The sequence below is a fragment of the Nitrospirillum amazonense genome (genome assembly GCF_007828045.1).
Classification (GTDB): domain Bacteria; phylum Pseudomonadota; class Alphaproteobacteria; order Azospirillales; family Azospirillaceae; genus Nitrospirillum; species Nitrospirillum amazonense_C.
The window spans coordinates 113,159-168,376 of the sequence record NZ_VITN01000003.1 but is presented as its reverse complement, the minus strand read 5'-3'; the positions used below and the strand labels follow the sequence as shown (position 1 = coordinate 168,376).

Here is a 55,218-nt window from a genome sequence, read left to right as displayed (position 1 = left end):
TCCGGCTTTCTCTACGGCTACACCCGGGACCGCGACATGGCCGCCTGCGGCGCCATGGGTGCCATTTGCGCAGCCGAGATCATCAGCCACTACGGCGCGCGGTCGCAGGCCGACTTGCGCCAATTGGTGGCGGGCGTCTAAGCGGCGCCCCTTCCAAGGGAATGGCGGTTGCGGATGGGCGGTCCCGCATGGGCGCCCATCCGGCGCCGCTATCCTTTGCCCGCTTTTTTTCGCAGGTGCACTCGCATAGACTGCGCCGCGCCGGGCACCCCTTCGGGGCCCGAACCCATCATCACGGTTCAACCGTTTGTCGTGACGCAAAGGCAACTTCCATGGACATGAGCAAGATCCCGGTCGGCAAGAACGCCCCGTGGGACATCAACGTCGTCATCGAGATCCCGCAGGGCGGTCAGCCGGTGAAGTACGAGGTGGACAAGGACTCGGGCGCCATCTACGTCGATCGCTTCCTGCACACCGCCATGTACTACCCGGCCAACTACGGCTTCGTGCCGCACACCCTGTCGGGCGACGGCGACCCGGCGGACGTGCTGGTGGTCAGCAACACCCCCGTGGTCCCGGGCGTGGTGCTGCGCTCGCGCCCCATCGGCGTGCTGCTGATGGAGGACGAGGCCGGCATGGATGAGAAGATCCTGGCCGTGCCGGTGGACAAGCTGCACAGCTTCTACACCAACGTCAGCAGCTACAAGGACTTGCCGGAGATCCTGGTGGAGCAGATTGCCCACTTCTTCGAGCACTACAAGGACCTGGAAAAGGGGAAGTGGGTGCGCATCGTCCGCTGGGGCGACGCCGACGAGGCCGCCAAGATGATCAGCGACGCCATGGAGCGCTACAACGCCCAGAAGTAAGCGTTCAGCCTGGCGCTGAAGGTTGGATCGGGGCGGTGCCGCAGGGCGCCGCCCCTTTTCCTTTGGCGCATGTCACGCGCCCTTGGTCGGCGGCACCGATGCGGCTACGCTTCAGGAAAGCTTGAGACATGTCATGGCCGTGCCACCGGGCGCTGCTATGGTCGCCCCCAAGCCACGACCGGCAGAGAACAGAAGGAAGGCCATATGACCATCCGCAACCTGCATCACCTGTTCAAGCCGTCGTCCATCGCCCTGATCGGCGCCAGCCGCCGTCCGCACACCGTGGGCGCGGTGGTGGCCCGCAACCTGTTCGCCGGCGGCTTCGACGGGCCCATCATGCCGGTGAACCCGCAGGAACGCTCGATCGAGGGGGTGCTGACCTACCCCGACGTGGCGTCGCTGCCGGTGGTGCCGGACCTGGCCGTCATCTGCACACCGCCCTCCACCGTGCCGGAGCTGATCCGCCAGTTGGGCGAGCGCGGCACCAAGGCCGCCGTGGTCATCACCGCCGGCTTCGCCGAGATGGGGGAGGCGGGCAAGGCCCTGCAGCAACAGGTGCTGGACGCCGCCAAACCCCATCTGCTGCGCGTGGTCGGGCCCAACTGCCTGGGCGTCATGGCGCCCGGCAACGGCCTGAACGCCAGCTTCGTCCATGTGCCGCCGCTGCGGGGCGACATCGCCCTGCTGGCGCAGAGCGGCGCCGTCGTCACCTCGGTCGTCGATTGGGCGACGCCGCGCGGCATCGGCTTTTCCCACCTGGTGTCGCTGGGCGGCATGGCCGATGTCGACTTCGGCGACCTACTGGACTTCATGGCCCAGGACGGGCACACGCGCGCCATCCTGCTGTATGTCGAGGCCATCGCCCACGCCCGCAAGTTCATGTCGGCCGCCCGCGCGGCGTCCCGGTCCAAGCCCGTCATCGTCATCAAGGCCGGCCGGTCGGACGAGGCGGCGCGCGCCGCCAGTTCCCACACCGGCTCGCTGGCCGGGGCCGACGCCATCTACGACGCCGCCTTCCGCCGCGCCGGCATGCTGCGCGTGGGGGAGCTGAGCGAGCTGTTCGACGCGGTGGAGACGCTGGCCACCGGCGTGCAGATCAAGGGCGACCGCCTGGCCATCCTGACCAACGGCGGCGGCATGGGCGTGCTGGCCACCGACAGCCTGATCGAGCAGGGCGGCCGCCTGGCCCAGCTGTCACCCGAGGCCATCGCCAAGCTGGACAACCTGCTGCCCCCGACCTGGAGCCACGGCAACCCCATCAACCTGCTGGGCGACGCCAACGGCAAGCGCTACGCCGACGCCCTGGCGGTGCTGCTGGAGGAGAAGGGCTGCGACGCCATCCTGGTGATGAACTGCCCCACCGCCGTCGCCGATAGCGGTGAGGCGGCGCGCGCCGTCATCGACGCCCTGCGTGGCAAGCGCTTCCCCGTGCTGGCCAACTGGCTGGGCGAGGGGGCGGCGGTGGAGGCGCGGCGCCTGTTCGCCGCCAACCGCATCCCCAGCTACCAGACCCCGGACGAGGCCATCCGCGCCTTCATGCACCTGGTGCGTTACCGCCGGAACCAGGATGAACTGATGGAGGTGCCGTCCACGGTGCCGGATCAGTTCGTGTACGACGGCGTGGCCGCCCGGGTGCCCATCGAGCACGCCCTGGCCGAGGGCCGCGCCTGGCTGTCGGAGTACGAGGCCAAGCAGGTCCTGCGCGCCTATGGTATCCCGGTCGTGGAGACGGTGACCGCCGCCAACCCGGAGGAGGCGGAGGAGGCCGCCCGCAGGCTGGCCATGCCGGGCCGGAACAGTCGGCTGGCCCTGAAGATCCTGTCGCCCGACATCACCCACAAGTCGGACCTGGGCGGCGTGGCCCTGAACCTGGCGCCGGACGAGGTGCGGCTGGAGGCGGAGGCCATGCTGGCCCGCATCCGCGCGGCCGCCCCCGGCACCCGCATCGAGGGCTTCACCGTGCAGCAGATGGCCCACATGCCAGGCGCGGTGGAGCTGATCGTGGGCATGGCCGATGACCGGCTGTTCGGCCCCGTGCTGGTGTTCGGCCAGGGCGGCACGGAGGTGGAGGTGGTGCAGGACAAGGCCCTGGCCCTGCCGCCGCTGAACATGAACCTGGCGCGCGACATGATGGCCCGCACCCGCGTGCACAAGCTGCTGCAGGGCTATCGCCACCGCCCGCCGGCCGACCTGACCGCCATCGCCCTGACCCTGAACAAGGTGTCGCAGCTGGTCATCGACTTCCCCGAGATCCAGGAATTGGACATCAACCCGCTGTACGCCGGGGCGGACGGCGTCATGGCCCTGGACGCCCGCATCCGCGTGGCGCCGCCGCTGGAGCCGGGGGCGGCGCGCCTGGCCATCCGCGCCTATCCGAAGCGGCTGGAACAGCATGTCCAAATCCATGATGGGCGCGAATTCCTCATCCGGCCCATCCGGCCGGAGGATGAGCCGCTGATCCACGACATGATCGCCCGCACCGCCATCGAGGACATCCGCCTGCGTTTCTTCGCGCCCATGCGCCGCCTGTCGCGCGCCATGGCCGCCCGCCTGACCCAGATCGACTATGACCGCGAGATGGCCCTGGTGGCCATCGCCCCCGACCCGGCGCCGCCGCCGGCCGAGGGGTCGGACCTGCGCCCGGGTGACGAGGCCATCTTCGGCACCGTGCGCATCACCGCCGATCCGGACAACGAGAAGGCGGAATACGCCGTGCTGGTCCGCAGCGACATGAAGGGCAAGGGCCTGGGCTATCTGCTGATGACCCGCATCCTGGATTACGCCCGCACCCGCGGCATCCGCGAGGTGTTCGGCGAGGTGCTGCGCGAGAACGTCACCATGCTGCAGATGTGCCGCGACCTGGGCTTCAAGCAGACCGACTATCCGGACGACCCCGGCATCGTCGAGGTGCACTACACCTTCGGCTGAAACGCCCGCCGCCGAAGACTAGAAACAGACATCAAATTAAGTAAAATTGTTGGCATTCCAGGTGTCGTCTGCGGATGACTCCCCGAGGGCGTCGCATGACTGCCCGGTTATTTACACCGTCGGCGCGTATTGACTCATCCCTAAGGAAAGCGTTGAGTCGTTCGCATGATTGTCCCGCCCACCATCGCCCAGGCCGTGCCGGCACCGGTACTGACGCCGCAGCAACAGTCGCCGACGCAGAATCCGTCGTTCCTGGCGGCCGTCGCTGGCGCGCAGGGTGCCGCCAAGCCGGTGGCGACCCAGACGGCCAACGCGGCCCAGCCGACGGGCAAGTCCGAAGGCAGCAAGGACAACCGCAGCGGGACCGATACCGGCCAGGCGACCGACACCGGCGCCAACGCCGTCCGCGCCCGCAGCAGCGCCCATCCCTGGCGCGGCCAGATGCTGGACGTGACGGTTTAGTCGGTTCCCTCAGACGGCGGACGCGGTCGCGTCCTACAGCGGCATGAATGCCTCATGCCGTTGGTAAACCGTTCCGCCTAATCGGCAGCGGCCTTAGACATCAATATCGATCATCACCGGCACATGGTCCGAGGGCTTCGGCCCCCAGCCGCGCGCCTCGCGCAGCACGGTGTAGCCCAGCAGCTTCGGCACCAGCGGCGGCGTGACCCAGATATGGTCCAGGCGCCGGCCGCGATCGGACAGGCCCCAGTCGGCGGAGCGATAGGACCACCAGGTGTAGAGCTTCTCCGTGGCCGGCAGGAAATGGCGCACAGCGTCCACCCATTCCCCCGCCCGCATCATCGCGTCCATCTTCTCCACCTCGATGGGGGTGTGGGAGATGACGTTCAGCAGCTGGCGGTGGGACCAGACGTCGCTTTCCAGGGGGGCGATGTTGAGATCCCCCACCAGGATGCGGGGCTTTCCCCGGTCCTCCAGCGCCTCGCCCCAGGCCGCCAGCTCATCCAAGAAGCGCAGCTTGTGCCGGAATTTGTCGTTCAGGTCGGGGTCGGGGATGTCGCCGCCAGCGGGGATGTAGAAATTGTGCAGCTCAATCCCGCCCGGCAGCTCCGCCTGCACATGCCGGCAGTCCTGCCGCTCGCACCACAGGGTGCCGCCCGTGCCGGACAGCGGCAGACGGGAGAGGATGGCGACGCCGTTGTAGCTTTTCATCCCGCGCACGTGGACATGGACATAGCCGCGCGCCGCCAGTTCCTTCAACGGGAAGGCGTCGTCGATGACCTTGGTTTCCTGCAGGCAGAGGACATCGGGGCCGTAGTCGTCGATCAGGCGCAAGACCATGTCCAGGCGCAGCCGCACCGAATTGATGTTCCAGGTGACGATGCGCAAGGCAGCCTCTTAAGCGATGGAAGAGCACAGGGTGTACCTGCCGCCGCCCGAGGGAACAAGTGCGGAACTCAGCTTTCGCGCGCGGTGGCCCGTGTGCGCACGGCGTCGCCGAAGGTCTTGAACAAGGCGACGGAGGCCGGGTCTTCCCAGAAGCGCCATTCGGGATGCCACTGCACGGCCAGGGCGAAGGTGGCGCCCTCGACCCGCACGGCTTCGATCAGACCATCGGGCGCCGTCGCCTCCACTGCCAGGCCGGGGGCCAAGCGGTCTATGCCCTGCTGGTGCAGGGAGTTGACGGTCATGCGCTCCCGCCCGGTGATGGCGGCCATCAGACCGCCGGGGGTGAGGTCCACGGCATGGGCGCCGCCGTACTGCACCTCCAGCGGCTGGCTCTCGTCATCACGGTGGTCCATCAGGCCGGGCACGTCCTGCACCTTCTGGTGCAGGGTGCCGCCCAGGGCCACGTTCAGTTCCTGGAGGCCACGGCAGATGGCGAACAGCGGCAGGTCGGCGTCCAGCGCGGCGCGGTACAGGGGCAGGGTGGTGGCGTCACGGTCCAGGTCGTGCAGGGTGCCGGGTTCCGATAGCGGGCCTTGGTAGCGGTCGGGGTGCACGTTGCTGGGGCTGCCGGTGAACAGCAGGCCGTCCAGGCGCCCCACCACCTCCGCCGGGTCATAGCGGTCGCCCAGGGCGGGCAGCAGCACGGCCAGGGCATGCGCGCCGTCCGACACGGCGCGCACATACTTGTCGCCCACGACATGGAAGGGGTGGCGGCCCAGGGTGCGGTGGTCGGCGGAGATGCCGACGATGGGCAATCCGGTACGGGGAAGGCCAGTATGGGGAAGACTGGTCATCGCTGAACCCTCCTATGCTTCAAGGGCCGCCGGGCGCGGCGTCAGTCGCGTTCCTTGCGGCGGCTGGGATCGCGGAAATAGAACTGGTTGTCATCCAGGCTGACACCCGTCTGCGGATCCAGCAGCGCCACCTCGGTGGTGGTCCCCTGAGCGTCCAGCACCCGCCACTTCTTCAGGCCGAAGGGCTGTTCCTGGAACATCAGGGTCAGGCGGCCCAGGCCGGGATCCTTGGTCTGGACCAGCGTCACCTCCAGCACGCCGGCGCTGTCGTCCATAGAGGTGACGGTGACATCGCCGGACAGGTGCAGGTCGGGCCGCAGGATGAAGTCGGCCATGGTGCTGCCGATGGGGGCGTTCGACTGTTCCTTGGACTCGGCATCCCAGAAATAGACGAAATGGCCGTCAGCCACGATGAAGTTCTTGTTGGGCGGATCATAGTCGATCCGCATCTTGCCCGGCCGCTTCAGCTGGAAGGTGCCACGGACCAGGCTGCCGTCGGGGTTCACCTGCTGGAACTGCGACTTCAGCGTCTGGATGCCGTTCAGGTAGGTCTCCACCTGCGTCAGCTTGGCCTTGTCCTCATCGGTGAACTGGGTGGGCGGCTTGGCGGCAGCGATCCCGGGAAGGGCCAGGGGAGCGACGGAAGCGAGCGCGATGAGGGCGGCGAGGGCGGTGCGGCGGATCATGGTGCCTTCAGGATAGACCGCGCTTTAAGGCGGAATTTTGGTGGCGATAACAATGTGTTGAAAAATCGGCCAAGGAAGGGGAGGGGGCGTACGTCGTGCGTACACCCCCAGCCGCCACGTTAGTTCACACGCTCATGGTCGTCGATGTTGCGCGCCAGCACCTCGCGCTTGCCGACATGGTTGGCGCGGCTGACCACGCCCTCCTGCTCCATGCGCTCGATCAGGCGGGCGGCGCTGTTGTAGCCGATGCGCAGGTGGCGCTGGATAAAGCTGGTGCTGGCCTTGCCCTCGCGGCAGACCACGGCCACCGCCTGGTCGTAGAGATCGTCGCCCGAGCTGCCGTTGCCGCCGGCGCCACCGCCGCCCGACCCGCCGTCCTCATCGAAGGGACTGACGTCGTCTTCCTCGGTAACGGCGTCGACGTAGTTGGGCTCGCCCTGCGCCTTCAGGAACTTCACCACGTCCTCCACCTCTTGGTCGCGGACGAAGGGGCCATGGACGCGGGTGATGCGGCCACCACCGGCCATGTAGAGCATGTCGCCCTGGCCCAGCAGCTGTTCGGCACCCTGTTCACCCAGGATGGTGCGGCTGTCGATCTTGGAGGTCACCTGGAAGCTGATGCGGGTGGGGAAGTTGGCCTTGATGGTGCCGGTGATGACGTCCACCGAGGGGCGCTGCGTCGCCATGATGATGTGGATGCCGGCGGCGCGGGCCATCTGGGCCAGGCGCTGGATGGCGGCCTCGATGTCCTTGCCCGCCACCAGCATCAGGTCCGCCATCTCGTCGACGATGACGACGATGTAGGGCAGTTCGGTCAGGTCGATGGGCTGGTCCTCGAACACCGGCTTGCCGGTGTCGGGGTCGAAGCCCGTCTGGATGCGGCGGGTCAGCGTCTCGCCATTCTGGCGCGCCTCGCGCAGGCGCATGTTGTAGCCGTCGATGTTGCGGACGCCCAGCTTGGACATGGCGCGGTAGCGGTCCTCCATCTCCCGCACCGTCCACTTAAGGGCCACCACCGCCTTCTTCGGGTCGGTCACCACCGGCGCCAGCAGGTGGGGGATGCCCTCATAGATGGACAGTTCCAGCATCTTGGGATCCACCATGATGAAACGGCATTTCTCCGGCGGCAGCCGGTAGAGCAGCGACAGGATCATGGTGTTGATGGCCACCGACTTGCCCGAGCCGGTGGTGCCGGCCACCAGCAGGTGGGGCATGCGGGCGAGGTCCGCGATGACCGGCTGGCCGCCGATATCCTTGCCCAACACCAGGGCCAGCTTGTGCTGGCTGCGGTCGTAGGTCTCCGCCTCCAGCAGTTCGCGCAGGTAGACGGTTTCCCGCTTGGCGTTGGGCAGTTCCACGCCGATGACGTTGCGGCCCGGCACCACCGCCACGCGGACGGACACGGCGCTCATGGACCGGGCGATGTCGTCGGCCAGGCCGATGACGCGGGACGACTTGGTGCCCGGCGCCGGTTCCAGTTCGTAAAGCGTGACGACAGGGCCGGGATGGACCTTGCCGATCTCACCCTTCACGCCGAAATCGTCCAGCACGCCTTCCAACAGCTGCGCGTTCTGGCGCAGGCCTTCCTCGTTCACGCCGGGGCTGCGCACCGACAGGTCGGGCAGTTGCAGCAGGTCCACCGGCGGCAGTTCGTATTCGCTGGGCCCGTCGGGTTCCAGGTCCAGGCTGGACTGCACCGGCGTCGGCGCCTTGCGCGCAATCTCCACCGGCTTGGCCTTGGGCGGCACCACGGTGGCCAGGGGCCGGCGGGGGGCGGCCTCACCCTCCACCGCCAATTCGCCGTCGCGCGGCGGTTCGCGGTCGGCGGGGCGATCCAGCGGGGGGATGGACAGGCTGGGTTCGCGGCGCGTGCCGTCGCCGAAGCCGGGTTCCCGGCGGGGCACCGGCGCGGCCCGCTTCGGCGCCGACAGGCCCCTCAGCGTGTCGGCCAGGCCGCCCTTGAGGCCACCGGCGATGCCGCTGAGCCCGCCGAGGCCACCCTCCAGCGCGGAGCCGGCGGCGGCGCGCAGCCGCCCGGCCAGGCCGCCGGCGGGGGCGGCCGTTTCCTCCGCATACTCCTCATACGCCTCGTCCTCCGGCTCATAGGCCGGTTCGGGCCCGCGGCGGACGGAAGCGGGCTTGGGCTTAAGCGCGGGTCGCCACTGGCCGGCGCGGCGCAGGAAGCCGTAGGTGGCGCCCACGGCGGCGAAAGCCTGGTAAAAGGGCACGCCCAGAGCCACGACGATCAGCGCCACGGTGGCGAAGGCCATGACCAGGCCCAACACCACCGGGCTGCTCCACCCCAGGTGGCTGGCGATGAAACGGTCGACCAGCGTGACGATGACGCGGCCGGCGTTGCCGCCGGCGCCGCCGCCGAAGGGGGCGGAGATGCCGCCCAGCGAGACGCCCGCCAGGGTGATGGCGAACAGGCCGGCGGCGACGCGCCCCGCCCAGAAGCTGGGCGGGTCGTGGCGCAGGATGCGCACGCCCCAGCCGGCGATGATGACCGCCAGCAGATAGGCGGCCAAGCCGAAGGATTGTACCAGCACGTCGGCGGTATAGGAGCCGAAGGCCCCCGCCACGTTGTGCACAGTGGTGTGGGGGCCGGCCGTGTTCCAGGAGGGGTCGTTGGGGTCGTAACTGAAAAGGATGGCGGCCAGCGCCAGGGCCAGCAGCACCACGCACAGGCCGCCCACCTCGGTGGCGCGGCGCATCAGGAACTGCGAGGCACCCTCGGGCAAAAGGCTGCCCCGCCGGCGCTTGCCGGGGCCGGTGGGCGCGGGGCCGGCCCCGGAACCTGAGGACAGGGGATCGCGGTTGCCCCGGGAACCGGGGGTTGTGGCAAAGCGGGTCGTCATGGGCCGTCGCTCGTTCCTGAAAACTTACGGGCGTGGGTTAAATGTCGAAATCGGTGCCGTTGCCCCTTCGGGCGCAGGCTGGTTCCAGGGAGTAAACACGGTATCAGGCAACTTTATGTCAGGCCGAAAACCGGGTGTGCCCGGTGCTGGTCATCCCAACACCGGTCATTCCAACACCCGGGCGATCGTCTCACAGGCGCGGGCCACCGTTTCGGTGTCGTGCACCAGGGCCACACGGATGTAGGGGTGGCCGGCGTTGCTGCCGTCCGGTTCCGATCGCGTGAAGTACGCGCCGGGCAGCACGCGCAGACCCGCCTCCCCCCACAGCCGGCGGGTGGCGGCCTCGCCGTCGCCCACCTCCAGCCAAAGAAAGAAGCCGCCGGCCGGGCGGTAGAAGCCATAACGGCCCTTCAGCGCCGCCTCGGCCGCGTCGATCTTCTGACGGTAGAGGCGCCGGTTCTCCTCCACGTGCGCGTCATCGCCCCATAGCGCGACGGCGGCGGCCAGCGCGGGCAGGGCGTTGCCGGCCAGGGCATAGCTGCGCAGGCGGGTGAAGGCCTGGATCAGCGCGGGGTCGCCAGCGATGAAGCCGGACCGCAGGCCGGCGGCGCTGGACCGTTTGGACAGGGAATTGAACACCAGCAGGTTGGCCGTGCCCCGGCCGGCCCCGTCGTTTTCCAGGGCCAGTGCCGCCTCGAACCCGCCGGGGGGCGGGGCCTTGTCCCAGATCTCGGCATAGCATTCGTCCAGCGCCAGGACGAAGCCGTAGGCGCGGGCCAGGGTGATGGCCTTCTTCAGGTAGGCCAGGTCCGCCACCGCCCCTTGCGGGTTGCTGGGCGTGCACAGGTACATCAGGGCCGTGCGGGCCAGCAGGTCGGGCGCCAAGGCATCCAGGTCGGGCAGGAAGCCGGTCTCACGGGTGGCCGGCATGAACACCGGCTCCGCCCCCGCCAGGGCGGCGGCCCCCTCGTACACGGCGTAGAAGGGGTTGGGGATCAGCACCGCCGGCTGGCGGCCGTCTTTCCGCTGCGGCGTGGCCAGCAGCGCCACCTGGAACAGCGCCTCACGCGTGCCGGTGGCGGGCAGGATGCCCTTGTCCACGTCCACGAAGCCGGCGGGTAGGCCATAACGGCGGCAGAGCCAGCCGTGCACGGCGGCGCGGAAGGGGGCCGTACCGGCGGTGGGCGGATATTTGCCCCAGTCGGCCAGGGGGGCCGCGGCCAGCGTCCGCGCCAGCAGGGCGGGCGGTTCGTGCTGCGGCTCGCCGATGGACAGCATCAGCGGGGTGGTGTTGCTGCGCGGCGTCACGTCCGCCAGCAGCGCGGCCAGCCGGGTGAAGGGATAGTCCGACAGCCCGCCCAGGCGACCGTTCAGGGACGGCCCCACGGTCGGGCCCCCAACAACCGGGTGCGTCGTGACGGAAAGCCGGGGGTCGGCCGCCAGTTCCATGGGAAAAATCGTGTCCGGGCATATCGGGAAGATGGCCCGATATTAGCCGCCGGACCCCGCCCCCACAAGGCCCACAGCGTTTCGGCACCCCCAGCCCCGGTCCGGAAAGCGCCTTAGAATCCGTGGATTTGCCGCTAAATGCTTAGAAACTCGATGAAAAGCGGACCAGGGCGTCACGGCATATTCATAAGGCGGGCTGGCCCCGCTCGCCGGTGCGGATGCGCACCGCGTCGGCGATGGTCATGACGAAGATCTTGCCGTCGCCAATGCGGCCCGTGTTGGCCGTGGCCTGTATCGCCTCCACCACGCTTTCCATTTGGTCGTCGGGCACCGCCACCTCGATCTTCACCTTGGGCAGGAAGTTCATGGCGTATTCCGCACCCCGGTAAATCTCCGTCCGGCCCTGCTGCCGGCCACAGCCCCGCACCTCGCTGACCGTCACGCCCAGATGCCCCATATCCGCCAAGGCCTCACGCACTTCATCCAGCTTGAACGGTTTCAACACCGCCACCACGAGCTTCATCGGCAGTCCTCGAAGGTCGGGGCTCCGGAAAACCCCGTATAAGGATAGGCGGCGCCGGTCGGCGGGCCCTGTTGGGCGCCCGGTTCTTCAAGAAGCGTGCCGTATTCACAAGATTGTCGCGCCTAACCCGAAAGGGGGATCAGGCGGACGGCGGCGGGGCGGTAATCCGCCGGGCCATCGCCGCTTTTTGGCGCACAGCCTGCCGAAGGATGATGCCAAAGACGGTTCACCGCCCACAAAGTGGGGGCAATTGCATAAATTATAGGCAATACAGGCCTGGTTAACGGGCATGAGCGTGGCACTGGACAAGCGCCGGTGGGCTCGCGATGCTGCGCCTCTGGTCCTCCATTCCCGCCCCTACCCCTCTGTCCCGAGGCATCGCCGATGTCCACCGAAGCGCCCGCGCCCACCGCCGATACCGATCTGATCGCTGACGTCGCCATCGTGGGCGGCGGCCTGGCCGGCCTGTCGCTGGCGGCGGCGTTGGGCACGGCCGGGGTGCGCACCCTGTGCATCGACCGCGACAGCCCGGCCCACCAGCTGGGCGCCACCTTCGATGGCCGCACCACCGCCATTTCCCACGGCAGCAAGAAGATCCTGGAGGGGGCGGGGGTGTGGGCCCACCTGAACGGCGACGCCGGACCCATCCTGGACATCCGCGTCACCGACCAGAACCGGCCGACCTTTCTGCATTACGACCACCGCGAAGTGGGCGACCAGCCCTTCGGCTACATCGTCGAGAACATCGTGCTGCGCCGGGCGCAGTTCGCCCGCCTGGCGGAGCTGCCGTCCGTCACCCACCTGGCACCGGTGGAGGTGACAGCCCTGGATCGTGGTGACGCCAAGGAGGGCGCCGCCATGGCCACCATCACCCTGGCCGACGGCCGCCGCGTGCGCGCCCGCCTGGTGGTGGGTGCCGACGGACGGGGCAGCCTGTGCCGCAAGGACGCCGGCATTGAGCTGGTCGGCGGCAGCTATGACCAGACGGCCATCGCCGTGACGGTGGAGCATGAATTCCCCCACCACGGCGTGGCGGTGGAAATGTTCCTGCCCAGCGGGCCGTTCGCCATGCTGCCCCTGACGGGCAACCGCACCTCCATCGTCTGGTCGGACAAGAGTGCCGCGGTGCCCCACTACATGGGCCTGGACGAGGCGGCCTTCACCGCCGAGCTGCAGGCCCGCATCGGCGACTGGCTGGGGGCGGTGCGGCCCATCGGCGGGCGTTACAGCTTCCCCCTGTCGTGGCAGCACGCCCAGCGCTATATCGACCGCCGCCTGGCGCTGATCAGCGAGACCATCCATGCCATGCATCCCATCGCTGGGCAGGGACTGAACATGGGCCTGCGCGACCTGGCGGCCCTGGCGGAGGTGATCGTCGACGCCTGGCGCCTGGGCCTGGACGTGGGCGGCGCGGCGACGCTGGAGCGCTACCAGCGCTGGCGCCGCTTCGACAATGTCAGCCTGCTGGGCGTGACCGATGGCCTGACCCGCCTGTTCTCCAACGACATCGCCCCGTTGAAGGTGGCCCGCGGCCTGGGCCTGGCGGCCGTCAACTCCGCCCCCCTGATGCCGCTGAAGAAGCTGTTCATGCGCCACGCCATGGGCATCGTCGGCGAGCTGCCGCGCCTGGTACGGGGGGAGCCGCTGTAAACCCGTGACGCCGTTGGATTTGTTGCCATCGGCGGACACATTGGACGAGAATGCCCCGCCGCCAGGGCGGCGGGCCCCAGCGGCCCTGCATCAAGAACAGGGCCTGAGGCATGGGGACAGGAATGGAAGCGAAGACCGACCGCCGCACCGGGCGCCGGGTTCTGGCATGGCTGGGCGGGATCGCCGGCGTGGTGGTGGTCGGGATCGCGGGGCTGGGCGGCTGGGTGGCATGGAGCCTGAACGCCAGCCTGCCCCAGTTGGAGGGAACCGCCGCCATCCCCGGCCTGAGCGGCCCGGTGACGGTGGAGCGGGATGAGAACGGCGTGCCCACCCTGACGGGGCCCGACCGCGTCAGCCTGATGTACGGCCTGGGCTTCCTGCACGCCCAGGAACGCTATTTCCAGATGGACCTGACCCGCCGCGGCGCCGCCGGCGAATTGTCGGGCCTGTTCGGCCCGCTGGCCGCCAAGTTCGACACGCCGCGCCGCCTGCACCGGTTCCGCGACCGCGCCCATGCCGCCGTGGAACGCGCCAGCCCCGAGCAGCATGCCATGCTGGCGGCCTACACCGCCGGCGTGAACGCCGGGCTGGACGGCCTTAAGGTCGCGCCCTTCGAGTACGCGCTGCTGCGCCAGCACCCCCAGCCTTGGAGCCTGGAGGACACGCTGCTGGTGGTGGACGCCATGTATTTCGACCTGCAGTCCTCCGACGGATGGGATGAGCGCCGCCTGGAGCTGGCCATGGACCAGCTGGGTCCCCTGATGGCCAACTTCCTGTACCCGAAGGGAACGGAACTGGACGCGCCGCTGGACGGCAGCACCCTGCCCGAGCCGCCCATGCCGGCCAGCTACACCCCCGCCATCAAGATGGGCCAGGCGGTGCCGCGGCAGGACGGGGCCCCCGACAATGAGGCCCCCGACAGCGAGTCGATGATCCGCGGCAGCAACAACTGGGCGGTCAGCGGCGCCCTGACCGGCACCGGCGCCGCCATGGTGGCCAACGACATGCACCTGGGCCTGCGCACGCCCAACACCTGGTACCGCGCGCGGCTGGTGGTGAAGCCCGCCGGGTCGGACACGCCCACCCTGGACCTGGTCGGCGTCACCCTGCCGGGCAATCCGTTGCTGGTGGTGGGCAGCAACAGGCATGTGGCCTGGGGTTACACCGACGCCTATGTCGACACCGGCGACGTGGTCATCCTGGAACCGGTGGATGGCGATCCCGACCGCTATAAGACGCCGGACGGCCCCAAGACCCTGGAAAAGAACCGGCAGGTGCTGTGCCCCGCGCCGACCTGCCCCAGTATCACCATCGAGGACAGCGACTGGGGCCCAGTGATCGGCACCGACGCGCAGGGGCGCAAGCTGGCCTATCGCTGGGTGGCGCACGACGTGGGGGCGGAGGTGATGACCGCGGGCGCCGCCCTGGAGCAGGCGGGCTCGGTGGAGGAGGCGGTGGCCATCGCCCATCGCCTGCCCATCCCCAACGAGAATATGATGGTGGTCGATACCAAGGGCAACCTGGCCTGGACCGTGGTGGGACTGGTGCCCCGCCGCTTCGGCCACGACGGCACCCTGCCGACCAGCTGGGCCGACGGCAAGGCCGGCTGGAACGGTTATCTGTCCCCGGCGGAGGTGCCGGTCATCGCCAATCCCCAGTATGGCCGCCTGTGGACCGCCAACACCCGGGTGGTGGGCGGCGACGCCCTGGCCAAGCTGGGTTTCGGCGACTACGCCCTGGGCAGCCGCGCCGGCCAGATTCGCGACGATCTGCTGGCCAAGGATACCTTCACTGAAAAGGACCTGCTGGCCATCCAGCTGGACGACCGCGCGCCCATGCTGGATTTCTGGCAGCGCCTGATGCTGCAGGCCTTGGGCGAACGGGCCAGCGACCAGGCGCTGGCCAACCTGGTGGCGCCGGTGGAAAGCTGGGGCGGCCGCGCCGCCATCCCCTCCGTCGGCTATCGCCTGGTGCGCACCTTCCGTAGCGCCCTGGTCGATCGGCTGTACCAGGCCTACACCGCCCCGCTGGCGGGACCGGCCGGCGATCACGCCAACGACCTGGTCAGCCACCAGGCCGAAGGGCCGGCGCGCCGCCTGCTGACCGCCCGGCCCGCCGGACTGGTGCCCCCGGGTTACAAGAGCTGGGACGCCCTGATCGACGCCGCGCTGAAGGACGTGCGCGAGCGCATCGCGCAGAACGGCGGCGACATCGCCCATTTCACCTGGGGCGACCGCAACCGCCTCGCCATCCGCCATCCCATCTCGAACATCCAGCCGCTGCTCAGCCCCTATCTCGACCCGCCGGGGGAGCCGGTGGCCGGCGACCTGTACCAGCCGCGCGTGACCGCCCCCAGCTTCGGCGCCTCCGAACGCCTGGTGGTCTCGCCGGGGCATGAGGACACGGGCCTGTTCCACATGCCCACGGGCCAGAGCGGCCACCCCCTGTCCCCCTATTACAACAAGGGGCATGAGGACTGGGTGCAGGGCCGCCCGACGCCGCTGCTGCCGGGGGCGGCCCGCTGGCGCATGACGCTGGAGCCCGCCAAGGGGGTGCCGACGCCCTGATGCGGAATGCATGATGGCATCGCCATCAATGCCATCATGCATTCGGCAATTTCTGCCTGCTTTTAGCAAGGATGCCGGCAAAATTCATCAGGGCCGGACATCATCAAATTTGCCGCTGATGCAGTAGTGCATTGATTCCATTGTGATCAACGCGTGGCCCGCCCCGTGCTTGGGAAACCCCGACTTCATTTGCGGGGTGCCTGGATCATGGATGGTGGCGTTGTTTCCGGCCTGAACTCGACCGACCCCGTGTCCAGCAGCCTTGGGCTGGAGACGGAGGCGCACACCGGCTCCTTCGCCCGGGCCTATCAGGAGGCGCACGCCGCCGCCGGCATCCAACGCCTGGCGGTGACGCCGGTGCTGGAGATGATGGACATGGCAGGCGACCCGGACGCGCTGGACGCCTATCTGGCCCGCGCCCATGCCGACCTGCCCCTCAGCAGCGACAACATCGACCGGCTGAAGGGCAACATGCACCTGGTCTTCCTGTTCCGTGACTTCCGCCGCCCCCTGGCCCGCGCCATGGAGCGGATGAAGGACACCGGTGCCGGCCCCTTCGCGGCACTGCCCACGTGGATGAGCGCGCATCATCGTTTCGGCCTGCTGCGCACCGCCGGCTGCCTGGGCCTGAACAAGGAACTGGACGACTGGATCGCCGATCTGGAGGCGCGTGGCGCGCCCGAGGCGCCCATCGCCTGCCCCTTCGGCCGCATGGCCCGCGCCGCGCGTCGCTTCTTCGCCGGGTCCGCCCTATACCGCCGCGCCGACCATTCGGTGCTGAGCATCGCCAAGACCGGCAGCAACACCGCCCTGCACGTGTGCTGGAGCCTGGTGGAGGCCGCCTACTATCTGGGCGTGGACCTGCCGCCAGCGGAATGGCGCGCCATGCTGTGGCGCTCACGCAAGGAAATCGCCACGCTGGCCTCGGGCAGCCTGGGCATGATCGTCACCTTCCTGGAGGCGGCCCACCTGCATCCCCATGGCGACTCCGCCGTGAACCCCACCACGCACGAGGGCTCGCCCTTCCGCCTGGTGGGGGAAGGGGCGGACCGGCGCCTGGACCTGCGGCTGGACGGCATCACCCCCATGAGCACCGGCCATGACCGGCTGTTCACCGGCTGCCCGGCCTTCCATGTCGGCGGCATGATCGACACCTATCTCAGCTGGGTGCTGGACATCGCCCTGCACCACGGCCTGAACCGCCAGCCGGTGGCCGCTCCGATCCTGGGCGGCATGCTGGGCGCCACGGTCGCTTCGCCGGTCCCGCTTGGCGCCGGCCGCGCCATGGCGCAGCAGGTGGCGGCGGGCCCGGCGCGCGACCCCTGACCTTGATTGGCGGGTCCTGACGGGGTAAGGCCTGGGGCGAGCGCGGCGCGCGCCCAGAAGGACCCCATCGCCATGAAGCCAGAAGACATCCAGGCCCGCGTGCTGTACCGCGACGCGCTGATGCTGATCATCGACAAACCGGCCGGCCTGCCCGTGCACGCCGGCCCCGGGGGCGGCGACAACCTGGAACGTCATTTCGACGCCCTGCGCTTCGGCCTGCCGCGCGCCCCCACCCTGGCCCATCGCCTGGACCGCGACACCAGCGGCTGCCTGATCCTGGGCCGGCATCCCAAGGCCTTGCGCAAACTGGGCAAGCTGTTCCAGGAAGGCCGCGTGTCCAAGACCTATTGGGCGGTGGTGGCGGGATCACCGCCGGCGGAGGAGGGCCATATCGAGGCCAGCCTGTTCAAGCGCACCAACAAGAACGGCTGGAAGATGGAGGTGGTGCCCGACGGCACGCCGGACAGCCAGGCCAGCGTCACCGATTATCGGGTGCGCGGCCGGGCGGAGACGCCGGACGGCCCCATCACCTGGGTGGAGCTGTATCCCCGCACCGGCCGCACCCACCAGATCCGGGTGCATATGGCGCATGTGGGCTGCCCCCTGCTGGGTGACCCGGCCTATGGCGGGCCCGCAGGGCCCCTGCATTTGCATTCCCGCGGCATCACACTGCCGCTCTACCCCAGCCGCGACCCGGTGGGCGCCGAGGCCCCCGTGCCCGCCCACTTGCGCGCGGCGCTGAAGCGCTGCGGCTGGACGGGGGAGTGACGCCTTACAGCCACAGTGGATCGATGGGAAAGCGGGTGCGGACGACCTTGCCTTCGGGCTGGGCCAGCATCCAGGTGCGCCAGGCCTGAAAGTAGGCACCGGCGTAGTGGGCGTCCAGGGCCGCCTGGTCCTCGAACACTTCCCACAAATAGTAGACGCCGGGTTCGTCCTTGGCCGCCGCGAAGTCGAAGCGGCGGCAGCCCGGCTCCAGCCGCGTCTGCTCGACGTTGACCCGCTGCAGGGCCAACGCCTGCTCCCGCAGCTCGGGCGCCACTTCCAGGCGGATCAGTTGGGCGATCATGGGTGGGGTCCTTTGAGCGCGGGTCAGAAGACGGGCTTGGTCACCATCAGCCAGATGATGCCCAGCATGGCGAAAAAGGCGGGGAAGCCGAAGGCGAACCAGAGGCAGAACAGGCGGAAATAGGCGGACGGCAGGGGCTGGCCCGCGCGCGTAGCCACCCGCGCCAGGTCGCGCAGGCGGATCTGCATCCACACCACCGGCAGCCAAAAGGCGCCGGTGACGCCGTACAGGATCAGGCTAAGGCCGATCCAGCCGCTGAACACGGGGAAGCCCGCCAGATGGGCCAAGGTGCCGCCGGTCAGCGGCTGCGCCACCACGGCGGACGCCGTGAAGATCGTGTCGGCCACCACCACGATCTGGGCGGTATGGGCAATCAGGGCCGCGTCCCGGGTGCGATGGGCCATCAGCATGAAGAAGGCGATGCCGGCGCCGGTGCCGAACAGCACGGCGGCGCCGATGATGTGGGCCACCTTCACCAGGGTGTAGAGATCCATCAGCGTTCGTCCAGCAGGGCCAGGGCGGCCAGCGCCAGCATCGCCGCCGGCAGGGTCTTGAGGAAGGGGCCCATGGGGTCCAGCCACAGGTCCGGCCGCCACAGCGTACCGCCGGCCATGTACGCGCCCGAGACGAGGACCATGCCCTGCAAGGCCGCCTTGGCCCGCCGCCGGAAAACAACACCCACGCCCAAGGCCAGGTCGATGACCGAGCCCAGCAGCACGAATAGGGTGGCCAGCACCGGCGCCATGCCCGCCGCCGTCAGCACGGCGGTGGCCTGCGGCACCCGTAGGAAACCGATAAGGCCGGACAGACTCCAAAAGACCGACAGCATTGCCAGCAGCGCCGGCTTCAAGAAATAGCTTTTGGCGAACCAGCGTTCCTGCACGCCCGCCGGATAGGCCGACAGCATGTCCGCCAGCGGCAGGGGTTTGATACCCAGCTCCCGCTGCATGGCCTGACCGTCGCCGGCGATGCCACCGCGCAACTGGTCCAGGGTGGCGGTGCGCAGGGGGCTGCGCCACCCCGCCCAGGCCAGGGCGTCGGCACCCTTGGCCGCCAGCCGGGCGATGCCGGCGGGCAGGCGCCACAAGGGCACGGGCGGCAGGCCCAGCCAGCGCCGCAGGGTGAGCACCAGGTCAGCCGGGCTCACGGCCTCCTCATGCACCAGATCGATGGCGCGCCGGGGCGGCGTGTCGGGCAGCACGGCCTTGGCCACCGCCCGGGCCACATCGGTCACGGCCACCACCTGCACGGGGGCGTCGGCATGGACCACGGGCAGCACGACAGGGAAGGCGGCCAGGCCGCGCAGCAGGGCGCTGCCGCCATAGGCAGCCGGCGCCAGAACGAGGCCGGGTCGCAGGATGATCCAGTCCAGGCCGCTGGCGCGCAGCAGCGTCTCGGTCGCCAGCTTGGTGTCGTTGAAGCGGTCGCCCTGGGCGCCCAGGCCACGATCGGCGGCGACCCCCGCAGCGGAAATGTGGACCAGGCGCCGTACGCCCGCCTGTACGCATGCCGCCGCCAGGCGGGCGACCCCGTCACGGTGCACCGCCGCCAGATCGTCGCGCGGGCCGTCCTGCAGCGCGCCGGCGCAATTCACCACCGCCTGGACATCCGCCAGCAGGGGACGCCAGTCCTCCACCGTCACCTTTGCCAAATCGACACGCGCCCAGCGCACCTGAGGCAGCGATCGCGCCGCCGCCGCGACATCACGGCCGACACCGGTGACGGCGTGCCCCTCGGCCAGCAACCGCGCCACGACGTAACCGCCGATCAGACCATAGGCCCCAATGACCAGGACGCGCATGCCCCATCCCCCTTACGGTCCCGTCCCCCGTCAGAGGATGAACCGATCCCGCTGTTCCGGGGCGGGAAGGTAACAGACCTCGCGTTTGCCGAACCAGCGCAAGCGGTTACGGGCGATGATCGCATACAGCGCATCCCGCAGGGGCCGGGGCAGCACCCGGCCGGCCGCCATCAATGACCAGGGAAATCCCAGGAGTTCGAACACGCGGATGGAACTGTCGGACTTCACCCGCACCAGGCCATCCTCCAGCACCAGGTTGGTCTGATAATCCACCGGATCCAGACCGTAATGTCGGTACAGCGCCGCGCCCAGTGGGGTCTGCGCCGCCATCAGGCGAAAGCGCCCGGCACGGTCGTGCCGCATCACGAATTGAGCGAAGCCGGAGCAGAGGACGCAATGGCCGTCGAAAATGATGATGGGCCTGTCGTCTGGGAACGCTGGCACCGAGGGATCATCGCGATAGCTGTACGCGGCCATGGGATCATGTCCTGGCAAAACTTGGTCCGGAGCACCGTATACGATGCGTCGGCGCATGAACCAGGCTTCCTGGTCGGCATAGCGATGTATATACGCAGATTGACAGGTGTGGGGTGGAGGATCAGATTTGGTTTCCCGGTTCTGCCGTTCAGCCTGGAGGAACGCCCCCATGGCCACCACCCGCATCTTCAAATCCGGCAACAGCCAAGCCGTTCGCATTCCAGCGGAATTGGCTTATCCGGACCTGGGCATCGATTTGCACATCACCCGGGTGGGCGACGTCATCACCATCTTTCCGGCGCACCGGAACCTGGCGGATGCCGTCGCGGCGCTACGGGCCATGCCCAAGCCACCGGCTGTCGAGACGCGGGAAGCGCCCGACATGCCGAACCGGGAATAGGCGGTGGCCTTCCGGATCGATACCAATATCGCCATCCACGCCCGGGACGGGACGGAGGCAGTGCTGAACAAACTGGCTGCGCATAACGGCGCCGTCCTGCTGTCGGCGTTGAGCCTCGCCGAACTTCAGCGTGGACTTTACAAGGAGGCCGCCTATACCGGCCTACGGCAGGCCCGGCTGAACATCCTTCTGCCTAATATCCCCGTACTGCCCTTCGATGCGGCGGCGGCGGAAGCGTACGGCCAGATCATCGCCGTCTGCGGATGGGTCAGAGGCCGAGACTTCGACCGCATGATCGCCGCCCATGCCATCAGCACGGGCTCCATCCTGGTGACCAACAACCGGGCGGACTTCTCGGATATTCCAGGACTTCGGCTGGAAGACTGGACCGTCTAAATCCCAAGCCGGCGGAGCCCGCCCGGCAGGTCGCCGACCGCGTAGTCGACCTGCAACACCTGGCGACGGCAAGGTGCCGTTCGGCGCCGTCGCGGGTGTAGGTCATCACGGCGTCTTGCTTCCTTTCGCCAGGCGCAGGAGGGTGCCGTTGTGATCCTCCGTCACCAGCACGCTGCCGTCGGGCAGGCGGGCCAGGGATACGGGCGCGCCCTGGGGATGGTCGCCGGTGACGGCGTCCCACCCCGAGATCACGTCCTGGGGCGCGCCGGTGGGACGGCCCTGGGCATCGACGGGCAGGGCCACCACGCGATGGCCGGTGTCGCGATAGCCGTGCAGGGTGATCAGCAGCGTGCCGGCCAGGCCGGGCAGCGGACCGTCGGCATAGGGCAGCAGGCTCAAGGGGGCGGCATGGGGTGGCAGCAGCAGGGTGGGCGCCTGCTTGGCCTTGCAGTCCGCATCCTGGTAATGGCTGCGATATTCCGGGCTGGGCACACCCTGGTCATAGCAATAGGGCCAACCGTAATCGGCGCCTTGCTTCAGGGTCAGGTAAAGGTCGTGCGGCGCATCCTCGTCCGCCAGGGCCGGGTCGGCGTCGGAGATGTTGTCGCGGGCGTTGGTGGCGGTCACCACCTGGTTGCCCGTCAGCACCGTCAGCGCCACGGCGTTGCGCAGGCCCCGGGCATAGGGTTGCACGCCGGCGACACTCACGGGTGTCGCACCGGGCGTCACATGCAGGATGACGCCCCGGGGCGTGGCGCCCACGGTTTCGGGGCAGGGCACGTCGGCCCGGGGCGGCATGCCATCGCCCTTCTTGCCGCCCGGGGTTTCGCAATGGTCGGTGCCGGAGCCCACGTTGACGAACAGCGACCCGTCCGGCGCCACCGCCAGCGCCGCCAGGGGATGCAAGCCTTCCTTGGGCAGACCCGTGACCACGTCGCGCAGGCTGGCCGCCACGTCGGCGGCGTTGGGGTCCAGGCTGACGATGCGGCCCAGCACACTCATGTACAGGCGCCCGCCCGGGGCCGGCACCAGCGCGTGGGGCTCATCCAGCCCGCTCAGCAACACCTCGGGCGCTGCCCGGCCACCATCCTTCAGGCGCAGCAGGCGGCCATGGTTGTGGCGCCAGCCGCCGCCCAGGTCGACGACATAGACATCGGTGCCCAGCACCGCCACGCCGCGGGGGAAGCCCAGCTGGCTGGCCACCAGGCCCACGCACAGGCCCGGCGCCGTCTTCAGGTTCACCGCCGGGAAACCATCGCATTCGCCCTGGGTGGTGTAGCCGATGCGCACCCGGGCCGAGGCCGGCAGCGATGCCGCCAGCAGGGTCAGGCCCAACAGTCGAGCAAGCTTGCGAATACGCCTGACGGGCATCACGCCCTCCCCTTTGTGGTCCGTGGGTAGAGACTATAGTCGGGCGGGATCAATCGGCCAGCGGCGGACGCTGCTCCGCCCAGGCCAGCAGGGCGTCCAGCGCCGGGCACAGGGCCTGTCCCCAGTCCGTCAGGCCGTATTCCACCTTGGGCGGCACCTGGTGGTGGACGATGCGGCGCACGATGCCGTCCCCCTCCATCTGGCGCAGCTGCTGGATCAGCATTTTCTGCGAGATGCCCGGAAGCGCGCGCTCCAGGTCCGAGAAGCGCCGCAATTGGCCGCCGAACAGATGGAACAGGATCAGCAGCTTCCACCGTCCCTCCAACATGCGGAAAGCCTGCTCCACCCCCTCGGCCGCGGTGACGGGGGTATGGTCGGCCTTGCTGAGGCGATCACTTACCAAAAGGTTGGTACCTTACTTTTTAGTGGGTTCTTGTTCTTTTCTCAGTCTATGGACACGTTCCTTCCAGCGCAACCAAGCCAGCGCAACCAAGCCGAAGGAAGGAACATGATGTCCCTGACCCTGCCATCCCCCATCGCCGCTTATTTCGCGGCGGACAAGGCCGGCGCCGACGCCGTGGCGGCCTGCTTCACCGCCCAGGCGGTGGTGAAGGACGAGGGCCATACCCATCACGGCCCCGCCGCCATCGCCGCGTGGAAGACGGCCGCGTCAGCCAAATACAACTACACCAGCACGCCCATCGCGATGGAGGAGGCGGAGGGCCGGGTGGTCGTCACCAGCCACGTCGCCGGCGATTTCCCCGGCAGTCCGATAGCCTTGCGCTACGCCTTCGTGGTTGAGGGCGGCAGGATCGCCAGCCTGGAGATCACGCCATGAGCTTCGACCTGGGATTGGCCGGCCGGCGGGCGCTGGTCACCGGCGGCACCAAGGGCGTGGGCGCCGCCGTCGTCGCCACCCTGCGGGAAAACGGCGCCCGGGTGATGACCACGGCGCGGTCCCTGCCCGAGACGCCCGAGCCGGGCGTGTTGTACGAGGCCGCCGACGTCGCCACGGCCCAGGGCTGCGCCGCCGTGGCCCAGGCGGCGCTCGACCGGCTGGGCGGCGTGGACATCCTGATCAATGTGGTGGGCGGGTCCACGGCGCCGGGCGGCGGCTTCGCCGCCCTGGACGACGACACCTGGCAGCGGGAACTGAACCTGAACCTCATGGCCGCCGTCCGCCTGGACCGGGCGCTGCTGCCCGGCATGGTCGCGCGAGGCGATGGCGTCATCATCCACGTCACCTCCATCCAACGCGCCTTGCCCCTACCGGAATCAACCACGGCCTACGCCGCCGCCAAGGCCGCCCTGTCGACCTACAGCAAGAGCCTGTCGAAGGAGGTGACGCCCAAGGGCGTGCGCGTGGTCCGCGTCTCCCCCGGCTGGGTGGAGACGGAGGCCGCCGTTGCCCTGGCCGACCGCCTGGCCCGGGATGCGGGCACGGATTACGAGGGCGGCAAGGCCATCATCATGAAGGCCCTGGGCGGCATCCCGCTGGGCCGTCCCAGCAAGCCGCGGGAAGTGGCGGACCTGATCGCCTTCCTGGCCTCATCCCGTGCCGCCGCCATCAGCGGCACGGAACACGTCATCGACGGCGGCACGGTGCCGACCGCCTGAGCCGTCAGGACGCAATGGCATCCAGCTCGGTCATCACCTCATCCGACAGCCGCAGTTCGGTCGCGGCCAGGTTCTGCCGCAGGTGGGCGACGGAAGAGGTGCCGGGGATCAGCAGGATGTTGGGCGAGCGGCGCAGCAGCCAGGCCAGGGCCACCTGCATCGGCGTGGCGCCCAGACGGGCCGCCACGTCGGACAAGGCGGAGGACTGCAGCGGGGTGAAGCCGCCCAGGGGGAAGAAGGGCACGTAGGCGGTGCCGTCGCGGGCCAGATCGTCGATCAGCGCGTCGTCGGCGCGGTGGACCAGGTTGTAAAGGTTCTGTACGCAGGCGATGCGACAGATGCGCCGGCCTTCCGCGACCTGCGCCGCCGTCACGTTGCTGAGCCCGATGTGGCGGATCAAGCCCTGGGCCTGCAGCTCGGCCAACACCGTCAGGGGCGCCTCGATGGAACCCTCGGCGGGACTTCCGATGTCGAACATGGCCCGGAAATTCACCACCTCCAGCACGTCCAGGCCCAGGTTGCGCAGGTTGTCGTGCACGGACTGGATCAGCTGCTCGCGGGAGAACGCCGGATTCCACGAGGCGTCGGCCCCGCGCTCGGCACCGACCTTGGTGGCGATCACCAGATGGCCGGCATAGGGGTGCAGCGCTTCGCGGATCAGCTGGTTGGTGACATGGGGGCCGTAAATGTCGCTGGTGTCGATATGGTTGACGCCGGAGTCGATGGCGGCACGCAGCACGGCCAACGCCGCGTCGCGGTCCTTGGGCGGGCCGAACACCCCGGGCCCGGCCAGTTGCATGGCGCCATAGCCCATGCGGTTCACGCTGCGGTCGCCAAGGGTGTAGGTGCTGGTGCTCATGAGGGCATCCCTGTTGGGGTGTGAAGATGCCGTAGAGATAAGCGCCCGCCGCCTGTACGATAATCTAGCGCAGTTAGAACGGGCTGTTCGGGAAAGCGAACAATGAAAATCGATCTCGGGGACCTGAACGCCTTTGTCACGGTGGCGCGCGCCCGCGGCTTTCGTGACGGCGCCCGGGCCAGCGGCGCCAGCGCCTCCGGCCTCAGCGAGGCCGTGAGCCGGCTGGAGGCGCAGCTGGGCGTCCGCCTGCTGAACCGTACGACGCGCAGCGTGGTCCCTACCGAGGTGGGACAGCGCCTGCTGGAACGGTTGGGGCCGGCCTTGACCGAGGTGGAGACGGCGCTGGACGTGGTAAACAACTTCCGCGACCGGCCGGTGGGCACCCTGCGCCTGAACGTGCCCATCAGCGCCGCGCGCCTGGTGCTGCCCACCATCGTGCCGCGCTTCCTGGCCGCCTATCCCGACATCGAGATGGAGGTGATCGCGGAGGACAATTTCGTCGATCTGCTGGCGGCGGGCTGCGACGCCGGCATCCGCTATGGCGAGCGGCTGGAGCAGGACATGATCGCCGTGCCCATCGGTCCACGCGTGCAGCGTTTCGCCACCGCCGCGTCCCCCGCCTATCTCGACCGCCACGGCCGGCCCCAGCACCCGCGCGATCTGCTGCGCCACGCCTGCCTGCACGGGCGCTTCTCCAACAGGCCGGCACCGCTCTGGGAGTTCGAACGGAATGGGGAGACAGTGCAGGTCGATCCCAAGGGCCCCTTGCAGGTCAGCATCGGCACCGCCACCGACCTGGCGGTGGAAGCGGCCATCGCCGGGATGGGCATCATCCTGCTGTTCGAGGACTGGTTGCGCCCGCATCTGGACAGCGGCGCCCTGGAACCGGTGCTGGAGCCCTGGTGGCTGAGCTTCCCCGGGCCTTTCCTGTATTACCCCGGCCGCCGTCTGGTGCCGGCCCCCTTGCGCGCCTTCATCGACTTCATCAAGGCGCCGACGGGGTGAGGGCCAGTGCAGCCGGCCGGAGGTTGGCCCGCATGGTCGTGGTCGATTTTTACGGGGAAAGTGGCGGGCCACGACCGATAGCGATGATCACTACGTTTACGCTGTGACGCTATGAACTACGGACTCAGGGATGCTGGCGAGAGATTGTTGGAGTATCTTCTCGCATCGCGCTGCCACATCGGTTTCCTTGGACTCGGTATTACTTCGATTTTTCGCTGATCCGGCAATGTGCGGCCCTGAGGCGCAATGTGCGCTGTGCCATCAACCTATTGCCCAACAACGACTTTCTGCACATTCGCCGTCGGCGTTAGCCGAGCTGCCGCACCGAATCCGCTTTTAATGCCGAACGCCACATAGTAGGTTACATGTAACCGGTCTGGAGAACAGAGTCATGGTGCAGGCGAGGAGCGCGAAGCCCACCAAGATTAAGGTGCAGGAGCACCGCGACCGGCTGCGCGCCCAGGGCTTACGGCCGATCCAAATTTGGGTGCCGGACGTGCGCGCGTCGTCCTTCCGGACCGAGGCGCACCGGCAATCTCTGGCCGTGGCGTCGAGCGCCCATGCGGCCGAGGATCAGGCGTTCATCGACGCGGTATCCGACTGGGATGGTGAATGAGGCGGGGCGAGGTTTGGACCGTCTCTGGCGGCAAGGACTATGCGGGCAAGCCGCGCCCGGTCGTCATCGTACAAGACGACGCCTTCGACGCGACGGACTCCATCACCATCTGCGCCTTCACCACCGACCCGACCGACGCGCCCCTGTTCCGGCTGCCGGTGGAGCCGAACGAGCGCAATGGCCTGCGTTCCTCCTCCCGGCTGATGGTGGACAAGATCACCACCGTCCCTAAATCCAAAATCGGCGAACAAATCGGCCGGCTGGACGACGACGATGTGGTTCGGCTCAACCAGGCTGTAATGGTGTTCCTCGGCTTGGCGGTGTCGCCGAGAACGGGCCGGAAAGAGGAATGACGAGCGGCCCACGACCAAGGCGTATCGTGGCGCAATGAAACCGACGTCAAGCGGCGTAAACTCAGTGCCCACTCAGGGACTGAAATGGCGGAGGGGATGGGATTCGAACCCACGATACGGTTTTGGCCGTATACCCGCTTTCCAGGCGAGCGCCTTCAACCACTCGGCCACCCCTCCGTCCGGAATGGGGCGGGACCATATAGAGACACGCGCCCCTCGGCAAGTGCCTTTTCATGGTGTCCCGCGCAAGGCTGATTTTTCCAGGATGGCTCAGCCCTCGCCCTCTTGGACGCCCTCCTGCACCGGCTTCACCCGCTCCCCGAACAGGGCCGTTCCGACGCGCACCTGGGTGGCCCCCATGCGCACCGCCAAATCGTAATCGCCGCTCATGCCCATGGAAATCTCGGACAGGCCCGCCTTGCGCACCAGGTCGGCCAGGAGTGCGAAGTGCATGGCCGGTTCTTCCTCCGCCGGCGGGATGGCCATCAGGCCGGCGATCTCCAGCCCGTGGGCATCGCGGCAGGCGGCTAGGAAGGCGGGCACGTCGGCCGGGGCGATGCCGGCCTTCTGCGGCTCCTCGCCCGTGTTCACCTCCACCAGCAGGCGGGGCAGTCGACCCTGGCGCTTGCCCTCGGCGGCCAGGGCCTCGGCCAGACGCTCGCGGTCCACGGTCTGGATGACGTCGAACAGGGCCACGGCGTCCTTCACCTTGTTGGTCTGCAGCGGGCCGATCAGGTGCAGTTCCACGTCGGGGTACTCGGCCTTGAGGTCCGTCCACTTGGCCTTGGCCTCCTGCACCCGGTTCTCGCCGAACACCCGCTGGCCGGCCGCCAGGGCCGCCCGGATCTTCTCCACCGGCTGCACCTTGGACACGGCCACGAGGCTGACGGTGGCCGGATCGCGGCCCACGTCGCGGGCGGCACCGTCGATGACGCCGCGCACGGTGGCGAGGCGGGTTGCGACGTCGGCATCCACTGGCGGGGCGGGCGGGGCGGGGGGCTTGCTGGCGCGGGTCATGATGGGGCCACGGTTGTGTATGGGCGGTTGTGCGCGGACGGGATCAACGGTAAAGCGTGCCCCTGCATGATCCGGGGGCCGGTCGGTCGCGGGCACGCGCGACTTTCCTGCGCCGCGCCGGCCAAGGCAAGGCTCCCGTATCGGCAACCGCCGTCTATATCATTTGTCCCGCCGCAACCAGGACACGGAAGCCATCGATGATCCGCCGCATCCCCGTCGCCCTCGGCATCCCCCTCGGCATCCCCCTCTGCGCCGCCGTCGCCCTGCTGGCGCCCGTGCACGCGGCCCGGGCCGAGGTCGACTACCACTTGTCGGGCGTGGCCCAGGGCGGGGTGGTGGGCACCGACCGGCCGGCGGCGGGCGACGGCCATTGGGACGCCGCCGGGGCCTATGCCGTCACCGGCAGCGTGGAGACAGTGACCGACAGCGGCGTCACCTATGGCGCCCTGCTGCGCGTCGGCTCCGGCAACACCGGGCGCAGCACGGATCGGCCGGGCAATGCCGACCGCCAGGGGATCGGCATCGACCAGGCCTATGTCTATGCCTCCGGCGGCTGGGGCAAGGTGCGCCTGGGCCAAAGCTGGGGCGCGTCGGAACGGGCGACCGACCTGTTGCCCCTGCTGGTGGGCGGGGAGATGGATGGCTTCTGGACGCAGAGCGCCCGGGTGCGGCCGCCGGGCATGGCCCTGGGCCGCGCCTATGCCGGGCGCGACAGCGACGATGCCGCCAAGGTCGATTATGAGACGCCGCGCCTGTTCGGGCTGAAGGCCGGGGTCTCCTTCGCGCCCGAACGCCGGGCCTTCGGCCAGGACATCGTGGCGCCCTACGCCATCCCGGCGGAGACGAACTTCTGGGAAGGGGCGGTCAACTACCGTGGCGATTGGGGGCCCACCCAGTATGAGGTGGGCGTGGCCTACAACCACGCCAATGCCGCCCACGGCTGGCTGGAGGACACATCGACCGTCACCCTGGCCGGCGGCCTGACCTACGGCGGCTTCACCGTCGGCGCCGTGCTGTTCGACGACGGCGACAGCGGCCTGCCGCATGACCGCCCGGCCAACACGCCGGGTGAGACCCGAGGCGCCACCCTGCAGGGCACCTATGAGAACGGCCCCTATGGCCTGACCCTGTTCTGGCACGGCAGCGAGACCGAGAACTGGACCACCTATCGCGCCTATGGCCTGGGCCTGTCGTGGAAGGTGCGCGGCGACACCACCCTGGGCCTGGACCTCATCCATTGGACGGCGGACCTGGAAAGCGGCAACCCGGCGGCAATGGCCGATCAGTCCAGCCCCCGCCCGACAGGTAACGTGGCCACCGCCGTGGTAGAATTCCGTTTCTAGGTTTTCGTCCACCGCCGCCAGTCCTGCCGCGCGCTGATGTTACACTTGGCCGGCCCCGTTTGGCCGGCCTTGCGTCCCAGCGGCTTTTTTGATCTAAGGAACCGTTCTCGTGACCCTGGGTGACAATCACATGCTGTCGCGCTCCGCTTTTCTCATTGGCCGCTCCCTCCTGGTTGCCGGACTTCTGCTTTCCACGTCCGCTTGCTCCTGGCTGGGCTGGGGCGATGACGACGACGCGAAGGCCGCGCCCAAGCCCGTCTCGATCCTGATGCGCCAGAACACCTCTGGCCCGGTCGGCACGTCCAACACCGCCGTGCAGGCGGTGGGCCCGACGGTCAACGCCTTCCTGTGGCGCGCGTCGCTCGACACCATCGGTTTCCTGCCGCTGATTTCGGCCGACCCCTACACCGGCGTGATCATCACCGACTGGTACAGCCCGCCCAGCACCCCGGGCGAGCGGTTCAAGATCAACCTGTACGTCCTGGACAGCACCCTGCGCGCGGACGGCGTGCGCGTGACCGTGTTCCGTCAGGTCGACCAGAACGGCCAGTGGCGCGACGCCACCGTGGCCGCCGAAACCAACAGCCAGCTTGAGGACACCGTCCTCACCCGGGCGCGTCAGCTGCGCATCCAGCAGTCTCCCCCGAAGTAAGCTGATCCATCGCCGGCGGGCGACTGTCTCCTCTCGCAACGCCCCGGCGCCCGCCGGGAGGGGGTGACGCCCCGGCCCCTTCGGGCTGATGGCCGGCGCGACACCCGAGAGAAGGCGGTTTTTCCATGTCCCGGTACAATGTCAGGGAAAACGAGGCGAAGTGGCAGTCGGCCTGGGCCGACCGGAACAGCTTCGCCGTTTCCGCGGACCCTGCCCGGCCGAAGTATTTCGTCCTGGAGATGTTCCCCTATCCCTCGGGGCGCATCCACATGGGCCACGTCCGCAACTACACCATCGGCGACGTGATCGCCCGCTACAAGCGGGCCAAGGGCTTCAACGTCCTGCATCCCATGGGCTGGGACGCCTTCGGCCTGCCGGCGGAGAATGCCGCGCTGGAGCGCAACGTCCACCCCGGCAAGTGGACGTACGAGAACATCGCCACCATGCGCGGCCAGTTGCAGTCCATGGGCCTGGCCATCGACTGGAACCGCGAGATCGCCACCTGCCGTCCGGAATATTACCGGCACGAGCAGAAGATGTTCCTGGACTTCCTGAAAGCCGGCCTGGCCTACCGCAAGGAAAGCTGGGTCAACTGGGATCCCGTCGACAACACCGTGCTGGCCAATGAGCAGGTGGTGGACGGCCGCGGCTGGCGCACCGGCGCGCTGGTGGAAAAGCGCAAGCTGTCGCAATGGTTTCTGAAGATCACCCACTTCGCCGACGATCTGCTGTCGGCCCTGGCCACGCTGGACCGCTGGCCGGAAAAAGTGCGGATCATGCAGGAGAATTGGATCGGCAAGTCCACCGGCCTGCGTTTCCGCTTCCAGCTGACCGCCCCGGAAGGCGTCGCCCCCAACGTGTTTCCGGGCGAACCTGAGGTCGAGGTGTTCACCACCCGGCCCGACACGCTGTTCGGCGCCAGCTTCGTCGGCATCTCCCCCAACCATCCCATCGCCTTGGCGCTGGCGGAGAAGAACCCGGCCGTGGCCGAGTTCATCGCCGACTGCAACCGCGTCGGCACCTCGGAAGAGGCCATCGAGACGGCGGAGAAGAAGGGCTATGACACCGGCATCACCGCCGAGCACCCCTTCGTGCCCGGCTGGAACCTACCGGTCTACATCGCCAACTTCGTGCTGATGGAATACGGCACCGGCGCCATCTTCGGCTGCCCGGCGCACGACCAGCGCGACCTGGACTTCGCCCGCAAGTACGGCCTGAAGGTCACCCCCGTGGTAGTGCCCGAGGGTGAGGACCCGGCGACCTTCGACGTGGGTGCCGAGGCCTACACCGGTTCCGGCCTGCTGCGTAATTCACAGTTCCTGGATGGCATGGACGTGGAGGCCGCCAAGCAGGCGGCCGGCGAGCGCATGGAGGCCATGGGCCGCGGCCAGCGCACCACCATCTTCCGCCTGCGCGACTGGGGCGTGTCGCGCCAGCGCTACTGGGGTTGCCCCATCCCGGTCATCCATTGCCCCAGCTGCGGCCTGGTGCACGTGCCGGAGGACCAGTTGCCCGTCACCCTGCCGGACGACGTGACCTTCGACCAGCCGGGCAACCCGCTGGACCGCCACCCGACGTGGAAGCATGTGGCCTGCCCCACCTGCGGCACGGCGGCGGTGCGCGAGACCGACACCTTCGACACCTTCATCGAGTCGAGCTGGTATTTCCTGCGCTTCGCCAGCCCGCGGGCGGCGGACCAGGCCTTCAACCGGGAGGAGGCCGCCTACTGGCTGCCGGTCGACCAGTACATCGGCGGCATCGAGCACGCGGTGCTTCACCTGCTGTACGCCCGCTTCTGGACGCGTGCCCTGTCCCACGTCGGCTACACCGACCTGAAGGAACCGTTCGAGGGCCTCTTCACCCAGGGCATGGTGACCCACGCCACCTATCAGGACGCCGAGGGCAAGTGGCTGCTGCCATCCGATGTGGACGTGGTCGACGGCAAATCGGTGCAGCGCGAAGGCGGCGGCCCGGTGACCGTCGGCCCCATCATCAAGATGTCCAAGTCCAAGAAGAACGTGGTGGACCCAGCGCACATCATCGGCACCTACGGTGCCGACGCCGCCCGCCTGTTCATGCTGTCCGACAGCCCGCCGGACCGCGACCTGGAATGGACCGAGGCCGGCATCGACGGCGCCTGGCGCTTCATCAACCGCCTGTGGCGCCTGGTGACGGAGCCGTCCGTGGCCTTGCCGGCCGCCAGCACGCCCATCCCGGCCGAGCTGTCGCCGCTGGCCACCGATGCGCGCCGCATGGTGCACAAGACCGTGGCCGCCATCGGCGAGGATCTGGAACGCTTCCGCTTCAACAAGGCCGTGGCCCGCATCCGCGAGCTGTCCAACGCGCTGGAGAAGCTGGACGCCAAGGCGGGAGCCGACACGGGTGACGCCGCCGTGCTGCGCGAGGGGCTGGAGGTGCTGGTGCGCCTGATCGGCCCGATGATGCCGCACCTGGCTGAGGAGTTGTGGTCCGTGCTGGGTCATGACACCCTGCTGGTCGATTCGGTCTGGCCGGTGGCGGATGAGGCCCTGGCCACCGAGGACACCGCCACCGTGGCGGTGCAGGTCAACGGCAAGCTGCGCGCCACCCTGCACCTGCCCAAGGACATCGCCAAGGATGAGGCCGAGGCGCTGGCCCTGGCGGAACCCAATGTGCAGCGCGCCCTGGAGGGAAAGCCCGTGCGCAAGGTCATCATCGTACCCAACCGGGTGATCAATGTTGTCGTCTGACGGCATCCTCAAGACCGCCGTCCGCAAGGCGGTGCTGGGTGCGATCCTGGTGGCGGGGCCCCTGGCCCTGTCCGCCTGCGGCTTCCACACCGTCTATGGCGACCACAGCCTGTCGGGCAAGCCCTCGACGCGTGCGCAGATGGAGTCGGTGTCGATCGACATCATCCCCGACCGCATCGGCCAGACCCTCCGCAACAACCTGATCGACCGGTTCTACCAGGACAGCGGGCGGCCGGCGAAGCCCGACTACCGCCTGAACGTGCGTCTGAACTCCTACAAGGAAGATCTGGGCATCCAGCGTGACGCCACCGCCACCCGCGCCCGCCTGCACGTCCTGGCCGATTACCAGCTGATTGACAGCAAGACGGGCAAGACGCTGTACCGCACCTCCAGCCGGTCCATCGTCAGCTATGACATCTCCGAGGCGCAATACTCCACCATGGTCACCGAGCAGGATGCCTATGACCGCGCCCTGACCGAGGTGGCGGAGGAGATCACCACCCGCCTGGCGCTGTACTTCGACCGCGGATCGGTGGTCCAATCGGCCAAGGACCAGTAAGGTTCTCGGCATTGTTTCGTGTTGATGGGCCGCCACCGACCGGGGCGGCCCTTTTCACTCCCGGGAGGCGCCCGTGAAGGTTCAGCCCCGCAACGCCGATGGTTTCTGCAAGAGCCCCACGGCCGGCGTCGTCGCCATCCTGGTTTACGGCCCCGACACCGGCCTGGTGCGCGAGCGCGCCAAGACACTGGCCCGCGCGGTGGTCGATGACCTGAACGACCCTTTCCGCGTCAGCGACCTGAAGGCCGACCAGATCAGCGGCGACGGCGCCCGCCTGAATGACGAGATGGCGGCCATGGCCCTGACCGGGGGCCGCCGGCTGGTGCGGGTGCGCGACGCCGACGAATCGGTCACCGTGGCCTTCCAGGCCTTGCTGAAGCAGCCACCCGGCGGTGACACCCTGTGCGTGGTGGAGGCGGGGGACCTCAGCAAATCCAGCAAGCTGCGCGCCTTGTTCGAGTCGGATGACAAGGCCGCCGCCATCGCCTGCTACGTCGAGGAGGAGGGGGAGCTGGCGGTCACCATAGGCCGCATCCTGGGGGAGCATAAGCTGACCATCGACACCGACGCCCGCGACTGGCTGGCCGCCAACCTGGTGGGCGACCGCGCCGTGGCCCGGGGGGAAGTGGACAAGCTGGCCATCTATATGATGGGCGCCAGCCGCGTGACGCTGGAGGACGTGCGCACCGTCATCGGCGATAGCGCTGCCCTGGACATGGATGAGCCGGCCCTGGCCGCCGCCGACGGCGACATCGCCAGCATCGACCGGGCGCTGGGCCGTTTGTTCGCGGAGGGGACCAGCCCTGTCCCCATCCTGCGCAGCGCCCAGCGCCACTTCCAGCGCCTGCAGATGGCCGTCTACCACACCACCCGGGGGCAGACGGCGCAGCAGGCGGTGAAGGCCCTGCGGCCGCCGGTGTTCTTCAAGATGGAAAATCAGATGACCAACCAGGTGCGGCGTTGGAATCTGCCTAACCTGGCCCTGGCGCTGGACCGCCTGATGGACGCCGAAGCCGACTGCAAGCGCACCAACATGCCGGATGAGACCCTGTGCGCCCGCGCCTTCTTCCAGGTGGCACAGCTCGCCCGCAGGTCGGGCGCCTGATTCCGATGCCAAAGTAAAAAACGCCGTCAGTGACAGCACTGACGGCGTTTTTTCGCTTGAACCCGACGGGTGGCTCTCAGTGTTGGTGCTTCAGGCGCGCCAGAAGCCCATCCAGCTGGTCCAGGTTGCTGTAGTGCACGGTCAGGCTGCCTGCCTGACCCTTGGCCTTCAACGCCACTTTCAACCCCAGCTCGGCCGCCAGTTCCTTTTCCAAGGCCAGGGTGTCGGCGGTCTTGGGCACGGGCGCGGGACGGGAGGCGGGGTTGGCGGCGTCCTTCACCAGCTGTTCCGCCTGGCGGACGTTCAGGCCGCGCTTCACCACGTCGCGCGCCAGGGCGAGGGGATCAGCGGCCGTCAGCAGGGCGCGGGCATGGCCCATGCTCAGGCTGCCGTCCTGCACCAGCGCCTTCACGGCGTCGGGCAGGGCCAGCAGGCGCAGCATGTTCGCCACGTGGCTGCGGCTCTTACCCACGGCGCGGGCCAAATCCTCCTGCGTGTGGCTGAACTCATCCATCAGGCGCTGAAAGCCCTCGGCCTCTTCCAGGGGTGTCAGGTCCTGGCGCTGGATGTTTTCCACCAGCGCGATTTCCAGGGCCTCGCGGTCGGTCAGCGACCGCACCACCACCGGCACCTCGTGCAGGCCGGCCAGCTGGGCGGCGCGCCAGCGGCGCTCACCCGCGATGATCTCGTAGCGGGCGTTGCCACCGGCCACAGCCTCTTCCACCTTGCGCACCAGAATGGGTTGCAGCACGCCGCGCTCACGGACGCTGTCCACCAGACTACGGATGGCCTCTTCATCGAAGTGGCGGCGCGGCTGATAGCGGCCGGGGTGCAGCAGCTCGATGGGCAGGGTCCGCGGCAGGCGTCCCTTTTCCACCGGCTCCTGCTCGTCCGCCACCTCGGCAAACAGCGCGGACAGGCCGCGCCCCAGGTTGCTGCGCTTCTTCATCTCATCCATGGACTGACTGCCGGTTACGCTCACGCTTCAAAACCTCACCCGCCAAATGAATATAGGCCTGCGCCCCCGCCGACTTCAGGTCGTAGAGCAGCACGGGCTTGCCGTGGCTGGGCGCCTCGGAAACACGGACATTGCGGGGAATGACCGTCTCATACACCTTCTCGCCGAAGAAGCCGCGCACGTCGGCGGCCACCATGTCGGACAGGTTGTTGCGCCGGTCGAACATGGTCAGCACCACGCCCTGGATCTCCAGGGCAGGGTTGAAGGTGCGCTTCACCCGCTCGATGGTACGGATCAGCTGCGACAGGCCTTCCAGGGCATAGAACTCACACTGCAACGGCACCAGCACCGAATCGGCCGCCGCCAGGGCGTTTAGGGTCAGCAACCCTAGGGCTGGTGGGCAGTCAATCAAGATGTAGTCGTAGTCGGCGGCAGCGCCGGTCAGCGCATCGCGCAGACGGAACTCGCGCCGCTCCAGTTCCACCAGTTCCAGCTCAGCGCCCGACAGGTCGGCCGAGGCGGTGACGACGAACAGCTTGGGGATGCTGGTACCGCGCACCGAGGCCTGCACCGTCGTCTCGCCGAACAGCAGTTCATAGGTGCCGGTGCCGCGTTCCGTCCGGCCGATGCCGAGACCGGTGGAGGCGTTGCCCTGCGGATCGTTGTCCACGATCAACACGCGCTTGCCCGTGGCCGCCAGGGCCGTGCCCAGATTGATGGTGGTCGTGGTCTTGCCCACGCCGCCCTTCTGGTTGGCAAGGGCCAGGATGCGCGCTCGCTTGGGCGCGGGGGTCGGGGCGTCAGCGGGCACGGGCAATCTCACCAAGGATAAGGATGGTCCCCGACGGGTCCGTCACGCTGGGGACTTGGGAGGCGGTCATTGTCCAGGATTGGGCGGCGAGGGTCAATTCCTCGGGCGCGGTCCTGCCCTTCAGGAAGAGGCACTTGGCCCCCGGCTTCAGGAAGCGGTAGCCCCAGTCCAGAAGTTCCGGCAGCGCGGCCAGCGCGCGGGCCGTGACTACATCGGCCGTGATTTCCGGCGCCTGTTCGATGCGCTGGGCATGCACGGTCACCGGGGTTCCCGTCGCCCGCGCCACCTCACGCAGGAAGGTAGCCTTGCGCGTGTCGCTCTCGATCAGGTGGACATCCGGCACACCCAGGATGGCCATGACCAGGCCAGGGAACCCAGCGCCGCTGCCCATATCGACCTGTGTACGCGTGTCCGGGGGCAGCAGGGCGTACAGCTGGGCGCTGTCCGCCATGTGGCGTTCCCAGACATCGGCCACAGTGGATTTGGCCACCAGGTTGATGGCGGGGTTCCACTTGGCCAACAGCTGGGCATAGACGGTGAGCCGGTCCAATGTTTCACGTGAAACATGGAAACGGCTGGCGAAATCGGCTGGGGTCATGCGGCACTCGTGGTGTCGTCGGTGTCGGCGTTCCCATGGGCGAAGCGGGCGGGGCGCTTCTTCACATGGCGCAGCAAGGCGGTCAGCGCCGCGGGCGTCATGCCGGGAATACGGGCAGCGGCCCCCAAGGTGGCGGGACACACTTGGCGCAGCTTGGTGCGGATTTCCGCGGACAACGAGGCGATGGCGTCCACATCCAAATCCGCCGGCAGGGCCAGGGCCTCATCCCGGCGGAAGGCGCGGATGTCGGCCTCCTGCCGGTCGAGATAGCCGGCATAGCGCCCATCGATCTCCACCTGCTCGGCGATTTCCGGCGAAAAGCCGTTCAGTTCCGGCCAGATGGCGCCCAGGCGGGCCAAGTCGATGTCCGGATAGCGCAGCAGGTCGGCAACGCTGCGGCGCACGCCATCCTGGTTGATGGTCAGGCCGTGCTTGGCCAGCTCATTGGGCGTGGCGGACAGGGTGCCGGCCAAATGGCGGGCGTGGTCCAGGGCGGCCAGCTTGGCGCCGAAGGCGGATGCCCGCACCTCACCCACGCAACCCAACGACAGCCCGCGCGGCGTCAGGCGCTGATCGGCGTTGTCGGCGCGCAGCAGCAGGCGGTATTCAGCCCGGCTGGTGAACATGCGATAGGGTTCCGACGTGCCCCGGGTGATCAGGTCGTCGATCATCACGCCGATATAGGATTCGGCGCGGTCCAAGATGAAGGGTGCCGAACCTGACACGGCCAGGGCCGCATTCAGGCCGGCCACCAGGCCCTGGGCCGCCGCCTCCTCATATCCCGTGGTGCCGTTGATCTGGCCCGCCAGAAACAAGCGGGGCAGGCGGCGCGTCTCCAGCGTCGGGGCCAGCTCGCGCGGATCGACGTAATCGTATTCGATGGCATAGCCCGGCCGCAGCATGGTGGCATGCTCCAGCCCTGGGATGGCCTTCAGGATCTCCAGCTGCACATCGCGGGGCAGGGAGGTGGAGATGCCGTTGGGGTAGACGGTGTCGTCGTCCAGGCCCTCCGGCTCCAGGAAAATCTGGTGCCGCTCCTTATCGGCGAAGCGGACGATCTTGTCCTCCACCGATGGGCAATAGCGCGGACCGATGCCCTCAATCTGCCCGGAATACATGGGCGCGCGGTGCAGGTTGGCGCGGATGACCTCATGCACGCGGGTGCTGGTCCAGGTGATGTGGCAGGGCACCTGTGGCGTGGTGATCTTGTCCGTGAGGTATGAGAAGGGCGGGGGCGGATCGTCGCCCGGCTGCATCTCCAGGCTGGCCCAATCGATGGTGCGGCCGTCTAGGCGGGGCGGGGTGCCGGTTTTGAGCCGACCCAGGGGAAAGCCCACGCGCATCAGCGTATCGGACAGGCCCAGGGCCGGTGCCTCCCCCACGCGGCCGGCGGGGATCTTCTCTTCACCGATGTGGATCAGGCCGCGCAGGAAGGTGCCGGTGGTCAGCACCACGGCACCGGCCATGACCGTCTCACCGGTGGCGGTGACGATGCCGGCAACTTGGCCATGGGCGTCGATCACCAGATCCTCGACAGCGGCGGCCACCAGCGTCAGGTTCGCTTGCTCGGCCAAGATGGCCTGCATGGCCTGGCGGTACAGCTTGCGGTCCGCCTGGGCGCGCGGTCCACGGACGGCCGGGCCCTTGGACTTGTTCAGCACGCGGAACTGGATGCCGGCGCGATCCGTCACCCGGCCCATAACCCCGTCCATGGCGTCGATCTCGCGGACAAGGTGGCCCTTGCCCAAGCCGCCGATGGCCGGGTTGCAGCTCATCTCCCCCACCGTGTCGAGACGGTGGGTGTACAGGGCGGTGCGGGCGCCCAGCCGCGCGGCGGCGGCGGCGGCTTCGCAGCCGGCATGGCCGGCGCCAACCACAATGACGTCATAGGTATGCATGGCGCGGACTTTAGGGGCGGGGACCGGATGAGTCAAAGGGCGCCACGGGATGACCGCCATGAATCCACGCCCCCCCTATGTTTCACGTGAAACATAGGGGGTAAGGCCAACTCACTTTCCGATGCAGAAATCCCGGAATATGACGTCCAGCAAGTCTTCCACATCCACCCGGCCGGTGATGCGGCCCAGGGCCCGGGCGGCCAGGCGAACATCCTCCGCCGCCAGCTCCGGCAGGTCGGCCCTCAGCGCGCGGGCCAGGGCGGCGCGGCAATCCTCCAAGGCCTGGCGATGGCGGGCGCGGGTGAGGGACGGGGCGGCGCCCGGCATCAGGCGATCGCCGACGATGCGCTCCAGGGCCGCCAACAAATCCGCCAACCCCTCGCCGGTGGTGGCGGAGACGGCGATGGCGGTGCGGCCCGCCACCATGGCCGGCGCATAGGTGCACAGGTCGCGCTTGTTCAGCACCACCAGCGCGTCGCCATCCGCCAGGGCCAAGGTGGCTTCCGCCATGTCGCCGATGTTCCACGTGGAACAATCCAGCACCAACAGCTTCAGATCCGCCTTTTCAGCGCGGGCCAAGGCCCGGCGGATACCCTCCCGTTCGATCTCATCGGCGGCGTCACGCAGGCCGGCGGTGTCAGCCAGGATGACGGGGAAGCCGCCCAAATCCAAGTTCACCTCGATAACGTCGCGCGTCGTGCCGGCGGTGGAGGAGACGATGGCCGCGTCCCGCCGCGCCAGGGCGTTCAGCAGGCTGGACTTGCCGGCATTGGGCGCGCCCAGAATGGCGATGGAAAAGCCATCGCGCAGCCGCTCCCCCCGATGACCATCGGCCAGGTGGGCGCCGATCTCCTGATAGAGGCCGGTCAGGACCGGGACCACCGCCGGCGCCAGGCCATGGGGCAAATCCTCATCCGGGAAATCGATATCCGCTTCCAGATGCGCCAGTGCCCGCACCAGGCGGTGACGCCAGCCCTCGCACAGCTGCCCCAGGGCGCCTTCCATCTGGCGCAGGGCCTGACGCCGCTGGGCCGCGGTCTCGGCATCGACCAGGTCGGCAATGGCTTCCGCCTCGGTCAGGTCCAGCTTGCCGGCCTCGAAGGCACGGCGGCTGAATTCGCCCGGTTCCGCCAAACGCAATCCCTGGGCGGTCAGCGCCTCGCTGGCGGCGGCCAACACGGCGCGGCCGCCATGCAGGTGCAGTTCCACCACATCCTCGCCGGTGAAGCTGTCCGGTCCCGGGAACCACAGCACCAACGCCTGGTCGAACACTTCCCCCGCCTGGTCATGCAGCCGCGCCAACGTGGCCCGGCGGGGCGCGGGCAGGGACCGGCGTGTCAGGGCCCGCAGGGCGGTTCCCGTCGCCGGGCCCGACAGGCGGATGACCTGGACACCGCCCCGGCCGGGGGCGGAGGCCAGGGCGAAGATGGTGTCGGTGCTGTAGAAGGACATGGGCAGTAAGTCAGTCTGCGGCGGCGGCTTTGCGGGCGCGATGCGCCGGCACTTTCTCATCCGGATATAGCATCAAGCGGTCCACACGGCCGCCTTCCACCAGGTGAGTCTTCACAATTTCATCGACATCGCCGGTGGTGGCGCAGGTGTACCAGACGCCCTCCGGATAGATGACCAGCGTCGGCCCCAATTCACACCGGTCCAGGCAGCCGGCGGCGTTGACCCGCACCCTCTTGCCCAGGCCGGCCTCCTTGGCGGCGGCCTTCATGTGGTCGCGCAGGGCTTCGGAACCCTTTTCCTTGCAGCATCCCCGGGGATGGCCCGGCGCGCGCTCATTGGTGCAAAAAAAGACGTGACGGTCGAAATAGGGTGCGGGATCGGTCACTTCGCGTCCTTGCCCCCGCCCATGGCGGAGGTCATCTGGTTCCACATCATTTTCTGCATCTGCTCGAACCCCTGAATGCCGACGGGCAGCCAGGTCTTCAGCAGCGCGTCCGGATCCATGGCGGCCAGGTTGGCGCTCATGCGGTCCTGCATCTGCCGCATCAGGGCGTCCTGCATGGGCTTCACGTCCGGCAGGCCCAGGAAAGCACGGGCCTCGTCCGGGGTGCAATCAACGTCGACGGTGATTTTCATGGGAGCAGACCTTCCTGTTCGGTTGGACTCTAAAGGCGCAAGGCGGAGGGACTAACAGGGTTATACGCCCGAAATAACGCCTCTTTTTTCTGACCTTCACTGTAGCGGAGGCTACAGTGGGGGCAAAGCGGCACTGGTCCTTCAACGACCGCATCATTCTGTGGAGAGCGTGACCCCCATGGCGGCATCGGATACGACACAAGCGGCAGAAAATCTGCTGGTTCACGAGACCAGCCCCTATCTGCTGCAGCACAAGGACAACCCCGTGCACTGGCGCGCCTGGGGGCCGGAGGCCTTCGCCGAGGCCCAGGCGGCAGGCAAACCCATCCTGTTGTCCGTGGGCTATGCCGCCTGCCATTGGTGCCACGTCATGGCCCACGAGAGCTTCGAGAATGAGGCCATATCCTCCCTGATGAACGACCTGTTCATCAACATCAAGGTGGACCGGGAAGAACGGCCGGACGTGGACCAGGTCTACCAGCAGGCCCTGTCCCTGCTGGGCCAGCAGGGCGGCTGGCCCCTGACCATGTTCCTGACACCCAAGGGAGAGCCGTTCTGGGGCGGCACCTATTTCCCCCCCAGCGGCCGCTATGGCCGTCCCGGATTCCCCGACGTGCTGCAGGGCGTGGCCGAAACCTACGCACAAGATCCCGGGAAGGTCAGCCGCAACGTGAAAGCCTTAGGTGATGCACTCACCCGGCTGTCGCGCGGCAACCCGGGCGAGGCGGTCACGGTGGGCGCCCTGAACGCCGTGGCCGACCGTTTGGTGCGCGAGGTCGATCCCTTCCTGGGCGGTATCAACGGCGCCCCCAAGTTCCCCCAGCCCAGTATTTTCGACCTGTTGTGGCGCGCCCATCTGCGCACCGGGCGCACCGACCTGCGCGACGCCGTCACCACCACCCTGACCCACATGGCCAACGGCGGCATCTACGACCACCTGGCCGGTGGCTACGCCCGCTATTCCACGGACGAGCAATGGCTGGTCCCTCACTTCGAGAAGATGCTGTACGACAACGCCCAGCTGGTGGCGTTGATGGCCCAGGTGTGGCAGGGCACCCGGGACCCGCTGCTGGAGGTCCGCGTGCGAGAGACCGTAGGCTGGGTGCTGACCGAGATGAAGGTGCCCGGCGGCGCCTTCGGCGCCACCCTGGATGCCGACAGCGAGGGGGAGGAGGGCCGCTTCTACGTCTGGACCAAGGCGGAAATCGACCGCCTGCTCGGGGAGGATGCCGCGCTGTTCTGTGCCCACTATGACGTGACCGAGCTGGGCAACTGGGAAGGCCATACCATACTGAACCGGCGCACGCCCCTGGCACCGGGCAGCGCCGAGGAAAGCCGCCTGGCCCATGCCCGCGCCCGCCTGCTGAAGGCCCGGGCGCTGCGCATCCGCCCCGGCTGGGACGACAAGGTGCTGGCCGACTGGAACGGCCTGATGATCGCGGCCCTGGCCCGCGCCGGCTTCGTCTTCGAGCAGCCGGGCTGGATCGAGGCCGCCATCGACGCCTATGGCCATGTTGTAACAAGCCTGGGCCATACTGGCGGGGATGGGCTGGATCGCCTGTACCACAGCGGCCGGGGCGGCAGGGCCCGCCACGCCGGCTTGCTGGAAGACTACGCCAACATGGGGAAGGCCGCCCTGACCCTGCATGAGATCACCGGCGATGTCGCCTTCCTGGATCAGGCCGCGCGCTGGACGGACACCCTGGACCGTCATTTCTGGGATGAGGCGGACGGCGGCTATTACACCACCGCCGATGACGTGGGCGACCTGCTGGTCCGCCCGCGCAACGCCCATGACAACGCCGTGCCCGCCGGCAACGGCACCCAGTTGGGCAACCTCACCCGCCTGTGGATGCTGACCGGGCAGGACCGCTACCGCGCCCGGGCCGACACGCTGATGTCGGCCTTCAGCGGGGAACTGGGCCGCAACTTCTTCCCGCTCTCCACTTTCCTCAACATGGCCGAGACGCTGTTGAACGGCGTGCATGTCGTGCTGGTGGGCGAGGGCGACGACCTGGAGCCTTTCAACGCCATCCTGCGCATCCAGTCGCGCCCAACCCTGGTGGTCAGCCGCCTGGCGCCGGGACAAAATCTACCAGAGCCACATCCGGCGGCGGGCAAGGCCATGGTGGATGGCCGGGCCACAGCCTATGTCTGTCAGGACATGCGGTGTTCCTTGCCTGTCACCACGCCGGAAGCGCTGGCCGATCTGCTGACCGCTAGCGCTTCCAACCAGTGAAGCGTCTATAGCGTCCTAGTGACGGACGTCACGGTGACAGGCCCCCGCCCAATCGTTACTATGGGTCGATTAAGAAACGACGCGTGTTTTAACCATAAGCATTCGACAACCAAATCAAAGGGGTAGCGCAGCATGACCACCGTGACGATCAACGCCACCGATGGCGGCAGTTTCGACGCGTACCTGGCGATCCCGGCCGGCGGCAAAGGCCCGGGCCTGGTGCTCATCCAGGAAATCTTTGGCGTCAACGCCAACATGCGCGCGCTGTGCGACCATTACGCCGCCCTGGGCTACACCGCCATCTGTCCCGACCTGTTCTGGCGCCAGGAACCGGGCGTGCAGCTGACCGACCAGACCGAGGCCGAATGGCAGCGGGCATTCCAGCTTTACAACGGCTTCAGCGAAGCCAGCGGGGTGGAGGACCTGATCGCCACCGTGGACTTCCTGCGCGAGCATGAGGCGACGGGCGGCAAGGTGGGCACCCTGGGCTACTGCCTGGGCGGCAAGCTGGCCTTCCTGATGGCCACCCGGTCCGACGCCGACGCCAACGTCAGCTATTACGGCGTGGGCCTGGATGGCGCCTTGGGCGAGGTCAGCGCCATCACCAAGCCGCTGATGTTGCACACCGCCGGCAAGGACAAATTCTCCTCTGACGAGACCCGGGCCAAGGTGAACGCCGCCATCGAGGGTAACCACCTGATCATCCAGCACCTCTACCCGGAGCAGGATCACGCCTTCGCCCGCGTGGGCGGGGAGCATTACGACGCCAAGGCGGCCGACCTGGCCAACCAGCGCACCGCTACCTTCCTGAAAGAGACGCTGTCTTAACATTGTCCCTCAAGCGCCGGGCGCGGGCATCCGCCCGCTCGGCTATCCTCAGTTTTCAGTCCACCGCGTTCCCCGAAAACTTCCGGCGGACGCGGGTCGCGTCCTACAGCGGCATGAGGCGCGGTCTCATGCCGCTGATGGCTGGGCCGACCTCTCTTCCCCCGTCATAGGAGCCTCATCATGGTCCACGCCATCCGCATTCATCAGACCGGCGGTCCGGAGGTGATGAAGTGGGAGGAGGTGACGGTGGAGGAGCCTGGTCCCGGCCAGGTGCGCCTGCGCCAGACGGCCGTGGGCCTGAACTACATCGACATCTATGTCCGCACCGGCCTCTACAAGAACCCGCTGCCCCTGATCCCGGGTATGGAGGCCGCCGGCGTGGTCGAGGCCGTGGGGCCGGATGTTTACGACTTCAAGATTGGCGACCGTGTCGGCTATTGCACCGGGGGCACCGGCGGCTATGCCGAGGCGCGGCTGTACCCGGCTGAGCGCCTGATCCACCTGCCGGACGGCATCGACGACGAGACGGGTGCGGCCATGCTGTTGCAAGGCCTGACCGCGCATTATCTGCTGCACCGCACCTTCCCGGTGAAGCCGGGACAGACCATCCTGCTGCACGCCGCCGCCGGCGGGGTGGGGCTGATCGCCTGCCAGTGGGCCAAGGCCCTGGGCGCCACCGTCATCGGCACCGTCGGTTCGGACGAGAAGGCCGAACTGGCCCGCGCCCATGGCTGCGACCACACCATCGTCTACACCCGCGAGAACTTCGTGGAGCGGGTGAAGCAAATCACCGACGGCCAGGGCGTGCCGGTCGTCTACGACAGCATCGGCAAGGACACCTTCTACCAGAGCCTGGACTGTCTCAGCCGCCTGGGCACCATGGTCAGCTTCGGCAATGCCTCCGGCCCGGTGGGCGCCGTGGACATCGGCATCTTGAACACCAAGGGCTCGCTGTTCCTGACCCGTCCCTCCCTGGGCGGCTACGTCGCCACCACCAAGGAACTGCGCGACAGCGCCAACGCCCTGTTCGCCGCCGTGCTGTCCGGCAAGGTGAAGATCGACGTGCGCCAGACCTACGCCCTGAAGGACGCCGCCCAGGCCCACACCGCCCTGGAAGCCCGCCGCACCACCGGCTCCACAGTGCTGCTGCCGTAAGATCAGCCGGCGGTCGCCGCCGCCGGTTCCTCACCCGCCAGCCACAGCGGCGACTTGATGTCCTTGAGGAAGGCGGCGTGGGCCTCCAACTCCTCAGGCGAGGCGGCATGGGGACGGGGGGCGCGGAAGACGCGTGTCTCTTCCACCACCACCAGGCCGACCTCCGTCGTCTTGGCGGCCGTGGCGCCCAGCACCAGGTCGGGCTGCCGGCCACCCATCAGCTCCAGATAGACTTCGGCCAGCAGTTGGGCGTCGAGAAGCGCACCGTGGTAGGTGCGGCCGGAATTGTCGATCCCGAAGCGGCGGCACAAGGCGTCCAGGCTGGCCGGCGCGCCGGGGAAGCGCTTGCGCGCCATGGCCACGGTATCGACCGAGCGCGCCATGGGCATGGCCTTCATCCCCAGGCGCGTAAACTCCGCGTTCAGGAAGCCCATGTCGAAGCTGGCGTTGTGGATGATCAGCGGACTATCCTGGATGAAATCCAGGAAGTCGCCGGCCACGGCGGCGAACACCGGCTTATCCGAGAGGAAGGCGGCCGACAGGCCGTGCACCGCCTCCGCTTCCGCCGGCATGTCCCGCTCCGGGTTGATGTAGGCGTGCCAGCTGTTGCCGGTGGCCACGTGGTTCAGCAGTTCCACGCAGCCGATTTCCACCACGCGGTCACCGCCCAAGGCATTCACGCCGGTGGTTTCGGTATCGAGAACGATTTCACGCATGGGAACGGGCTACCTGGCTCTACGGATCGATGACGGACGGGGGCGGGGCGGCCATACCCGTCCGCGCTGCCCGGACAGCAGTGTGACGATGCCGGCCAGCCGCCGCAAGGTCAGCGCGCGGCCCAGGCCTGTGGGCACGATGAAATCCGCCCGCCGCCGCTTCTCGGCATCCGGCATCTGCCGGCGCAGAATGGCGTCCAGCTTGCCTAGGCTCATGCCCGGCCGGGCCAGCACCCGGGCGCGCTGCAGGCTGCGGGGGGCGGAGACGACAGCCACCCGGTCGCAATGCGCCTGCCCGCCGGTCTCGAACAGCAGGGGCACGTCCAGCACGGCCACCTTGGCGCCGCTGGCGGCGGCACGGCGCAGGAAACGGTCGCGCGCCTGGGCCACCAGGGGATGGACGATGGCCTCCAGCCGTTTCAGAGCCGGGGTGTTGCCCATGACTTCCGCCGACAGCAACTGCCGGTCCACCGCACCATCACGCACCACGCCGGGGAACGCCCGGCCGATGGGGCCCACCGCCGCGCCGCCCTTGGCATACAGGCGATGCACCGTGGCATCGCTGTCGTGCACGGGACAGCCCAGCCGGCGCAGCATCGCCGCCGCCGTGGATTTGCCCATGCCGATCGACCCGGTGAGGCCCAGCACAATCATCGGGGCACCGCCATGCGCTGTTCAGTCCCCGAAGACGGCGGCGTAAAGGGCGTCCGTCACCTGCGGCGCCCGGCCGAACCAGGCCTCGAACCCTGGCCGGCCCTGGTGCAGCAGCATGCCCCGGCCATCCACCGTGATATGGCCCCGGACCTTGGCCGCCGCCAACAGGGGGGTTTCCACGGGCGTATAGACGATGTCGGTCACCACGGCCCCGCGCGGCAGGGCGTTCAGCGTCAGATCCAGGGGTGGATGACCCATCATGCCCTGAGTGGTGGCGTTGGCCAGCAGCTGGGCGCCGGCCAGGGCCTCACCCCGTTCCTCCCACGCCACCGCCGTCACCGGACAGGCCACGCCTGGGCCCAGATCCGCAACCAGATCGTGCGCCCGGGCGAGCGTGCGGTTCACCAGGCGGATTTCCGGCACGCCGGCGTCGGCCAGCGCCACCACCAGCGACCGTGCGGCACCGCCCGCGCCGACAATGACCGCCGGGCCCTGGCCCGCCGTCCAGGCGGGCGCGCCGGCCCTCAGGTTCTCGAGGAAGCCAAAGCCATCGGTGTTGCGGCCCTCCAGCGTGCCGTCGGCATGGACGATGACGGTGTTGACCGCCCCCATGCGGCGGGCGGTCTGGTCCACCCGGTCCACGATGCGGAACGCCGCCTCCTTATGCGGCACCGTGACGTTGCAACCCACAAGGCCCAGCGCGGGCAGGGCGCGCAAGGCTTGATCGATACGGTCCGGCGGCACCGCCAGCGGCACGTAGGCGCCGTCGATGGCGTACTCCGCCAGCCAGTGCCCGTGCAGGCGCGGGCTGCGGCTGTGCCCCACCGGCCAGCCCATGACACCGGCCACACGCGCCCTACCGGTGATGCTCATGACGGCAACACGCCGCGCACGCGCAGGAAGCCCAGGAGGGGCAGCAGCGGCAGGCCCAGGATGGTGAAATGGTCGCCGGCCACACGGGTGAACAACTGGGCGCCCAGGGCCTCCAGCTGATAACCGCCGACGGAGGTCAGCACGGCATTGCCGGCGGCATCCAGATAGCGCTCGATAAAGTCATCGCTCAGGGCGCGCATGGTCAGCTTGGCCTGGTCGGTCTGGTGCCAGACACGGCTGTTGTTGTGGAACAGCACGGCGGTGGTCACCAAGCGGTGGGTGCGGCCGGACAGGGCGCGCAACTGCTCGGCGGCACCGGCGCGATCCTCCGGCTTGTCGAACCAACGGCCCTCGCACTCCAGCATCTGGTCGGCGCCGATGACGTAAGCGCCAGGCACCTTGGCGGCCACGCGCGACGCCTTCAGCTCCGCCAAGGCCTCCGCCGTTTCCTCCACCGTCAGGCCGCCGGCCTTGCACGACAGCTTGACCTCTTCCTCATCCACGCCGGGGCGGTGGGCCACGACCTCCAGCCCCGCGCCGCGCAGCAACGACAGGCGCGTCTGGCTGCCGGACGCCAGCACCACCGGCTGGGTCGACAGCACGGGGGTGGACGGGAAATCTTCAGACGACATGCACACTCACATTCCGGAATGGGGCGGGCGGGGGGACAGGCGCGGACCCTCCGCCGGCTCCCCCACGGGGTTGATGGGCTCGGCCCCCGCTGGACGGCGGCGGGCCAGCAGCATGAGGATCTCAGCCGCCGTCTCCTCGATGGACCGGCGGGTGACATCGATGACGGGCCAGCCCTTGCGACTGTACAGCCGCCGCGCCTCCGACAATTCCGACCGCACCTGCTCGGGATCGACGTAGCTGGTTTCCTCGCCCTGGTTCAACAGGCGCAGGCGATTGCGGCGGATCTGGATCAGCCGCTCGGGGTCCTTGGTCAGCCCCACCACCAGGGGGCGCGACACCTGGTCCAGTTCCGGCGGCAGGGGGCAGCCGGGGACAAAGGGAATGTTGGCCGCCTTGATGCCGCGGTTGGCCAGATAGATGCAGGTCGGCGTCTTGGAGGTGCGTGAGACACCCACCAGGATGACATCGGCCTGGTGCAGTTCCCACGCCGTCTGGCCGTCGTCATGGCCCAGGGCGAAGTCCATGGCGTCGATGCGGCTGAAATACTCCGCGTCCAAGGCATGCTGGCGGCCTGGCTGGCTCTGGCTTTCCAGGCCCAGGTAGGCGGCCAGCGAATTGATCAGGTGGTCCAGCACCGGCACGCAGGGGATGCCGATCTCACGGCAGGTGTCCTGCAGGCGTCGGCGCAGCCGCTCGTTCACCAGGGTGAACATGACCAGACCCGGATTATCCCGGATGCCGTCGATCACCATTTCCAGCTGCCGGTCGGTGCGGACCAGGTTCCAGAAATGCTCGATGGGCTCGACATGGTCGAACTGCGAGACGCAGGCACGCGCCACGGAATTGATGGTCTCGCCGGTGGCGTCGGACACCAGGTGCAGGTGGAATTCCTTGGTTTGGGGCGTCTGGGGCAAGGGCGTCGCTCCGGCAACGGACATATGGGTGGGCTTGGAAGAGGCGGACTAAATGCCTGTGGACTGGATGCCTGTGGACTGGATCTGGGGAAAACCGGCGAACAATCCGGGAAAAATCCGTCGTTCCGGGATCCCATTTCCTTTCCATACAGGCTTCCTGGGATCCCACGCAGAGGGAATCCCGCATCGGGATAAAGGTCCGTCACCCCTTGGAACAGCCGGGGCGATGACCGGCGCCGCCCACTTATCCCCAGGATCCCCAGACCCGACGGAATCTATAACATTCCAAGCCTCTGACCAGAAACCCCGCAGCGTCATCCACATCCTGAAGAGCCGACACGGGATCCCGCGAACGCTGTGGATGAAATACGGATGATCTTGAATTCCCGTTATCCACAGGGCCAACTACCACCCCATTCCTTTTTCAAATTAGATCAGAGTAGAAAAGGGGCCTGTGGGAAAACGTCGGGCCCGGCCGCCAGCGCGCCGGCGCCCCTATGGAGACCGCCTTGTCCCAGATCCAGCCCCAAAGCCGGCCGGACCGCCTGCTGCTGCGCACCCTGAAGGGTGAGACCGCCCCCCGTCCGCCCTTCTGGCTGATGCGCCAGGCCGGCCGCTACCTGCCCGAATACCGTGAGGTACGGGCCCAGGCCGGCGGCTTCCTGGACCTGTGCCTGAAGCCGGATCTGGCGACCGAGGTGACGCTGCAGCCCATCCGGCGCTATGGCATGGACGCCGCCATACTGTTCTCCGACATCTTGATCCTGCCGCACGCGCTGGGACAGAAGGTGTGGTTCGCGGAAGGCGAGGGGCCGCGCCTGGATCCCATCCGTGACCAGGCCGGGCTGGACCGGCTGGACATCGCCCATCTGGAAGAGCGGGCGGAACCGGTCTACGAGGCTGTCCGGCGTATCCGGGCGGCCCTGCCGGATCCGGTGACGCTCATCGGTTTCGCGGGCAGCCCCTGGACCGTCGCGACCTATATGGTCGAGGGGGCCGGCTCGAAGGAGTTCCTGCACGCCAAGGGCTGGGCCTACCGGGATCCGGCGGGATTTCAGTGCCTGATCGATTTGCTGGTCGAGACCACCGTCACCCACCTGTCCGCCCAGATCCGGGCGGGTGCGGAGGTGGTGCAGCTGTTCGACAGCTGGGCCGGCGCGCTGGCCCCGGCGGAATTCGTCCGCTGGTCCATCGCCCCCACCCGGGCCATCGTGCAGGCCCTGAAGGACAGGCATCCGGGGGTGCCCGTCATTGGCTTTCCGCGCGGGGCGGGCATCGGCATCCAGGCGTATGTGGAGCAGACAGGGGTGGACGCTGTCAGCCTGGACACGTCCGTCCCGCTGGACTGGGCCGTCAACGCCCTGCAGAGCCGCGTGCCCATCCAGGGCAACCTGGATCCGCTGGCCCTGGTGGCGGGGGGGACGGCGTTGCGCCGCGCCGCCACGGACATCCTATCGGCGCTGGGCAAGGGACCCTTCATTTTCAACCTGGGCCACGGCATCGTGCAGCAGACCCCGCCCGAGCATGTCGCGGAGCTGTCCCGCTTGATCCAGGAATGGCCGTCCTTAAATCAGGAATGATCTGCTCCATCCGATGATCCAAGGCGCGTGGCCGGCCGTATCCGCCCGCGCCGACACGACCCGCCGACCGCTACCGAGCCCCCATGAGCCCGCTGCCCCTTCCTGAGATTACGCCCCACACCCAGGCGGCGCCCAAGGCCGCCCGCGCCCGCCGCATCGCCGTCGTCCTGTTCAATCTCGGCGGGCCGGACAGGTTGGAGGCGGTGCGGCCCTTCCTCTACAACCTGTTCCGCGATCCGGCCATCATTGGCCTGCCTGCCCCTTTCCGCCAACTGGTGGCGCACCTGATTTCCAGCCGGCGAGACAAGGTCGCCCAGGGCATCTACCAGACCCTGGGCGGCGGCTCGCCCCTGCTGCCCAACACCCAGGCCCAGGCCCAGGCGCTGGAGCAGCAGTTGTGGGACGCGGGCACCGTGCGGGTGTTCGTCAGCATGCGCTATTGGCACCCCTTCAGCGACGCCGTGGCGCATGACGTGAAGGATTGGGAACCGGATGAGGTGGTGCTGCTGCCCCTCTACCCCCAGTTCTCCACCACCACCACCGCCTCCAGCCTCAAGGATTGGCAGCGGGCGGCCAAGGCGGCGGGCCTGACGGCGCCCTCACGCTCCATCTGCTGCTACCCGGATGAGCCGGGTTTCGTCGCCGCCACGGCCAAGCTGATTCGCGCCGGCCTGGAAGAGGCCGCCCCCCACGGCAAGCCGCGCGTCCTGTTCTCCGCCCATGGCCTGCCGGAGAAGGTGGTGAAAGGTGGCGACCCCTATCAGTTTCAGTGCGAACGCACGGCCCAGGCGGTGGTGAAGTCCCTGCGCATCGAGAAACTCGATTGGGTCTCCTGCTACCAGAGCCGGGTCGGCCCCATGAAGTGGATCGGCCCCTCCACGGATGAGGAGATCCGCCGCGCCGGCCAGGACAGGGTGCCGGTGGTGGTGGTGCCGATCGCCTTCGTCTCCGAACATTCCGAAACCCTGGTGGAGATCGAGCACGAGTACCGGCACCTGGCCAGGGAGGTGGGCGTCCCCCACTTCGTGCGCGTACCGGCGGTGGGCGTGGAACCGTCCTTCATCCTGGGTTTGGCCGGCCTGGTGCGCCAGGCGCTGATCCGCGCCGCCGGCGGGCCGGTGATGTGCGGCACCGGCCTGCGCCTATGCCCGGCCGGCAAAGCCGGTTGCCCGCAGCCCGCCTCGGGGGCATAAGGGGCGTCAAGACCTCAAAGACAGGGCAGGGCGCATCCCCATGTACCTCTGGATCAAGGCCATCCACGTCATCGCCGTCATCTCCTGGATGGCGGGGCTGTTCTACCTGCCGCGGCTGTTCGTCTACCACTGCGACGCGCCCGCCGGATCCGCCCAGTCCGAGACCTTCAAGGTCATGGAGCGGCGTCTGCTGCGCGTCATCATGAACCCGGCCATGATTCTGACCTGGGCCTGTGGCCTGGCCATGATCACCTTGGATCCGGGGCTGCTGAAGGGGGCCGGCTGGCTGCACGCCAAGCTGTCGCTGGTGGTGCTGATGACCGTCATGCACATGGTCATGGCCCGCTGGCGCCGCGCGTTCGCGGAGGATCGCAACATCAAATCCCCGCGCTTCTTTCGCATGGCCAACGAGGTGCCGACCCTGCTGATGATCCTGATCGTCATCCTGGTCATCGTCCGGCCGTTCTAACCGGCCGCGACGGGTGCCGTCCGTTAGCGCCCCGTTTAAGTTCCAGCGTTTACCTGGGATATTTAGTCCTAGGTCGAATGCGCCCTGGGGATCCGGGTCTTTTTGCTTTGACTTGGGCTCGGGTCCTGTACTAATCCTGGGAACAGGTCAAGGCCCGTAACGTCGGGATGATTTCGAGTCGCCCCGTCATCCGGGCGCCTGACTCGTGAGGCATCCCCGCCCCCCTCCCCGGGATGGGCGCAGCGAGGCCAATTTCCCCGAACTTCCCTTCCCGGCGTCGCCGTCCTTTTTCCCCGGTGATGCCATCCTTCCACCCTATACACCCTATTCCATGAGTCCGGGGGCCGGCGGCCAAGCCGTCGTCATCGTTCCCGGGGCTCTCGACAGGACGAAGATGAATCTCCAAGAGTTAAAGGCTAAGTCGCCCGCCGAGCTGCTGGCGTTCGCGGAAGAGCTGCAGATCGAGAACGCGGGCACCCTGCGCAAGCAGGACATGATGTTCGCCATCCTTAAGCAGCTGGCCGAAAACGACGTCCCGATCTTCGGCGAAGGCGTGCTGGAGGTTTTGCAGGACGGTTTCGGTTTCCTGCGTTCGCCCGAGAGCAACTACCTGCCGGGTCCCGACGACATCTACGTCAGCCCCAGCCAGGTGCGCCGCTTTGGTTTACGCACCGGCGACACGGTGGAAGGCCAGATCCGCTCGCCCAAGGATGGTGAGCGCTACTTCGCCCTGCTGAAGGTCGGCTCGATCAACTTCGACCACCCGGACAAGGTGCGTCACCGCATCAACTTCGACAACCTGACCCCGCTCTATCCAGAAGAGCGGCTGAAGCTGGAAATCGAGGATCCGGTCCGCAACAAGAAGGACATGACCACTCGGGTCATCGACCTGGTGGCCCCGCTGGGCAAGGGCCAGCGCGCCCTGATCGTGGCGCCGCCCCGCACCGGCAAGACGGTGATGTTGCAGAACATCGCCCACTCCATCGCCACCAACCACCCCGAGGTCTACCTCATCGTCCTGCTGATCGATGAGCGTCCGGAAGAAGTGACCGACATGGCCCGCTCCGTCCGGGGCGAGGTCATCAGCTCCACCTTCGACGAGCCGGCGACCCGCCACGTGCAGGTGACGGAGATGGTGCTGGAGAAGGCCAAGCGCCTGGTTGAGCACAAGCGCGATGTCGTCATCCTGCTGGACAGCATCACCCGTTTGGCCCGCGCCTACAACACGGTGGTGCCGTCCTCGGGCAAGGTGCTGACCGGCGGCGTGGACGCCAACGCCTTGCAGCGCCCCAAGCGCTTCTTCGGCGCCGCCCGCAACATCGAGGAAGGCGGCAGCCTGACCATCATCGCCACCGCGCTGATCGACACCGGTTCGCGCATGGACGAGGTCATCTTCGAAGAATTCAAGGGCACCGGTAACTCGGAAATCGTCTTGGACCGCAAGCTGTCGGACAAGCGCGTCTTCCCGGCCATCGACATCCAGAAGTCGGGCACCCGCAAGGAAGAGCTGCTGGTGGAAAAGGGCACCATGGCCAAGATGTGGATCCTACGCCGTATCTTGAACCCGATGGGAGCCACCGACGCGGTGGAATTCCTGATCGACAAGCTCAAGCAGAGCAAGCAGAATTCCGAATTCTTCGAGAGCATGAACCAGTAAGAAGAATTCCAGTATCGATATCATGGGCGCCATTGCTATGCGGTGGCGCCCTTTTTATTATCAGTAAAAACACTGTTTAGGAAATGAACTGGAAATTAACCAAGATCCACGGTTTTCCGTGGTTTCATCGGCTTAATTGAGAATTAGTCACATTCAATTACGTTCGATAAGAAATTTCTGCTTGCGGAACCCTTGCCGACGCTGAAAAAGGTTCAAATAGCAGAGGTTATTGGTCTATCCTTTTGGATAGAGCAACCGCGGGGGTCGTCTCACATGCGCTTACTGATTGCCGATGACCATGGTCTGGTGCGCGACGCGTTGTCTTCCCATATCGAAAGGCAGGCGCCGGGCGCGGTCGTCGTGGGGGCCGCCAGCGTGGATGAGGCCGTCGTCGCCCTGCGCCAGGACAAGGCCATCGACCTGCTGATCCTGGACCTGCGCATGCCGGGGATGAACGGACTGGACGGCCTGCAGCGCGTGCGCACCGAATTTCCCCTGCTGAAGGTGGCGCTGATGTCGGGCCTGGCCCGGCCGGATGAGATCCGGGGCGCCTTTACCCGGGGTGCCGTCGGCTTCCTGCCCAAGACCCTGAGCGCCACGGAATTGCTGTCCGCCATCCAGACCATGCTGGCGGGTGAGCGGTTCATCCCGGCCGACGTCAACACCGCCGACACGGCCGACGGCGCCAGCTTCACCCGGCGTGAGCGCGAGGTGCTGGACTATCTGCTGCAGGGCCGCTCCAACAAGGAAATCGCGCGCTCGCTGGAACTGGAAGAGGTGACGGTGAAGCTGCACGTGCGGGGCATCTGCCGCAAGCTGGGCGCCAAGAACCGCACCCAGGCGGTGATGCGCGCGGTGGAGATGGGTATTGCCAGCTGACGGCAAAGGGGATGCCGAGGGCCGGGTGGTTCCCGCCACCTTCCTGCATGACCTCAACAACCTGCTGACGGCCATCCACGGCTATTCCGCGCTGCTGGCGGCGGATCTGCCCGCCGGCGGGCAGGAACAGGACTTCGCCGCCCGTATCCTGGCCGCGGCGGAAGAGGCGCGGCAGCTGGTGGCCAGGGCGCCCCGCAAGCGTCCCGTCTCCACACTCCGGGTTCTGCTGGTCGGCGCCGCGCTGGCCCGCTTGGCCGGCGCGCTGGAGACCCTGGGCCTGGAAGTGACCGTGGCCGGGTCGGCGCGTGAGGCGCAAGGCGCGCTGAAGGCCAGCACCAGCGACTGGGATGTGGTGGCCGGCACGGCCGAAGCCCTGTCCAGCCTGGACGCCCATGGCCTGCCCCTGGCGGCCGTGCCCGCCGGCGCCGACGCCGTGACGGTGGACGCCTTGATCCGCGCGGCACGCGGCTGAAAGCCCAAAAGAAAGCCGCCCGGGCCATGGGCGCCGGGCGGCTCTCCTGGTCAACACCGGGCCTGGGATCAGGCCTGGGCCATGTCTTCCGGCTTCTCCGACGCCAGCACCTGGCGGCGGTAGAGGTCCACGAAATCCAGGGGCTGCAGCATCAGCGGCGGGAAGCCGCCATCGCGC

56 protein-coding genes and 1 tRNA gene (2 of these 57 only partly in view) are annotated in these 55,218 nt (G+C 68.0%); 29 read left to right on the top strand and 28 right to left on the bottom strand.

Annotated elements, in window-relative coordinates:
* The 4 genes from FBZ89_RS06070 to FBZ89_RS06055 form a co-directional block, all read left to right on the top strand.
* Nucleotides 1-141: the end of an adenosine kinase gene (locus FBZ89_RS06070; RefSeq protein ID WP_145749127.1), read on the top strand. Its footprint begins 840 nt before the window's first position; only the last 141 of its 981 coding nucleotides appear in the window; the start codon falls outside the window, past its left edge; the stop codon is at nucleotides 139-141.
* A gap of 191 nt (nucleotides 142-332) precedes the next feature.
* On the top strand, nucleotides 333-866 hold the full coding sequence (gene ppa / locus FBZ89_RS06065; RefSeq protein WP_004271346.1) for an inorganic diphosphatase: 534 nt from the start codon (nucleotides 333-335) through the stop codon (nucleotides 864-866).
* Between the two features lie 204 nt (nucleotides 867-1,070).
* Complete coding sequence (locus FBZ89_RS06060; protein WP_145749126.1) at nucleotides 1,071-3,794, top strand: bifunctional acetate--CoA ligase family protein/GNAT family N-acetyltransferase; 2,724 nt, start codon at nucleotides 1,071-1,073, stop codon at nucleotides 3,792-3,794.
* Between the two features lie 165 nt (nucleotides 3,795-3,959).
* Entirely contained in the window at nucleotides 3,960-4,256 is a 297-nt protein-coding gene (locus FBZ89_RS06055) for a hypothetical protein (protein ID WP_145749125.1), read from the top strand.
* Nucleotides 4,257-4,349: 93 nt separating this feature from the next.
* Here FBZ89_RS06055 and xth read toward each other — a convergent pair whose 3' ends face one another.
* The 6 genes from xth to FBZ89_RS06025 all read right to left on the bottom strand — a co-directional run bounded on the left by xth (nucleotide 4,350) and on the right by FBZ89_RS06025 (nucleotide 11,514).
* Nucleotides 4,350-5,144, bottom strand: coding sequence for an exodeoxyribonuclease III (xth, locus tag FBZ89_RS06050; RefSeq protein WP_145749124.1), 795 nt, complete (start codon nucleotides 5,142-5,144; stop codon nucleotides 4,350-4,352).
* 68 nt (nucleotides 5,145-5,212) lie between these two features.
* Nucleotides 5,213-5,998, bottom strand: a complete 786-nt coding sequence (locus tag FBZ89_RS06045; RefSeq protein WP_145749123.1) for a gamma-glutamyl-gamma-aminobutyrate hydrolase family protein — start codon at nucleotides 5,996-5,998, stop codon at nucleotides 5,213-5,215.
* 41 nt (nucleotides 5,999-6,039) lie between these two features.
* Complete coding sequence (locus FBZ89_RS06040) at nucleotides 6,040-6,684, bottom strand: LolA family protein (protein ID WP_040844077.1); 645 nt, start codon at nucleotides 6,682-6,684, stop codon at nucleotides 6,040-6,042.
* A 119-nt stretch (nucleotides 6,685-6,803) separates the two neighbouring features.
* A complete protein-coding gene (locus FBZ89_RS06035) occupies nucleotides 6,804-9,542 on the bottom strand; it encodes a DNA translocase FtsK (RefSeq protein ID WP_145749122.1) in 2,739 nt (912 codons plus the stop codon).
* A 165-nt stretch (nucleotides 9,543-9,707) separates the two neighbouring features.
* Nucleotides 9,708-10,991: an aminotransferase class I/II-fold pyridoxal phosphate-dependent enzyme gene (locus tag FBZ89_RS06030; RefSeq protein WP_145749121.1), complete on the bottom strand. Its 1,284-nt coding sequence runs from the start codon at nucleotides 10,989-10,991 to the stop codon at nucleotides 9,708-9,710.
* Nucleotides 10,992-11,175: 184 nt separating this feature from the next.
* Entirely contained in the window at nucleotides 11,176-11,514 is a 339-nt protein-coding gene (locus tag FBZ89_RS06025; RefSeq protein WP_004272636.1) for a P-II family nitrogen regulator, read from the bottom strand.
* A 384-nt stretch (nucleotides 11,515-11,898) separates the two neighbouring features.
* Between FBZ89_RS06025 and FBZ89_RS06020 the strand changes: the two genes are divergently transcribed.
* From FBZ89_RS06020 to FBZ89_RS06005, 4 genes are all read left to right on the top strand, one after another.
* Nucleotides 11,899-13,164, top strand: coding sequence for a UbiH/UbiF/VisC/COQ6 family ubiquinone biosynthesis hydroxylase (locus FBZ89_RS06020; RefSeq protein ID WP_145749120.1), 1,266 nt, complete (start codon nucleotides 11,899-11,901; stop codon nucleotides 13,162-13,164).
* Nucleotides 13,165-13,286: 122 nt separating this feature from the next.
* The gene (locus FBZ89_RS06015; protein ID WP_186457218.1) at nucleotides 13,287-15,731 is read left to right on the top strand and encodes a penicillin acylase family protein; all 2,445 of its coding nucleotides are present in this window, start codon (nucleotides 13,287-13,289) and stop codon (nucleotides 15,729-15,731) included.
* Between the two features lie 207 nt (nucleotides 15,732-15,938).
* Nucleotides 15,939-17,057, top strand: a complete 1,119-nt coding sequence (locus tag FBZ89_RS06010; protein ID WP_145749118.1) for a hypothetical protein — start codon at nucleotides 15,939-15,941, stop codon at nucleotides 17,055-17,057.
* A 72-nt stretch (nucleotides 17,058-17,129) separates the two neighbouring features.
* Complete coding sequence (locus FBZ89_RS06005) at nucleotides 17,130-17,825, top strand: RluA family pseudouridine synthase (protein WP_145749117.1); 696 nt, start codon at nucleotides 17,130-17,132, stop codon at nucleotides 17,823-17,825.
* 4 nt (nucleotides 17,826-17,829) lie between these two features.
* On the opposite strand, the gene FBZ89_RS06000 is transcribed toward FBZ89_RS06005, so the two are convergent.
* The 4 genes from FBZ89_RS06000 to FBZ89_RS05985 are packed head-to-tail and all read right to left on the bottom strand — an operon-like array spanning nucleotide 17,830 to nucleotide 20,461.
* The gene (locus FBZ89_RS06000) at nucleotides 17,830-18,126 is read right to left on the bottom strand and encodes a putative quinol monooxygenase (protein ID WP_145749116.1); all 297 of its coding nucleotides are present in this window, start codon (nucleotides 18,124-18,126) and stop codon (nucleotides 17,830-17,832) included.
* A gap of 23 nt (nucleotides 18,127-18,149) precedes the next feature.
* Nucleotides 18,150-18,620 (bottom strand): DUF2269 family protein, encoded by a 471-nt coding sequence (locus FBZ89_RS05995; RefSeq protein ID WP_145749115.1) that lies wholly within the window; start codon nucleotides 18,618-18,620, stop codon nucleotides 18,150-18,152.
* Nucleotides 18,620-19,927 (bottom strand): SDR family oxidoreductase, encoded by a 1,308-nt coding sequence (locus FBZ89_RS05990; RefSeq protein WP_145749114.1) that lies wholly within the window; start codon nucleotides 19,925-19,927, stop codon nucleotides 18,620-18,622. Before FBZ89_RS05990 ends, FBZ89_RS05995 begins: the two co-directional genes overlap by 1 nt.
* A 30-nt stretch (nucleotides 19,928-19,957) precedes the next feature.
* Nucleotides 19,958-20,461, bottom strand: a complete 504-nt coding sequence (locus FBZ89_RS05985) for a thiol-disulfide oxidoreductase DCC family protein (protein WP_211115123.1) — start codon at nucleotides 20,459-20,461, stop codon at nucleotides 19,958-19,960.
* A gap of 112 nt (nucleotides 20,462-20,573) precedes the next feature.
* Here FBZ89_RS05985 and FBZ89_RS05980 point away from each other — a divergent pair, with 112 nt between their 5' ends.
* Together FBZ89_RS05980 and FBZ89_RS05975 are read left to right on the top strand one after the other, a co-directional pair.
* Nucleotides 20,574-20,804 (top strand): antitoxin, encoded by a 231-nt coding sequence (locus tag FBZ89_RS05980; protein ID WP_145749113.1) that lies wholly within the window; start codon nucleotides 20,574-20,576, stop codon nucleotides 20,802-20,804.
* 3 nt (nucleotides 20,805-20,807) lie between these two features.
* Nucleotides 20,808-21,200 carry a type II toxin-antitoxin system VapC family toxin gene (locus FBZ89_RS05975; protein ID WP_145749112.1) on the top strand — a complete coding sequence of 131 codons (393 nt, stop codon included), beginning with the start codon at nucleotides 20,808-20,810 and terminating at the stop codon, nucleotides 21,198-21,200.
* A 105-nt stretch (nucleotides 21,201-21,305) separates the two neighbouring features.
* Here FBZ89_RS05975 and FBZ89_RS05970 read toward each other — a convergent pair whose 3' ends face one another.
* Both FBZ89_RS05970 and FBZ89_RS31870 read right to left on the bottom strand, forming a co-directional pair.
* On the bottom strand, nucleotides 21,306-22,571 hold the full coding sequence (locus FBZ89_RS05970; protein ID WP_145749111.1) for a PQQ-dependent sugar dehydrogenase: 1,266 nt from the start codon (nucleotides 22,569-22,571) through the stop codon (nucleotides 21,306-21,308).
* 49 nt (nucleotides 22,572-22,620) lie between these two features.
* A complete protein-coding gene (locus tag FBZ89_RS31870) occupies nucleotides 22,621-22,974 on the bottom strand; it encodes a winged helix-turn-helix transcriptional regulator (protein ID WP_281292005.1) in 354 nt (117 codons plus the stop codon).
* A 105-nt stretch (nucleotides 22,975-23,079) separates the two neighbouring features.
* Here FBZ89_RS31870 and FBZ89_RS05960 point away from each other — a divergent pair, with 105 nt between their 5' ends.
* Nucleotides 23,080-23,409, top strand: coding sequence for a nuclear transport factor 2 family protein (locus FBZ89_RS05960; protein ID WP_246172059.1), 330 nt, complete (start codon nucleotides 23,080-23,082; stop codon nucleotides 23,407-23,409).
* Nucleotides 23,406-24,188 carry an SDR family oxidoreductase gene (locus tag FBZ89_RS05955; RefSeq protein ID WP_145749110.1) on the top strand — a complete coding sequence of 261 codons (783 nt, stop codon included), beginning with the start codon at nucleotides 23,406-23,408 and terminating at the stop codon, nucleotides 24,186-24,188. Before FBZ89_RS05960 ends, FBZ89_RS05955 begins: the two co-directional genes overlap by 4 nt.
* A 4-nt stretch (nucleotides 24,189-24,192) precedes the next feature.
* Here FBZ89_RS05955 and FBZ89_RS05950 read toward each other — a convergent pair whose 3' ends face one another.
* Nucleotides 24,193-25,047 (bottom strand): aldo/keto reductase family oxidoreductase, encoded by an 855-nt coding sequence (locus FBZ89_RS05950; RefSeq protein ID WP_145749109.1) that lies wholly within the window; start codon nucleotides 25,045-25,047, stop codon nucleotides 24,193-24,195.
* Nucleotides 25,048-25,149: 102 nt separating this feature from the next.
* On the opposite strand from FBZ89_RS05950, the gene FBZ89_RS05945 reads away from it, so the two are divergent.
* The 3 genes from FBZ89_RS05945 (at nucleotide 25,150) to FBZ89_RS05935 (ending at nucleotide 27,021) form a co-directional block, all read left to right on the top strand.
* Entirely contained in the window at nucleotides 25,150-26,052 is a 903-nt protein-coding gene (locus FBZ89_RS05945; protein WP_145749108.1) for a LysR family transcriptional regulator, read from the top strand.
* Nucleotides 26,053-26,443: 391 nt separating this feature from the next.
* Nucleotides 26,444-26,668 (top strand): antitoxin MazE family protein, encoded by a 225-nt coding sequence (locus tag FBZ89_RS05940; RefSeq protein ID WP_145749107.1) that lies wholly within the window; start codon nucleotides 26,444-26,446, stop codon nucleotides 26,666-26,668.
* The gene (locus FBZ89_RS05935; protein WP_145749106.1) at nucleotides 26,665-27,021 is read left to right on the top strand and encodes a type II toxin-antitoxin system PemK/MazF family toxin; all 357 of its coding nucleotides are present in this window, start codon (nucleotides 26,665-26,667) and stop codon (nucleotides 27,019-27,021) included. Before FBZ89_RS05940 ends, FBZ89_RS05935 begins: the two co-directional genes overlap by 4 nt.
* 85 nt (nucleotides 27,022-27,106) lie before the next feature.
* Here FBZ89_RS05935 and FBZ89_RS05930 read toward each other — a convergent pair.
* Both FBZ89_RS05930 and FBZ89_RS05925 read right to left on the bottom strand, forming a co-directional pair.
* Nucleotides 27,107-27,198: transfer RNA gene (locus tag FBZ89_RS05930), tRNA-Ser, on the bottom strand.
* Between the two features lie 93 nt (nucleotides 27,199-27,291).
* Nucleotides 27,292-28,038 carry a YggS family pyridoxal phosphate-dependent enzyme gene (locus tag FBZ89_RS05925; RefSeq protein ID WP_145749105.1) on the bottom strand — a complete coding sequence of 249 codons (747 nt, stop codon included), beginning with the start codon at nucleotides 28,036-28,038 and terminating at the stop codon, nucleotides 27,292-27,294.
* Nucleotides 28,039-28,235: 197 nt separating this feature from the next.
* On the opposite strand from FBZ89_RS05925, the gene FBZ89_RS05920 reads away from it, so the two are divergent.
* From FBZ89_RS05920 to holA, 5 genes are all read left to right on the top strand, one after another.
* Nucleotides 28,236-29,381, top strand: a complete 1,146-nt coding sequence (locus FBZ89_RS05920) for a porin (protein ID WP_145749104.1) — start codon at nucleotides 28,236-28,238, stop codon at nucleotides 29,379-29,381.
* 109 nt (nucleotides 29,382-29,490) lie between these two features.
* On the top strand, nucleotides 29,491-30,033 hold the full coding sequence (locus tag FBZ89_RS05915; protein ID WP_246172058.1) for a DUF3576 domain-containing protein: 543 nt from the start codon (nucleotides 29,491-29,493) through the stop codon (nucleotides 30,031-30,033).
* A 125-nt stretch (nucleotides 30,034-30,158) separates the two neighbouring features.
* Entirely contained in the window at nucleotides 30,159-32,762 is a 2,604-nt protein-coding gene (gene leuS, locus FBZ89_RS05910) for a leucine--tRNA ligase (protein WP_145749103.1), read from the top strand.
* Nucleotides 32,749-33,321: an LPS assembly lipoprotein LptE gene (gene lptE, locus FBZ89_RS05905; protein ID WP_145749102.1), complete on the top strand. Its 573-nt coding sequence runs from the start codon at nucleotides 32,749-32,751 to the stop codon at nucleotides 33,319-33,321. The genes leuS and lptE overlap by 14 nt, the downstream gene beginning before the upstream one ends.
* Before the next feature lie 73 nt (nucleotides 33,322-33,394).
* On the top strand, nucleotides 33,395-34,426 hold the full coding sequence (gene holA, locus FBZ89_RS05900) for a DNA polymerase III subunit delta (RefSeq protein ID WP_145749101.1): 1,032 nt from the start codon (nucleotides 33,395-33,397) through the stop codon (nucleotides 34,424-34,426).
* Nucleotides 34,427-34,502: 76 nt separating this feature from the next.
* Here the strand turns inward: holA and FBZ89_RS05895 are convergent, their stop codons facing one another.
* The 7 genes from FBZ89_RS05895 to FBZ89_RS05865 form a co-directional block, all read right to left on the bottom strand.
* A complete protein-coding gene (locus FBZ89_RS05895) occupies nucleotides 34,503-35,384 on the bottom strand; it encodes a ParB/RepB/Spo0J family partition protein (protein WP_145749388.1) in 882 nt (293 codons plus the stop codon).
* A complete protein-coding gene (locus tag FBZ89_RS05890) occupies nucleotides 35,377-36,195 on the bottom strand; it encodes a ParA family protein (RefSeq protein ID WP_145749100.1) in 819 nt (272 codons plus the stop codon). The genes FBZ89_RS05895 and FBZ89_RS05890 overlap by 8 nt, the downstream gene beginning before the upstream one ends.
* The gene (rsmG, locus tag FBZ89_RS05885; protein WP_145749099.1) at nucleotides 36,185-36,793 is read right to left on the bottom strand and encodes a 16S rRNA (guanine(527)-N(7))-methyltransferase RsmG; all 609 of its coding nucleotides are present in this window, start codon (nucleotides 36,791-36,793) and stop codon (nucleotides 36,185-36,187) included. The genes FBZ89_RS05890 and rsmG overlap by 11 nt, the downstream gene beginning before the upstream one ends.
* Nucleotides 36,790-38,691 (bottom strand): tRNA uridine-5-carboxymethylaminomethyl(34) synthesis enzyme MnmG, encoded by a 1,902-nt coding sequence (gene mnmG / locus FBZ89_RS05880; protein WP_145749098.1) that lies wholly within the window; start codon nucleotides 38,689-38,691, stop codon nucleotides 36,790-36,792. The genes rsmG and mnmG overlap by 4 nt, the downstream gene beginning before the upstream one ends.
* Before the next feature lie 111 nt (nucleotides 38,692-38,802).
* Entirely contained in the window at nucleotides 38,803-40,143 is a 1,341-nt protein-coding gene (gene mnmE, locus FBZ89_RS05875; RefSeq protein WP_145749097.1) for a tRNA uridine-5-carboxymethylaminomethyl(34) synthesis GTPase MnmE, read from the bottom strand.
* 10 nt (nucleotides 40,144-40,153) lie between these two features.
* On the bottom strand, nucleotides 40,154-40,528 hold the full coding sequence (locus tag FBZ89_RS05870; RefSeq protein WP_040843427.1) for a (2Fe-2S) ferredoxin domain-containing protein: 375 nt from the start codon (nucleotides 40,526-40,528) through the stop codon (nucleotides 40,154-40,156).
* Nucleotides 40,525-40,779 carry a DUF6489 family protein gene (locus tag FBZ89_RS05865; protein WP_145749096.1) on the bottom strand — a complete coding sequence of 85 codons (255 nt, stop codon included), beginning with the start codon at nucleotides 40,777-40,779 and terminating at the stop codon, nucleotides 40,525-40,527. The genes FBZ89_RS05870 and FBZ89_RS05865 overlap by 4 nt, the downstream gene beginning before the upstream one ends.
* Nucleotides 40,780-40,957: 178 nt before the next feature.
* Between FBZ89_RS05865 and FBZ89_RS05860 the strand changes: the two genes are divergently transcribed.
* From FBZ89_RS05860 to FBZ89_RS05850, 3 genes are all read left to right on the top strand, one after another.
* Entirely contained in the window at nucleotides 40,958-43,018 is a 2,061-nt protein-coding gene (locus tag FBZ89_RS05860; RefSeq protein WP_145749095.1) for a thioredoxin domain-containing protein, read from the top strand.
* Nucleotides 43,019-43,150: 132 nt separating this feature from the next.
* Nucleotides 43,151-43,846, top strand: coding sequence for a dienelactone hydrolase family protein (locus FBZ89_RS05855; RefSeq protein ID WP_145749094.1), 696 nt, complete (start codon nucleotides 43,151-43,153; stop codon nucleotides 43,844-43,846).
* Between the two features lie 180 nt (nucleotides 43,847-44,026).
* Nucleotides 44,027-45,001, top strand: a complete 975-nt coding sequence (locus tag FBZ89_RS05850) for a quinone oxidoreductase family protein (protein WP_145749093.1) — start codon at nucleotides 44,027-44,029, stop codon at nucleotides 44,999-45,001.
* A gap of 2 nt (nucleotides 45,002-45,003) precedes the next feature.
* Here the strand turns inward: FBZ89_RS05850 and dnaQ are convergent, their stop codons facing one another.
* The 5 genes from dnaQ to FBZ89_RS05825 are packed head-to-tail and all read right to left on the bottom strand — an operon-like array spanning nucleotide 45,004 to nucleotide 48,815.
* Nucleotides 45,004-45,717, bottom strand: a complete 714-nt coding sequence (gene dnaQ / locus FBZ89_RS05845) for a DNA polymerase III subunit epsilon (RefSeq protein ID WP_145749092.1) — start codon at nucleotides 45,715-45,717, stop codon at nucleotides 45,004-45,006.
* Nucleotides 45,718-45,726: 9 nt separating this feature from the next.
* Complete coding sequence (gene coaE, locus FBZ89_RS05840; protein WP_145749091.1) at nucleotides 45,727-46,371, bottom strand: dephospho-CoA kinase; 645 nt, start codon at nucleotides 46,369-46,371, stop codon at nucleotides 45,727-45,729.
* 21 nt (nucleotides 46,372-46,392) lie between these two features.
* Nucleotides 46,393-47,244, bottom strand: coding sequence for a shikimate dehydrogenase (locus FBZ89_RS05835; protein WP_145749090.1), 852 nt, complete (start codon nucleotides 47,242-47,244; stop codon nucleotides 46,393-46,395).
* Entirely contained in the window at nucleotides 47,241-47,876 is a 636-nt protein-coding gene (locus tag FBZ89_RS05830) for a Maf family protein (RefSeq protein ID WP_145749089.1), read from the bottom strand. The genes FBZ89_RS05835 and FBZ89_RS05830 overlap by 4 nt, the downstream gene beginning before the upstream one ends.
* A gap of 6 nt (nucleotides 47,877-47,882) precedes the next feature.
* Complete coding sequence (locus FBZ89_RS05825) at nucleotides 47,883-48,815, bottom strand: pyruvate, water dikinase regulatory protein (RefSeq protein WP_050897886.1); 933 nt, start codon at nucleotides 48,813-48,815, stop codon at nucleotides 47,883-47,885.
* A gap of 494 nt (nucleotides 48,816-49,309) precedes the next feature.
* On the opposite strand from FBZ89_RS05825, the gene hemE reads away from it, so the two are divergent.
* The 6 genes from hemE to FBZ89_RS05795 all read left to right on the top strand — a co-directional run bounded on the left by hemE (nucleotide 49,310) and on the right by FBZ89_RS05795 (nucleotide 55,041).
* A complete protein-coding gene (gene hemE / locus FBZ89_RS05820; protein WP_425465952.1) occupies nucleotides 49,310-50,371 on the top strand; it encodes a uroporphyrinogen decarboxylase in 1,062 nt (353 codons plus the stop codon).
* 83 nt (nucleotides 50,372-50,454) lie between these two features.
* The gene (hemH, locus tag FBZ89_RS05815; RefSeq protein WP_145749087.1) at nucleotides 50,455-51,564 is read left to right on the top strand and encodes a ferrochelatase; all 1,110 of its coding nucleotides are present in this window, start codon (nucleotides 50,455-50,457) and stop codon (nucleotides 51,562-51,564) included.
* A 40-nt stretch (nucleotides 51,565-51,604) separates the two neighbouring features.
* Nucleotides 51,605-52,033 (top strand): protoporphyrinogen oxidase HemJ, encoded by a 429-nt coding sequence (gene hemJ / locus FBZ89_RS05810; RefSeq protein WP_145749086.1) that lies wholly within the window; start codon nucleotides 51,605-51,607, stop codon nucleotides 52,031-52,033.
* A gap of 394 nt (nucleotides 52,034-52,427) precedes the next feature.
* Complete coding sequence (gene rho, locus FBZ89_RS05805) at nucleotides 52,428-53,690, top strand: transcription termination factor Rho (RefSeq protein ID WP_004271485.1); 1,263 nt, start codon at nucleotides 52,428-52,430, stop codon at nucleotides 53,688-53,690.
* 273 nt (nucleotides 53,691-53,963) lie between these two features.
* Nucleotides 53,964-54,569: a response regulator gene (locus tag FBZ89_RS05800; protein ID WP_088870425.1), complete on the top strand. Its 606-nt coding sequence runs from the start codon at nucleotides 53,964-53,966 to the stop codon at nucleotides 54,567-54,569.
* Nucleotides 54,559-55,041: a hypothetical protein gene (locus FBZ89_RS05795; protein ID WP_145749085.1), complete on the top strand. Its 483-nt coding sequence runs from the start codon at nucleotides 54,559-54,561 to the stop codon at nucleotides 55,039-55,041. The genes FBZ89_RS05800 and FBZ89_RS05795 overlap by 11 nt, the downstream gene beginning before the upstream one ends.
* Nucleotides 55,042-55,109: 68 nt before the next feature.
* Here the strand turns inward: FBZ89_RS05795 and secB are convergent, their stop codons facing one another.
* Nucleotides 55,110-55,218: the 3' portion of a protein-export chaperone SecB gene (gene secB / locus FBZ89_RS05790; RefSeq protein ID WP_211115122.1), read on the bottom strand. The gene runs 419 nt beyond the window's last position; only the last 109 of its 528 coding nucleotides appear in the window; its start codon lies beyond the right edge, outside the window — the gene reads right to left on this strand; its stop codon occupies nucleotides 55,110-55,112.

Coding starts and splice junctions, on each gene's coding strand:
- mnmG (WP_145749098.1), bottom strand. CDS start 38,691: ATGCATACCTATGACGTCATTGTGGTTGGCGCCGGCCATGCCGGCTGC.
- FBZ89_RS05850 (WP_145749093.1), top strand. CDS start 44,027: ATGGTCCACGCCATCCGCATTCATCAGACCGGCGGTCCGGAGGTGATG.
- FBZ89_RS05980 (WP_145749113.1), top strand. CDS start 20,574: ATGGCCACCACCCGCATCTTCAAATCCGGCAACAGCCAAGCCGTTCGC.
- FBZ89_RS05955 (WP_145749110.1), top strand. CDS start 23,406: ATGAGCTTCGACCTGGGATTGGCCGGCCGGCGGGCGCTGGTCACCGGC.
- FBZ89_RS05940 (WP_145749107.1), top strand. CDS start 26,444: ATGGTGCAGGCGAGGAGCGCGAAGCCCACCAAGATTAAGGTGCAGGAG.
- hemJ (WP_145749086.1), top strand. CDS start 51,605: ATGTACCTCTGGATCAAGGCCATCCACGTCATCGCCGTCATCTCCTGG.
- FBZ89_RS06040 (WP_040844077.1), bottom strand. CDS start 6,684: ATGATCCGCCGCACCGCCCTCGCCGCCCTCATCGCGCTCGCTTCCGTC.
- FBZ89_RS05925 (WP_145749105.1), bottom strand. CDS start 28,038: ATGACCCGCGCCAGCAAGCCCCCCGCCCCGCCCGCCCCGCCAGTGGAT.
- FBZ89_RS05995 (WP_145749115.1), bottom strand. CDS start 18,620: ATGGATCTCTACACCCTGGTGAAGGTGGCCCACATCATCGGCGCCGCC.
- FBZ89_RS05865 (WP_145749096.1), bottom strand. CDS start 40,779: ATGAAAATCACCGTCGACGTTGATTGCACCCCGGACGAGGCCCGTGCT.
- FBZ89_RS06045 (WP_145749123.1), bottom strand. CDS start 5,998: ATGACCAGTCTTCCCCATACTGGCCTTCCCCGTACCGGATTGCCCATC.
- FBZ89_RS05830 (WP_145749089.1), bottom strand. CDS start 47,876: ATGTCGTCTGAAGATTTCCCGTCCACCCCCGTGCTGTCGACCCAGCCG.
- coaE (WP_145749091.1), bottom strand. CDS start 46,371: ATGATTGTGCTGGGCCTCACCGGGTCGATCGGCATGGGCAAATCCACG.
- FBZ89_RS05800 (WP_088870425.1), top strand. CDS start 53,964: ATGCGCTTACTGATTGCCGATGACCATGGTCTGGTGCGCGACGCGTTG.
- FBZ89_RS05835 (WP_145749090.1), bottom strand. CDS start 47,244: ATGAGCATCACCGGTAGGGCGCGTGTGGCCGGTGTCATGGGCTGGCCG.
- FBZ89_RS06055 (WP_145749125.1), top strand. CDS start 3,960: ATGATTGTCCCGCCCACCATCGCCCAGGCCGTGCCGGCACCGGTACTG.
- FBZ89_RS06030 (WP_145749121.1), bottom strand. CDS start 10,991: ATGGAACTGGCGGCCGACCCCCGGCTTTCCGTCACGACGCACCCGGTT.
- FBZ89_RS06025 (WP_004272636.1), bottom strand. CDS start 11,514: ATGAAGCTCGTGGTGGCGGTGTTGAAACCGTTCAAGCTGGATGAAGTG.
- FBZ89_RS06015 (WP_186457218.1), top strand. CDS start 13,287: ATGGAAGCGAAGACCGACCGCCGCACCGGGCGCCGGGTTCTGGCATGG.
- FBZ89_RS06020 (WP_145749120.1), top strand. CDS start 11,899: ATGTCCACCGAAGCGCCCGCGCCCACCGCCGATACCGATCTGATCGCT.
- FBZ89_RS05825 (WP_050897886.1), bottom strand. CDS start 48,815: ATGTCCGTTGCCGGAGCGACGCCCTTGCCCCAGACGCCCCAAACCAAG.
- FBZ89_RS05920 (WP_145749104.1), top strand. CDS start 28,236: ATGATCCGCCGCATCCCCGTCGCCCTCGGCATCCCCCTCGGCATCCCC.
- dnaQ (WP_145749092.1), bottom strand. CDS start 45,717: ATGCGTGAAATCGTTCTCGATACCGAAACCACCGGCGTGAATGCCTTG.
- hemH (WP_145749087.1), top strand. CDS start 50,455: ATGAGCCCGCTGCCCCTTCCTGAGATTACGCCCCACACCCAGGCGGCG.
- FBZ89_RS05990 (WP_145749114.1), bottom strand. CDS start 19,927: ATGCGCGTCCTGGTCATTGGGGCCTATGGTCTGATCGGCGGTTACGTC.
- FBZ89_RS06010 (WP_145749118.1), top strand. CDS start 15,939: ATGGATGGTGGCGTTGTTTCCGGCCTGAACTCGACCGACCCCGTGTCC.
- FBZ89_RS06005 (WP_145749117.1), top strand. CDS start 17,130: ATGAAGCCAGAAGACATCCAGGCCCGCGTGCTGTACCGCGACGCGCTG.
- FBZ89_RS05985 (WP_211115123.1), bottom strand. CDS start 20,461: ATGCGCCGACGCATCGTATACGGTGCTCCGGACCAAGTTTTGCCAGGA.
- FBZ89_RS06060 (WP_145749126.1), top strand. CDS start 1,071: ATGACCATCCGCAACCTGCATCACCTGTTCAAGCCGTCGTCCATCGCC.
- FBZ89_RS06035 (WP_145749122.1), bottom strand. CDS start 9,542: ATGACGACCCGCTTTGCCACAACCCCCGGTTCCCGGGGCAACCGCGAT.
- FBZ89_RS06000 (WP_145749116.1), bottom strand. CDS start 18,126: ATGATCGCCCAACTGATCCGCCTGGAAGTGGCGCCCGAGCTGCGGGAG.
- FBZ89_RS05945 (WP_145749108.1), top strand. CDS start 25,150: ATGAAAATCGATCTCGGGGACCTGAACGCCTTTGTCACGGTGGCGCGC.
- rho (WP_004271485.1), top strand. CDS start 52,428: ATGAATCTCCAAGAGTTAAAGGCTAAGTCGCCCGCCGAGCTGCTGGCG.
- FBZ89_RS05855 (WP_145749094.1), top strand. CDS start 43,151: ATGACCACCGTGACGATCAACGCCACCGATGGCGGCAGTTTCGACGCG.
- FBZ89_RS05960 (WP_246172059.1), top strand. CDS start 23,080: ATGATGTCCCTGACCCTGCCATCCCCCATCGCCGCTTATTTCGCGGCG.
- FBZ89_RS05950 (WP_145749109.1), bottom strand. CDS start 25,047: ATGAGCACCAGCACCTACACCCTTGGCGACCGCAGCGTGAACCGCATG.
- rsmG (WP_145749099.1), bottom strand. CDS start 36,793: ATGACCCCAGCCGATTTCGCCAGCCGTTTCCATGTTTCACGTGAAACA.
- mnmE (WP_145749097.1), bottom strand. CDS start 40,143: ATGTCCTTCTACAGCACCGACACCATCTTCGCCCTGGCCTCCGCCCCC.
- ppa (WP_004271346.1), top strand. CDS start 333: ATGGACATGAGCAAGATCCCGGTCGGCAAGAACGCCCCGTGGGACATC.
- FBZ89_RS05860 (WP_145749095.1), top strand. CDS start 40,958: ATGGCGGCATCGGATACGACACAAGCGGCAGAAAATCTGCTGGTTCAC.
- FBZ89_RS05970 (WP_145749111.1), bottom strand. CDS start 22,571: ATGCCCGTCAGGCGTATTCGCAAGCTTGCTCGACTGTTGGGCCTGACC.
- lptE (WP_145749102.1), top strand. CDS start 32,749: ATGTTGTCGTCTGACGGCATCCTCAAGACCGCCGTCCGCAAGGCGGTG.
- leuS (WP_145749103.1), top strand. CDS start 30,159: ATGTCCCGGTACAATGTCAGGGAAAACGAGGCGAAGTGGCAGTCGGCC.
- FBZ89_RS05935 (WP_145749106.1), top strand. CDS start 26,665: ATGAGGCGGGGCGAGGTTTGGACCGTCTCTGGCGGCAAGGACTATGCG.
- FBZ89_RS05895 (WP_145749388.1), bottom strand. CDS start 35,384: ATGGATGAGATGAAGAAGCGCAGCAACCTGGGGCGCGGCCTGTCCGCG.